The 57671-nt window shown below is 31.0% G+C and carries 44 protein-coding genes and 2 riboswitches (1 of these 46 running past the window's edge); of the genes, 37 read left to right on the forward strand and 7 right to left on the reverse strand.

Going from position 1 to position 57671, the window contains the following annotated elements; translation table 11 throughout:
* Positions 1 to 687: 687 nt before the first annotated feature.
* Together pflA and pflB are read right to left on the reverse strand one after the other, a co-directional pair.
* Complete coding sequence (gene pflA / locus ACREVU_RS18430) at positions 688 to 1437, reverse strand: pyruvate formate-lyase-activating protein (protein WP_431553059.1); 750 nt, start codon at positions 1435 to 1437, stop codon at positions 688 to 690.
* Between the two features lie 208 nt (positions 1438 to 1645).
* Complete coding sequence (gene pflB, locus ACREVU_RS18435; RefSeq protein WP_431553060.1) at positions 1646 to 3874, reverse strand: formate C-acetyltransferase; 2229 nt, start codon at positions 3872 to 3874, stop codon at positions 1646 to 1648.
* A gap of 408 nt (positions 3875 to 4282) precedes the next feature.
* On the opposite strand from pflB, the gene ACREVU_RS18440 reads away from it, so the two are divergent.
* The 11 genes from ACREVU_RS18440 to ACREVU_RS18490 all read left to right on the forward strand — a co-directional run bounded on the left by ACREVU_RS18440 (position 4283) and on the right by ACREVU_RS18490 (position 16761).
* A complete protein-coding gene (locus tag ACREVU_RS18440) occupies positions 4283 to 5107 on the forward strand; it encodes a hypothetical protein (RefSeq protein WP_431553061.1) in 825 nt (274 codons plus the stop codon).
* A 16-nt stretch (positions 5108 to 5123) separates the two neighbouring features.
* Positions 5124 to 5960, forward strand: a complete 837-nt coding sequence (locus ACREVU_RS18445; protein WP_431553062.1) for a sugar phosphate isomerase/epimerase family protein — start codon at positions 5124 to 5126, stop codon at positions 5958 to 5960.
* Between the two features lie 322 nt (positions 5961 to 6282).
* Complete coding sequence (tig, locus tag ACREVU_RS18450) at positions 6283 to 7575, forward strand: trigger factor (protein ID WP_431553063.1); 1293 nt, start codon at positions 6283 to 6285, stop codon at positions 7573 to 7575.
* A gap of 150 nt (positions 7576 to 7725) precedes the next feature.
* Positions 7726 to 8310, forward strand: a complete 585-nt coding sequence (clpP, locus tag ACREVU_RS18455; protein WP_431553064.1) for an ATP-dependent Clp endopeptidase proteolytic subunit ClpP — start codon at positions 7726 to 7728, stop codon at positions 8308 to 8310.
* A 34-nt stretch (positions 8311 to 8344) separates the two neighbouring features.
* Entirely contained in the window at positions 8345 to 9637 is a 1293-nt protein-coding gene (gene clpX, locus ACREVU_RS18460; protein ID WP_431553065.1) for an ATP-dependent Clp protease ATP-binding subunit ClpX, read from the forward strand.
* A gap of 221 nt (positions 9638 to 9858) precedes the next feature.
* The gene (gene lonB / locus ACREVU_RS18465) at positions 9859 to 11541 is read left to right on the forward strand and encodes an ATP-dependent protease LonB (protein ID WP_431553066.1); all 1683 of its coding nucleotides are present in this window, start codon (positions 9859 to 9861) and stop codon (positions 11539 to 11541) included.
* A 292-nt stretch (positions 11542 to 11833) separates the two neighbouring features.
* On the forward strand, positions 11834 to 14191 hold the full coding sequence (gene lon / locus ACREVU_RS18470; RefSeq protein ID WP_431553067.1) for an endopeptidase La: 2358 nt from the start codon (positions 11834 to 11836) through the stop codon (positions 14189 to 14191).
* Positions 14172 to 14774: a ribosome biogenesis GTP-binding protein YihA/YsxC gene (gene yihA / locus ACREVU_RS18475; RefSeq protein WP_431553068.1), complete on the forward strand. Its 603-nt coding sequence runs from the start codon at positions 14172 to 14174 to the stop codon at positions 14772 to 14774. Before lon ends, yihA begins: the two co-directional genes overlap by 20 nt.
* Positions 14775 to 15036: 262 nt before the next feature.
* On the forward strand, positions 15037 to 15402 hold the full coding sequence (locus tag ACREVU_RS18480) for a hypothetical protein (protein ID WP_431553069.1): 366 nt from the start codon (positions 15037 to 15039) through the stop codon (positions 15400 to 15402).
* A gap of 111 nt (positions 15403 to 15513) precedes the next feature.
* Entirely contained in the window at positions 15514 to 15750 is a 237-nt protein-coding gene (locus ACREVU_RS18485) for a hypothetical protein (protein ID WP_431553070.1), read from the forward strand.
* A gap of 54 nt (positions 15751 to 15804) precedes the next feature.
* Positions 15805 to 16761: a hypothetical protein gene (locus ACREVU_RS18490; RefSeq protein WP_431553071.1), complete on the forward strand. Its 957-nt coding sequence runs from the start codon at positions 15805 to 15807 to the stop codon at positions 16759 to 16761.
* Between the two features lie 136 nt (positions 16762 to 16897).
* Here ACREVU_RS18490 and ACREVU_RS18495 read toward each other — a convergent pair whose 3' ends face one another.
* Together ACREVU_RS18495 and ACREVU_RS18500 are read right to left on the reverse strand one after the other, a co-directional pair.
* Complete coding sequence (locus tag ACREVU_RS18495) at positions 16898 to 17293, reverse strand: bactofilin family protein (protein WP_431553072.1); 396 nt, start codon at positions 17291 to 17293, stop codon at positions 16898 to 16900.
* A 333-nt stretch (positions 17294 to 17626) separates the two neighbouring features.
* Positions 17627 to 18604: a hypothetical protein gene (locus ACREVU_RS18500; protein ID WP_431553073.1), complete on the reverse strand. Its 978-nt coding sequence runs from the start codon at positions 18602 to 18604 to the stop codon at positions 17627 to 17629.
* Positions 18605 to 18718: 114 nt separating this feature from the next.
* Here ACREVU_RS18500 and ACREVU_RS18505 point away from each other — a divergent pair, with 114 nt between their 5' ends.
* Complete coding sequence (locus ACREVU_RS18505; RefSeq protein ID WP_431553074.1) at positions 18719 to 19963, forward strand: ABC transporter substrate-binding protein; 1245 nt, start codon at positions 18719 to 18721, stop codon at positions 19961 to 19963.
* Positions 19964 to 20049: 86 nt separating this feature from the next.
* Here the strand turns inward: ACREVU_RS18505 and perR are convergent, their stop codons facing one another.
* Positions 20050 to 20460, reverse strand: coding sequence for a transcriptional regulator PerR (gene perR / locus ACREVU_RS18510; RefSeq protein ID WP_431553075.1), 411 nt, complete (start codon positions 20458 to 20460; stop codon positions 20050 to 20052).
* 177 nt (positions 20461 to 20637) lie between these two features.
* Between perR and ACREVU_RS18515 the strand changes: the two genes are divergently transcribed.
* The 15 genes from ACREVU_RS18515 (at position 20638) to ACREVU_RS18585 (ending at position 38779) form a co-directional block, all read left to right on the forward strand.
* Positions 20638 to 22014, forward strand: coding sequence for a PhoH family protein (locus ACREVU_RS18515; protein WP_431553076.1), 1377 nt, complete (start codon positions 20638 to 20640; stop codon positions 22012 to 22014).
* Between the two features lie 173 nt (positions 22015 to 22187).
* Positions 22188 to 23207 carry a phosphodiester glycosidase family protein gene (locus ACREVU_RS18520; protein WP_431553110.1) on the forward strand — a complete coding sequence of 340 codons (1020 nt, stop codon included), beginning with the start codon at positions 22188 to 22190 and terminating at the stop codon, positions 23205 to 23207.
* A gap of 30 nt (positions 23208 to 23237) precedes the next feature.
* On the forward strand, positions 23238 to 24266 hold the full coding sequence (locus tag ACREVU_RS18525; RefSeq protein WP_431553077.1) for a hypothetical protein: 1029 nt from the start codon (positions 23238 to 23240) through the stop codon (positions 24264 to 24266).
* A gap of 394 nt (positions 24267 to 24660) precedes the next feature.
* A complete protein-coding gene (locus ACREVU_RS18530; RefSeq protein ID WP_431553111.1) occupies positions 24661 to 25278 on the forward strand; it encodes a site-2 protease family protein in 618 nt (205 codons plus the stop codon).
* Complete coding sequence (locus ACREVU_RS18535) at positions 25279 to 26409, forward strand: sensor histidine kinase (protein ID WP_431553078.1); 1131 nt, start codon at positions 25279 to 25281, stop codon at positions 26407 to 26409.
* A 156-nt stretch (positions 26410 to 26565) separates the two neighbouring features.
* Positions 26566 to 27198: a response regulator gene (locus ACREVU_RS18540; protein ID WP_431553079.1), complete on the forward strand. Its 633-nt coding sequence runs from the start codon at positions 26566 to 26568 to the stop codon at positions 27196 to 27198.
* A gap of 168 nt (positions 27199 to 27366) precedes the next feature.
* On the forward strand, positions 27367 to 28302 hold the full coding sequence (locus tag ACREVU_RS18545; RefSeq protein WP_431553080.1) for an ABC transporter ATP-binding protein: 936 nt from the start codon (positions 27367 to 27369) through the stop codon (positions 28300 to 28302).
* A 77-nt stretch (positions 28303 to 28379) separates the two neighbouring features.
* A complete protein-coding gene (gene sagH, locus ACREVU_RS18550; protein WP_431553081.1) occupies positions 28380 to 29507 on the forward strand; it encodes a SagH family ABC transporter permease subunit in 1128 nt (375 codons plus the stop codon).
* 1 nt (position 29508) lies between these two features.
* On the forward strand, positions 29509 to 30666 hold the full coding sequence (locus ACREVU_RS18555) for an ABC transporter permease (protein WP_431553082.1): 1158 nt from the start codon (positions 29509 to 29511) through the stop codon (positions 30664 to 30666).
* 290 nt (positions 30667 to 30956) lie between these two features.
* Positions 30957 to 31622 (forward strand): tRNA (guanosine(46)-N7)-methyltransferase TrmB, encoded by a 666-nt coding sequence (trmB, locus tag ACREVU_RS18560; RefSeq protein ID WP_431553083.1) that lies wholly within the window; start codon positions 30957 to 30959, stop codon positions 31620 to 31622.
* Positions 31623 to 31882: 260 nt separating this feature from the next.
* Positions 31883 to 33058, forward strand: a complete 1176-nt coding sequence (locus tag ACREVU_RS18565) for a permease (protein ID WP_431553084.1) — start codon at positions 31883 to 31885, stop codon at positions 33056 to 33058.
* A 153-nt stretch (positions 33059 to 33211) separates the two neighbouring features.
* Positions 33212 to 34093, forward strand: a complete 882-nt coding sequence (locus ACREVU_RS18570; RefSeq protein WP_431553085.1) for a TIGR03943 family putative permease subunit — start codon at positions 33212 to 33214, stop codon at positions 34091 to 34093.
* Positions 34094 to 34330: 237 nt separating this feature from the next.
* Positions 34331 to 34533: riboswitch (cobalamin riboswitch) on the forward strand.
* 134 nt (positions 34534 to 34667) lie between these two features.
* On the forward strand, positions 34668 to 36239 hold the full coding sequence (locus ACREVU_RS18575; protein WP_431553086.1) for a cobyric acid synthase: 1572 nt from the start codon (positions 34668 to 34670) through the stop codon (positions 36237 to 36239).
* Positions 36240 to 36528: 289 nt separating this feature from the next.
* Positions 36529 to 37497: an adenosylcobinamide-phosphate synthase CbiB gene (gene cbiB / locus ACREVU_RS18580; RefSeq protein ID WP_431553087.1), complete on the forward strand. Its 969-nt coding sequence runs from the start codon at positions 36529 to 36531 to the stop codon at positions 37495 to 37497.
* A gap of 367 nt (positions 37498 to 37864) precedes the next feature.
* Positions 37865 to 38779 (forward strand): transposase, encoded by a 915-nt coding sequence (locus tag ACREVU_RS18585; protein WP_431553088.1) that lies wholly within the window; start codon positions 37865 to 37867, stop codon positions 38777 to 38779.
* A 438-nt stretch (positions 38780 to 39217) separates the two neighbouring features.
* Here ACREVU_RS18585 and asd read toward each other — a convergent pair whose 3' ends face one another.
* Entirely contained in the window at positions 39218 to 40303 is a 1086-nt protein-coding gene (asd, locus tag ACREVU_RS18590) for an aspartate-semialdehyde dehydrogenase (RefSeq protein ID WP_431553089.1), read from the reverse strand.
* Positions 40304 to 40588: 285 nt separating this feature from the next.
* Here asd and speD point away from each other — a divergent pair, with 285 nt between their 5' ends.
* From speD to ACREVU_RS18615, 5 genes are all read left to right on the forward strand, one after another.
* Positions 40589 to 41407, forward strand: a complete 819-nt coding sequence (gene speD / locus ACREVU_RS18595; protein ID WP_431553090.1) for an adenosylmethionine decarboxylase — start codon at positions 40589 to 40591, stop codon at positions 41405 to 41407.
* Between the two features lie 275 nt (positions 41408 to 41682).
* Complete coding sequence (locus ACREVU_RS18600) at positions 41683 to 43164, forward strand: RNA-guided endonuclease InsQ/TnpB family protein (protein ID WP_431553091.1); 1482 nt, start codon at positions 41683 to 41685, stop codon at positions 43162 to 43164.
* Positions 43165 to 43398: 234 nt separating this feature from the next.
* On the forward strand, positions 43399 to 44703 hold the full coding sequence (murA, locus tag ACREVU_RS18605; RefSeq protein WP_431553092.1) for a UDP-N-acetylglucosamine 1-carboxyvinyltransferase: 1305 nt from the start codon (positions 43399 to 43401) through the stop codon (positions 44701 to 44703).
* Between the two features lie 188 nt (positions 44704 to 44891).
* Positions 44892 to 45788 carry a D-alanine--D-alanine ligase gene (locus ACREVU_RS18610; RefSeq protein ID WP_431553093.1) on the forward strand — a complete coding sequence of 299 codons (897 nt, stop codon included), beginning with the start codon at positions 44892 to 44894 and terminating at the stop codon, positions 45786 to 45788.
* 37 nt (positions 45789 to 45825) lie between these two features.
* Positions 45826 to 47295, forward strand: a complete 1470-nt coding sequence (locus ACREVU_RS18615; protein WP_431553094.1) for an aminotransferase-like domain-containing protein — start codon at positions 45826 to 45828, stop codon at positions 47293 to 47295.
* 21 nt (positions 47296 to 47316) lie between these two features.
* On the opposite strand, the gene mprF is transcribed toward ACREVU_RS18615, so the two are convergent.
* Positions 47317 to 49950, reverse strand: coding sequence for a bifunctional lysylphosphatidylglycerol flippase/synthetase MprF (gene mprF / locus ACREVU_RS18620; RefSeq protein WP_431553095.1), 2634 nt, complete (start codon positions 49948 to 49950; stop codon positions 47317 to 47319).
* A gap of 447 nt (positions 49951 to 50397) precedes the next feature.
* On the opposite strand from mprF, the gene ACREVU_RS18625 reads away from it, so the two are divergent.
* From ACREVU_RS18625 to ACREVU_RS18645, 5 genes are all read left to right on the forward strand, one after another.
* Positions 50398 to 51552, forward strand: a complete 1155-nt coding sequence (locus ACREVU_RS18625; protein ID WP_431553096.1) for a glucose-1-phosphate adenylyltransferase — start codon at positions 50398 to 50400, stop codon at positions 51550 to 51552.
* 17 nt (positions 51553 to 51569) lie between these two features.
* Positions 51570 to 52682 (forward strand): glucose-1-phosphate adenylyltransferase subunit GlgD, encoded by a 1113-nt coding sequence (glgD, locus tag ACREVU_RS18630; RefSeq protein WP_431553097.1) that lies wholly within the window; start codon positions 51570 to 51572, stop codon positions 52680 to 52682.
* A 24-nt stretch (positions 52683 to 52706) separates the two neighbouring features.
* Positions 52707 to 54140 (forward strand): glycogen synthase GlgA, encoded by a 1434-nt coding sequence (gene glgA / locus ACREVU_RS18635; protein ID WP_431553098.1) that lies wholly within the window; start codon positions 52707 to 52709, stop codon positions 54138 to 54140.
* A gap of 69 nt (positions 54141 to 54209) precedes the next feature.
* The gene (locus ACREVU_RS18640; RefSeq protein WP_431553099.1) at positions 54210 to 56645 is read left to right on the forward strand and encodes a glycogen/starch/alpha-glucan phosphorylase; all 2436 of its coding nucleotides are present in this window, start codon (positions 54210 to 54212) and stop codon (positions 56643 to 56645) included.
* 170 nt (positions 56646 to 56815) lie between these two features.
* Positions 56816 to 56917, forward strand: a riboswitch (purine riboswitch).
* Positions 56918 to 57169: 252 nt separating this feature from the next.
* Positions 57170 to 57671: the 5' portion of a xanthine phosphoribosyltransferase gene (locus tag ACREVU_RS18645; RefSeq protein ID WP_431553100.1), read on the forward strand. Its footprint extends 74 nt past the window's final position; the window shows 502 of its 576 coding nt (coding positions 1-502); its start codon is at positions 57170 to 57172; its stop codon lies beyond the right edge, outside the window.

Genomic DNA, 57671 nt, shown 5'->3' on the forward strand with positions numbered 1-57671 from the left:
AACTAGCAATGTAATAAAAGATATATTGACTAGAGAGGCTGGAATAGCCTTGATAGCTTGGGTAAACTTGCTACAGTAGTAGTATTGACCAAGAAGCTCCCACCTCTTAGGTGGTGAGTAGTTCACGAACCTCTGTTTTCTTATAGAATGCTAACAAAAGTATATATTGCGTAGAATGCATCTGAACAAGCTTTAGCAATTCTAATTTAGTTTGTTTTCAGTTGCTAAAAAATGCAAATTTGCTTGATCAAATCACAGGACACCGCCTGAAAGAATTATGGTGGTGTGAGTTAAGAAAAAATAGAAAAGCAGAAGATAATATTAAACCTTCTGCTTTTCTGGTTATATAGGAAACAGCTTATGGAAACTAATATGGGTAAGTTTCCTGCTTTATTAGATACATCTTAATGTAATATGACTTTGACTGTAGAAAACTTGCAATAAGAAGAGCAGAAACAATTAAAAATTCATTTAGAAATTCTTTTTTTGCTAATCTGAAATTCTCGTGAGACTGACAGGAAGTCAGGCTAGCGAACCCGAGACAGGAAGTCGAGTGCATAACAATTAGTAATTGTTATGTCCCCCATAGAACTACCCAGAGGAGAGCGCTAGAGAATTTTAGATTTGCAAAATATTAGAATTCCTTAATGAATTTTTATGTTTCAATCTCTTATTGCAAGTTGCTTTTTATGCTGTTTGAGATTCGGATGTTTCATTAGTTTTTAGTAAATCATTTATTAGTAATTGAAGTTCGTTAGTCTTATCTTTATTCATAGGCTCCACACCTTTTAACCTATATGGAATTCCGAGTTCTTCATATTTACTTACTCCTAGAACATGATAGGGAAGAAGTTGAACTTTATCAACTCTTGGAACTTCTTCATTAATGATTTCAGCAATCTTAGTTATATGCTCCACAGAATCTGTAATTCCAGGTACAACAACGTGTCTTACCCAAACCCTGGATTTTGATTTTCTTAGTGCTTCTAAAAATATATTAAGATCTGATGTATTTCTACCTGTCAAATTAACATAGCCCTTACTAGATGTCTGTTTTATATCTAAAAGAACTAAATCTGTATATTCTAATATTTCAGTGTAGTCACCATTTCCAAAGCCAGAGGTGTCGAGAGCTGTATGAATTCCATTTAGTCTACATAATTTTAGACATTCAAGTAGAAATTGTGGTTGCATTAATGGGTCACCACCAGAGAAAGTAACACCACCGCCAGATCTACTAAAGTATGGTTTGAATCTAACAATTTTTTCAATGAGTTCTTCTGGAGTTATTTCTGTACCACCATTTAGCTTCCAAGTATCTGGGTTATGGCAGTAGGCGCATCTTAATTTACAACCTTGAAGAAAAACAACTACTCTTACTCCTGGACCATCAACTAGTCCCATACTCTCTATTGAATGAATTCTACCTTTTACCATATATATTCCTCCTCTGCATTAGTGCAAGTATCTAATTTTAATTTAGTTTTCATTTTATATTAAAACAAAAACCTATTAGTATTTTTGCTTTAATATAAAATGAAATTTATAGTATTTTCTATAATTAGAGTTATAGTTAAGTTTTATATAAGTCGAGAAGTGTTTATATAAATAAGCACCTCTCATACTATATAAAATTATAAGTTAATTAGATTTTTTTGTGGAAAGTTCTACTAATAACTTCAAGCTGCTGTTCTTTTGATAATCTGTTAAAATGAACGGCATATCCTGAAACTCTTATTGTTAATGTTGGATACTTATCTGGATTCTCATAAGCATCAACTAAAATTTCTCTATTTAGTACATTCACGTTTAAATGATGTGCACTTTGTGCAAAATAACCATCTAAAAGAGAAACTAAATTGTTTATTCTTGAAGATTCGTCCATTCCAAGAGCCTCTGGTACTATGGAGAAAGTATTTGAAACTCCATCTTGGCAATAATTTCTATAAGGAATCTTAGCAACTGAATTTAATGATGCTAATGCTCCGTTTTCGTCGTGACATTGTGTTGGGTTAGCTCCTGGAGCAAGTGCGATACCTTGTTTTCTTCCATCAGGAGTTGATCCTGTTTTCTTACCATAAACTACGTTAGAAGTAATAGTAAGTGCTGATAAGGTGTGTTCAGCGTTCTTATATGCTGGGTGCTTTTTAAGTTCATCACTGAATTCTTTAATGAGATTAACAGCTAAATCATCAACTCTGTCATCGTCATTTCCGTATTTAGGGAAATCTCCATCTATTTCAAAATCAACAGTTATTCCATTTTCATTTCTTATTGGCTTAACCTTAGCATATTTTATAGCACTTAAAGAGTCAGCTGCAACTGAAAGTCCTGCAACACCAAATGCCATGAAGTATTTAAGATCAGTGTCATGAAAAGCAAGTTGTCCAGCTTCGTATGCATATTTATCATGCATATAATGTATAGTATTCATTGTATTTACATACATATCAGCAACATATGCGAGTACGTTTGAATACATTGCTCTAACTGATTCGTAATCAAGAATCTCATCAGTATTCTTTGGAATTCCAGGTACTACAAGCTTACCTTTTAATTCGTCAACTCCACCGTTAAGTGATAGTAATAATGATTTAGCTAGGTTTGCGCGAGCTCCAAAGAACTGCATTCTTTTTCCTATTTCCATAGCGGAAACGCAGCAAGCTATGCCATAATCTTCTCCATAAATTGGTCTCATTATATCATCATTCTCATATTGAACTGCATCTGTTTCTATGGACATTTTAGCGCAGTATTTTTTGAAAGTTTCTGGTAATTTTTCTGACCAAAGCACAGTCATATTTGGTTCTGGTGCTGATCCTAAATTTGTTAATGTGTGAAGGAATCTAAATGAATTTTTTGTTACCATAGCTTTACCATTAAGTGCTACACCACCAATTGACTCTGTTACCCAATTTGGATCTCCGCCAAATAATTCATTGTATTCAGGTGTTCTTAGATGCCTTGCCATTCTAAGTTTAATTACGAATTGATCAATAATTTCTTGTGCGCCATCTTCATTTATTGTTCCTGCGGCTAAATCTCTTTCAAAATAAATGTCTAGGAAAGTAGTTGTACGTCCAAGGGACATTGCAGCACCGTTATTTTCTTTTATTCCTGCAAGATAACCAATATAAACTGCTTGTACAGCCTCGCAAGCTGTAGTAGAAGGTTTTGAAATATCAACACCGTATTTTAAGGCCATGCTTTTAACCTCTGCAAGAGCTCTTATTTGCATACTTACTTCTTCTCTATGTCTTATAAGTGAGTCAGTAGCATGTCCTGTTAATTCATTTAAATCTTTTTTCTTCTGATCTACTAAAAAATCTATTCCATAAAGAGCTATCCTTCTATAGTCTCCTATTATTCTTCCTCTACCGTATGCATCTGGAAGTCCAGTTAGGAGTCCTACAGTTCTTGCAACTTTAGTAGCAGGTGTGTAGGCATCAAAAACTCCTTCGTTATGAGTTTTTCTGTACTTCGGAAAGAATTTTTCTATATCACTATTTAATTTATAACCATATTCTTCTAATGATTGCTCTACCATTCTAAAACCACCAAATGGGTTTACTATTCTTTTCAGTGGAGCATCTGTTTGTAATCCAACAATTACTTCATTTTCTTTATCTATATATCCAGGAGCAAAATTATCTATTCCTGAAATCTCATTAGTTTCTACATCTATAATACCTTTTTTTATTTCTTCTATAATAAGAGAGTTGGCTTTGCTCCAAACACTATCAGTCTTAGCTGTTGTCCCTACTAAAAAACTATCGTCACCTTCATATAGTGTATAATTTTTTTGAATAAAATCTTTTACGTCAATTCTGTTTTTCCATTCATCGCCTTTAAAACCATTCCATTGTTTAAACATTTTTTTTCCTCCTTTTGAAACTTAATCTATCAATACACACATTGTAATATTAATATTGAAACAGTTCAAGTACTTATGTAAAAGTTGTAATATTAAAAATATTGCGATAATTAATTAACCATTGAAATACAATGCTTTAACGGTGTTATATGTTTAACAATAAAATAGCAACAGAATGATAATTAAATGAAACAACTGTGATTATACTGCTTTATAATAGAAAAAATGTCATATTGTTTATAACTGAGATGAGTTACGTTGATCTTAATTGTAAATCTATTATCTTAGTGGATAGAAAGAAAAGTTTGTTATAAAGACGTGCCTATGAAATCTCCAAAAAATTAATATTATTTTTATTTGTAATGAGTTATAATAAGTAATAGATTAATTAGGCTGGAGGTAGATTATATGAGTAAACCAAGCATGTTTAGCAAAGATTATAAGCGTGAATTAAAAAAAAGAAGAAGGAAAATATCACTATTGATTATTTTACCTATAATAGGGTTAACTATATTTTTAGTTGCAGATTTTAGTGCGCTATCAAATAAAGGTGCAGGTATAAAAGAAAGTATAAATAGTGTCCTATTAAATAAATCAAAAGACAAAAAAGAAAAGGCAGTAGAAGTTGAAAAAAAACCTGAGGTTGTTAAACCAGTGGCAAATTCTGAAAAGACTAAAGTTCCTCACAAGGAAGTAGATTTAAAAACTGAAATATTTATTGTAAATCTATCTGATGGTCAAAAAATTAGTGTGGAATTTAATGTGGCTTCAGGAAAAAAAATTATAAAGGGAGTATCAGATACCAAAGGTATAACATATGATATAAGTCCAAGCGAAAAATCCATAGTTATACAAAGTAAAAATAATCAACAGTTGATGTATGTTAATGTAGATAAAACAAGTAAAGATATTACAAAAAAAACATATGAGTCAAGCAAGGGTGAGATTTTGACCAAAGATGAAATACTTAAAAATCATGAAACTTACAATTGGTCAGTTATGCCTAAGTTCATTGATGAAGATAATATTGCATACATTAGTGAATTGCCTTGGATAAATGAAAAAGCACAGCAATATATATGGAAGGTAAATTTGAAAAGTAATGTTTATATGCAAGTAAAACCTGCATCAGGTAAAAATATTATATTTAAAAAAATAACTACTAAGGGACTTGAGACGAGTATAGATGGCAATATTGTATATGTAACGTCTACAGGCGCGGCAATAGAGTAGAGAAAAGGGGTTTAGTATGGATATAGGATTATCTTCGGCGTGTTTTTATCCTGATTTGCATACTGAAGACAGTATAGGTAAGATGAAGGAGTTAGGGTTTAATCACGGTGAAATATTTTTAAACACATGGAGTGAGTATCAAGAAGAGTTTGTGAAGGAACTACTCCAAAAAAAAGAAAGCTATGGATTCAATATAAATTCAGTTCATGCTTTCTCCAGTTCTTTTGAACCATATCTTTTTGATAAATATGATAGACGACGTGGAGATATGTTAAAACATTTTAAGAGTGTTTGCAAAGCAGCAAAGACTTTAGGCGCAAGTTGTTATACCTTTCATGGTATGCGCTATACAGATTTTAATGAGCTAGATACTAAATTTGTTATAGATATATATAATGAATTAGCTTATATTGCTTTAGAATCAGGTGTTAAATTGGCACAGGAAAACGTATCTTGGTGCATGTCTGCTGATTTGAAATTTTTAACACTCTTATCGGAAAAATTAGAATACCCAATATATTTTACATTGGATTTAAAGCAAGCTTATAGAACTAAGGTTCCTTTGGATAGGTATATAAACGTTATGGGTAAGAAAATAGTAAATCTTCATATTAATGATAGAGACGAAAATCATTCCTGTCTTTTACCCGGAAATGGAAATTTGGATTATAAAATGATATTAAGTAAACTAAAGAGTGTGGGGTATAGTGGAAAAGGAATTATTGAAGTTTACAGTGAAAATTATTCAAATTATAAGGAAATTACAAAGGCGAAGAATTTTGTTTCTAAGGCATTTAACGACAGTTCAGAAGGAAAGTCTCCCGCTTCTATAAGTGGAATTTACATGCCCTAACAAATAGAAAACTTCAGTGGGAATACAAATCTCCTTCTGAAGTCGTTAATATGCAGCTCCGCAGGAGATGATTTAACGATGCTAGCACCTAAATAGATATATAAAATTAATAATACAACAAAAGTAAGCAATTATCTCACTTTAAATGTTAACAGACTATGACATTAGTAAAATTATCTTGTAAATTGTAAACAACTTGGTTATAATCAGTAATATTAGACTATATAAGCATATATGCTTAATAATATTTGTAAATACATTAAAAGATATGTTATAATGTTAAGGTTAACAAGCATTTCTGGTGATTAGGAGGAGTAATATAATGATAGTTAAAATGGAAAAATTAGAAAAAAATATTATTAAATTAGAAGTAACAGTAGAGGCGAAAAGATTTAGTGAATCTTTAAAAAAATCTGCTGCAAAGAAATCAAAAACTATAAACATTCCTGGATTTAGAAAAGGTAAGGCACCAATGTCTTTAATAAAGAAAATGTATGGTGAAGGTGTTTTCTTTGAAGATGCTATAAATTTCTGTTGTGATGATACATATCCAGAAGCTTTAAAAGAGTATGATATCAATCCATTGGATTATCCTAAAATTGATATTATTGAAATAGGCGAAGGAAAAGATTTTGTATATACTGCGTCAGTTGCAGTAGTTCCAGAAGTGAAACTTGGAGAATACAAAGGACTTGAAGCTAAGAAAACTGAATATAATGTAACGGATGAAGAAATTGAAAACCAATTAAAAGGTATGCAAGAAAAAAATGCTAGAATCGAAGAAAAAATTGATGGCGAAATCACAATGGGAAATATTGCAGTTATAGACTTTAAAGGATTTATTGAAGGCACTGCTTTTGAAGGTGGAGAAGGAAAAGACTTTGAACTTGAAATTGGTTCAGGATCATTTATTGATACCTTTGAGCAGCAGTTAGTTGGGTTAAAAGCTGGAGAAACTAAAGAAGTTAAAGTTAATTTTCCAGAGGCTTATGGAAGAGAAGACTTAAACGGAAAACTTGCAACTTTTAATGTAACTGTTAAAAGCATGAAAGTAAAAGAGTTACCAGCTATTGATGATGAGTTTGCTAAAGATGTATCAGAATTTGATACTTTAGAAGAACTAAGAAATGACATTAAAACAACACTTCTAAAATCAAGTAAAGATAGAGAAGTGAAAGAATTTGAAGAAGCTGTAATTGATGCAGTTTGTTCTAATGTTGCAATGGATATTCCAGAAGTTATGATAAAAAGAGAAACTGATACAATGCTTAAAGATTTAGAAATGAAATTAAAATATCAAGGTTTAGATCTTGAATCATATTATCAGTATACTAACAATACTGAAGAAAAAGTTAGAGAATACATGAAAGAAGCAGCTGAAAAGAGAGTTAAAACTGATTTAATAATAACAGAAATAGCAAAAACAGAAAAAGTTGAAGCTAGTGATGAAGAATTGCTAGAAAAAGCTAAAGAAGTTGCTAAGCAATATGGAGAGAAAGATTTAGAAAAAACAGCAGACTTAATAATGAAAGCACAAAAACAATATCTGAAAATTGATGTTGTAAATCAGAAAGTAATAAAGATGTTAGTAGATAGCGCTAAAGTTATTGCATAATATATACTAAAATTAATTGCCAGATAACTTTCTGGCAATTAATTTTAAATGTAGGTTAAAATTATATGGTTAAAAATCAATTATTTAGGATAGAATTAAATTAGATTAACGTTTCAAGGATTTATATTATAGAGTAGAGGAGTGATTTAGATGAGTTTAGTGCCAATGGTTGTTGAACAAACAAACAGGGGAGAAAGATCCTACGATATTTATTCAAGATTATTAAAAGAAAGAATAATTTTTCTAGGAGAAGAAGTAAATGATACTACTGCTAGTTTAATTGTTGCTCAATTGTTATATTTGGAGTCTGAAGACCCTGATAAAGATATTTATTTATATATAAATAGTCCAGGTGGGTCAATTACAGCAGGTATGGCTATTTATGACACAATGCAGTATATAAAACCACAAGTTTCAACTATTTGTATAGGAATGGCAGCATCAATGGGGTCTTTTTTACTAAATGCTGGAGAAAAAGGAAAAAGATTCGCATTGCCTAATAGTGAAATTTTGATACACCAACCACTAGGAGGATTTCAAGGTCAGGCAACTGATATAGATATCCATGCAAAACGAATTATGAAAACTAAAGACACATTAAATAGAATATACAGTGAAAGAACAGGCCAAACAATAGAAAAAATTCAACATGACGTTGAAAGAGATTATTTCATGAGTGCACAAGAAGCTATGGAGTATGGATTAATAGATGAAGTTATAAGTAAAAAGAAATAATATTAGTAGAAATAAGGTTAATAGAGGTGAAAATATGCCAAAGTATGATGAAAAAAAACAACTAAAATGTTCTTTCTGTGGTAAAACTCAAGATCAAGTCAGAAGATTAATTGCAGGACCGGGAGTATATATCTGTGATGAGTGTATAGAATTATGTTCTGAAATAATCGTAGATGAATTTCAGGGAGATGTTGAACTAGACCTTGGAACATTGCCAAAACCTGCAGAAATAAAAAAATATATAGATGATTATGTTGTAGGTCAAGATACGGCTAAAAAATCCTTGGCTGTAGCAGTATATAATCATTATAAAAGAATTAATTCAAATATTAATGAAGGCGATGTTGAACTGCAAAAGAGTAACATATTACTTCTTGGGCCTACAGGTTGTGGTAAAACATTACTAGCACAAACCTTAGCAAAATATTTAAATGTACCTTTTGCTATTGCGGATGCAACAACACTTACTGAAGCAGGGTATGTAGGAGAAGATGTAGAAAACATCCTACTTAAATTAATACAAAATGCTGACTATGATGTTGAAAAAGCAGAAAAAGGCATTATCTATATAGATGAAATAGATAAGATCGCTAGAAAATCTGAAAATCCTTCTATAACTAGAGATGTATCTGGAGAAGGTGTTCAGCAGGCATTACTTAAAATATTAGAAGGAACTACAGCATCAGTTCCACCACAAGGTGGAAGAAAGCACCCACATCAAGAGTTTATTCAGATAAACACAGCAAATATTCTATTTATTTGTGGTGGAGCATTTGATGGACTTGATAAAATTATAGAAAAAAGAACTAGAACTACGTCAGTTGGTTTTGGAGCTGAAATAAGATCTAAAGAAGAAGCAGATGTAGGGGAGTTACTTAAGGCTATAATGCCAGGAGATCTATTAAAGTTTGGTTTGATTCCAGAGTTTGTAGGAAGACTACCTATAGTAGTTACCCTTGAAGCACTAGATGAAGAGGCCTTAGTTAAAATTCTTAGTGAACCTAAAAATGCGCTGATTAAGCAATATAAGAAATTGTTTGAGATGGATAACGTAGAATTAGAGTTTGAAGAAGCAGCACTGAAAGCTATAGCCAAAGAAGCTATTAAAAGAAAAACTGGAGCTAGAGGACTTAGATCTATTATAGAAGATACAATGAAGGAAATCATGTTTGATATTCCATCTAATGAACAAGTATCTAAAGTAATAGTTAATGGGGATACTATTTTAACTCGAAATCCGCAATTGGTTTTAGCTGAAAGTGGTAAAAGAGAGAAAATAAAAATAACAAAAAAAGTTAAAGCCAAAAAAGGTATAGAAACAGCTTAGTAAACTTAATTTAAAATATATTAAAAAGACGGATTATTTATCTGTCTTTTTTTAATTGGAAAAACTATCAAATATAAAATATTAGAAAAAGAATATATTAATGATAACTTGAGCATAATATCAAATGGTAATATAAAATGGCAGATCATTTAGTAAAACATGACAAATTATATACGAAAGGAGGATTTGTTTAATATAGTTTATATTAAACTTTTGATAATATGAATATTCAATTTCTTATGTTAATGCAACTTTTTTTTACAGTGTTATTTGGAATATATGTTTTTAATGCGCTAAAAAGTCACCAAAGTGGCAAGGCAGCGGTTAGTAAGGATAACAAAAAGGAAATGGAAAAATTGCGACAAATGAAAAGCATAAGCCTTACGGAGCCACTTACAGAGAAAAGTAGACCAATAAAATTTGAAGATGTTATAGGACAGGAAAAAGGAATTAAGGCATTGCAAGCAGCAATATGTGGACCGAATCCTCAGCATGTCATAATTTATGGACCACCGGGAATAGGAAAAACGGCTGCGGCTAGATTAGTCCTAGAAGATGCTAAAAAAAGACAGAGGTCTCCTTTTAATGAGTGCTCTAAGTTTATAGAAATAGATGCAACTACCGTTAGATTTGATGAAAGAGGTATAGCGGATCCGCTTATAGGATCTGTTCACGATCCTATATACCAAGGAGCTGGACCTTTAGGAGCAGTAGGAGTACCTCAACCTAAACCGGGAGCAGTTACAAAGGCACATGGTGGAATTCTATTTATTGATGAAATTGGCGAACTTCATCCTATAGAAATGAATAAACTCCTTAAAGTCTTAGAGGATAGAAAAGTATTTTTAGATAGTGCTTATTATAATGGTGAAGATCCTAATACACCACTTTATATAAAAGAGGTGTTTGACGAAGGTCTTCCTGCTGATTTTAGGCTTATAGGGGCAACTACTCGTAATCCGGATGAAATAATACCTGCAATAAGGTCAAGGTGTGTAGAAATCTTTTTCAGGCAATTGCTTCCAGAAGAATTGGAGATAATCGCTGCCAACGCAATAGAGAAAATGGGACTTAAAATTGGTGATAAGGCAATAAAATTAGTTGGTAAATACTCTAGTAATGGAAGGGATACTGTTAACTTAATTCAGTTAGCTTGTGGTATCGCTATTAATGATGAGAGAGATGAAGTGAGTATTGAAGATATTGAATGGGTTATAGAAAATGGTCAGTACTATCCAAGGTCAGAAACCAGGATATCTGATAAACCGCAAATTGGTTATGTAAATGGGCTAGCCGTTTACGGAGCTAATATGGGAGCGGTAATGGAAATTGAAGCTTCTGCAAAAAGGGTAAAAATAAGAAAAGGTGTACTTAAAATCACAGGAATTATTGAGGAAGAGGAAATAAGTAGTACAAATAAAAAGTTCAAAAGAAAAAGTACTGCAAGATCTTCTGTTGAAAATGTGGTTACAGTCCTTGAAAAGTATTTCAATATAGATTGTGATGATTACGATATTCATGTGAACTTTCCAGGAGGATCACCAGTGGATGGACCATCTGCAGGTATAAGCATAACAACTGCAATGTATAGTGCAATAAAAGGCATACCAGTTGATAATATGGTTGCTATGACTGGAGAGATATCAATTCATGGTAATGTAAAGGCCATAGGAGGAGTAAATGCTAAGATTGCTGCTGCTAAAAAAGCAGGAGCCACAAGGGTTATTATTCCGAGAGATAATTGGCAGGATAGCTTTAAAAATATTGAAAACATTGTGATCATACCAGTGAGTAATATTACTGAGGTAATAAGCGAAGCCTTACTTGCGGAGAGTCCTAAAAATATTTCAATCACATTTGAAAAAGACGTGGATGTTATAGCAGCAGAAGCATTGAAACTTTAACGACAGTCTAAAGCTACTTCTCAGCTTTTTAATTGCAGTTACCCAGGAGAAGATATAATCACAGTTCAGAAGTCGCTAATTTATATTGGCTATCTTCTTTTAAATAAATAACAAGTCAATATGTTAATATATTTGACTTGTTATCTGTTTTTTTGTACTTTATAATCGTATTTTAAATTTTGTAGTATTGAAAAATAATCATATTATAGGTATACTATAGTAGTCAAGCTATGAAATGTACTTGCTATGAAATATAAAAGATTATTAATTTAATCTAGAAAAGAGGGAGAAAATGGATAAAAATACAAAACTTCTTCCGCTAATTCCGCTAAGAGGTATGAATATATTTCCATATATGGTGTTGCATTTTGATGTTGGTAGAGAAAAATCTATACTGGCACTGGAAGATGCTATGCTAAATAATCAAGAAATTTTTCTGGTTTCACAAAAACAATCAAAAATAGAACAACCAGAAGATAAGGATATATATAGTATTGGTACTGTTTGTAATATAAAACAAATATTAAAGTTACCAGGAGATACAATTAGGGTACTAGTTGAAGGACTAAAAAGAGGAAAGATATCGGAGTACAAAGATAGAGAACCGTTTGTACGAGCAGAAATAGAAATTATTGAGGACGATGAATGCGTAGACGATAAGAAATGTAAGGCTTTAGTTAGAATTATAGATAAGGCTTTTGAAGAGTACATAAATCTTTCAGTTAACAATTTTCCAGATGCACTCTTCAGTTTAGAAGAAACAAAAGAGCCAGGAAGATATTGTGATATTGTAAGTTCATATTTAATTTTAAAGCCAGAAACAAAGCAAGAATTGCTTGAAGCATTGGAAGTTAACAAAAGATTAGAAAAATTATTATTTATATTAAAAAATGAAGTTGAAGTGCTAAAAATAGAAAAGAAAATTGGAGTTAAGGTTAAAGGTAGAATTGATAAGATCCAAAAGGATTATTATCTAAGAGAACAGATAAAAGCTATTCAAGAAGAATTGGGCGAAGATGACGAGAATAAGAGAGAAATAGATGAATATGAAAGTAAAATAAACAAGGCTAAGCTTCCTAAAGCAGCAAAAGAAAAGGCGACTTATGAACTAAACAGATTGAAAAGTTCAGGGAATTTTTCTGCTGAAAGTGGTGTAATAAAAGGATACCTAGATTGGGTTTTAGCATTGCCTTGGAATAAAACAACTAAAGACAACATTGATATTAAGAAGGCTAGAGAAGTATTTGACGCAGAGCATTATGGGCTAGAGGATGTTAAGGAAAGAATAATAGAATACTTAGCAGTTAAGAAAATCAGTAAAACTCTTAAAGGACCTATACTTTGTTTGGTAGGGCCACCGGGAGTTGGAAAAACATCTATAGCAAAGTCTGTTGCTAATGCATTAAATAGAAATTTTGTTAGAATGTCACTGGGCGGAGTGAAAGATGAAGCTGAAATTAGAGGACATAGAAAAACATACGTGGGTGCAATTCCAGGTAGAATTATATATGCCATGAAACAAGCCGGATCTAAAAATCCACTATTTTTGTTAGATGAAATTGATAAAATGAGTGGCGATTTTAAGGGAGACCCTGCAGATGCATTACTGGAAGTTTTAGATAGTGAACAAAATGCAACTTTTAGAGACCATTACCTAGAACTTGACTTTGACTTATCAAAGGTTTTATTTATAACTACGGCAAACAAGTTAGATACTATTCCAAGACCATTATTAGATAGAATGGAAATTATTGAAGTATCAGGGTATACTTCAGAAGAAAAATTCCATATTGCTAAAAATCATCTTATTTTAAAGATGTTAAAGGAACATAATATGGAAGGCGATAAAATAATTTTTTCAGACCCTGCAATAAATTGTATTATTGAAAATTACACTAGGGAATCAGGTGTCAGAAATCTTGAAAGACAAATCGCATCAGTTATTAGAAAAGCAATAACAGAAATGGTAGAAAAAGATAAAGAAAATGTTAATGTTACTGTAGCACATGTTAAGCGTTATTTAGGACCTGTTATATATACTTATGATAAAGCTGAAGAGGAAGACAGAGTAGGTGTTGTAACCGGGCTAGCATGGACAGAAGTTGGTGGTGTTACATTGCCAGTAGAGGTAAGTGCTATGGAGGGAACTGGTAAACTTGAACTTACAGGGCAACTAGGAGATGTTATGAAAGAATCTGCTAAAGCCGGATATAGTTATGTTAGGGCTAATGCGCTAAAATATAATATTGATAAAGATTTTTATAAAAATAAAGATATTCATATTCATGTACCAGAAGGAGCAGTGCCTAAAGATGGTCCATCTGCGGGGGTAACTATGATAACTGCAATGGTGTCTGCCTTAACTAACCAAAAAGTGAAACATAATGTAGCTATGACAGGGGAGATTACACTTACAGGAAGAGTATTACCTATAGGGGGGCTTAAGGAAAAATCACTAGCTGCCTATAGAGCAGGAATTGATACAATTATAATTCCTAGTGAGAATGAAAAAGATATACAAAAGATACCAAAGAGTATTAAAAATAAACTAAAATTTATAATTGCAAGTAAAGTAGAAGACGTACTTGCAAATGCATTACTAGAAAATAAATTAGATGGAGAGATAAATAATGGAGATAAAACAATCTGAGTTCATAATTTCAGCAGTAAAACCTACACAGTATCCCACAGATAATAGAGTAGAGTATGCTTTTGTTGGAAGGTCCAATGTAGGCAAATCCTCTTTAATAAATACTTTAACAAACAGACGTAAATTAGTTAAAGTAAGTGGAACCCCAGGTAAAACAAGACTTATAAACTTTTTTTTAATAAACGATAGCTTTTATTTCGTAGATTTACCTGGTTATGGATATGCCAAAGTGTCAAAAACTGAGCAAGCTAAATGGGGAAAAATGATGGAGGACTATTTAATCCGCAGACCTCAGCTTCAAAAAGTAGCATTACTCGTGGATTGTAGACGTAAACCCACCAAAGATGATCTCTTAATGTACGGATGGATTAAACACTTTGGTTATGAAGTTGTAATAGTTGCAACAAAAAAGGATAAGTTAAATAGAGCAGAATTAACAAAAAATAATAAGTTAATAAGAGAAACACTCAATTTAGAGGAGGGTGAAGAAATTATTAATATTTCATCACTGAAAAAAACAGGAGTAAAAGAATTGTTAGGGAATATGTTTAGAGACTCTGAAATTGAAGAAGAAAAATTGTAAAACAAAAAATTACAAAGTAAGAAATACTATAAGACAATAAAATAGACTTACATTACCTTGTGTAAAAGAGTACTTAGTGCACAAAGTAGTAGGGTCTATTTTTTTTTGATTTTTTGTTTGAAATTTTGTGTCAAATTATTTCTATGAGAATAGTATATATTAGAATACAAAAGAAAAAGAATTTTTAATTAATGGTCAAACAGAGTTTGATAATAATTAATAATTATTGTTTAACTAAAATAAATAGGAGGAGGGAAGCAAAGTGGATATGAATGGATTACTAAATGGATTATCTAATTCTCAAGGTAATGAATGTGATCATGATCATAACAAAAAATGTTGTAACAACAACAATAACAACAATGGCATCTTCGGTGGAAACGGAATAATCTTGATCATAATTCTTTTATTCTTATGTGGAGGATTAGGTCAAGGACAACAAAATTGTGGCACTGTATGCGGTTGCGAGAAAAAACACTGTAAAGAACTATGTGCTTGTGGGAGCAACAACAGCGGATGCGGAGGACTCGGTGGATTAGGTTCAGGTTATGGCAGCTGGTGGATAATAATACTATTACTTTTATGTTTCTGTGGTGGCAATCAAAACAAAAAATGCGATTGTGACTAATAGTACCTTAGACAGCAGATTATAAATAAACACTCAGATAAATTTAAATATCAAAAAGCATCCGTTAAAAGTTATATCACATTGAAACATGCCCAGAAAGGGGGGTTTTATATGTCAAAAAAAAGAGATTGTGGAAATTCATGCTGTGGTGTTCAACCCACAAATGCATGTGGAGTTCAAAATCTATGTAGCAATCCAATTTGTGCGTTAATAATCCTAATTATACTTCAAAAAACATGTTTACTTGAAAACAATAACTCATTTTTATTAATACTCTTATACTTGGGTTTTTGCTTCTGTAAAGCTGGAAATGTAGCAAATACTTGTCAGAAATCTTGTGGTTGCTAATACTAAAAATCAGGGAGAGCTCAGGCTCTCCCATTTATAAATGAGGTGATAAATGTGTCAAAACATCATAAACACCATGGAAATAATATGGATAATGGAAATAATATGAACAATGGAAACAACAATAACAATAACAGTAACAGCAACGGTAATAATAACAGTAATGGTAACGGCAATAATAACAACAGCAATAATAGTAATGGCAATAGTAATAATAACGTTAATAATAATCCATTAGCATCTTTGCTAGGTGGAAATTCTGACAATCCAATGATGGCATTATTATCTGGATTGCTTTCTGGAAATAATGGCGGGGGCAACAATATGCTTGGGGGCTTACTCTCTGGACTCGGTGGTCAAGACAATAATATGTTATCAAATTTGCTTGGTAATTTAGGTGGGCAAGACAATAACATGCTATCAAATTTGCTTGGTAATTTAGGCGGTCAAGATAATAATATGTTATCAAATTTGTTAGGAAATTTAAATGGTCAAGGTGATAATATGCTTGGAAATTTAGTCAATGGCTTAAATTCAAGTAATACAAATTCAACATCAAATTCTAATGCTAATTCCATGGTTGCAAAAACTAATAAAAATAATTCCAATGAAAATAATGATTCATCAAACTCTAATTCATCAAATTTAAATGAAAATGAACCATTAGCAAATATATTTTCAGGTATGGGCGGCATAGATTTAAGCCAGATTTCAAATATGTTAGCTGGAATTGATTTGAATAATTTGGATTTAAGTAGTTTAGATTTAGATAATTCAGGTTTTAGTAATATGATAAATTCTCTATCCAATAATAATTCACTGGAAAATAATGATTCCATTGAGAGTAATGATGTTGAATTTAAACATACTGATCCTAAAGAAAGAACACATAGTATTATAAAAAACTTGGAGGATGAGGATGTTGGGCAACTAATATATATATTAGCTCGATTGGTAGATGGTAGAAAACTTGAAATGCTCAATAAAATTGTAGACGAAAATTCTAATTAATATATTAAAATTTTTATTTAGAGGTATTGCTATTTAGAGGTATAGCTATTTAGAGGTATTGAAATGATGCTATTCTTTATGTTAATCATCTCAAAAAAATAACTAGCTCACTAGCTAGTTATTTTTTGAGGGTGACTTATAAATTCTTACTGTCGCTATCAGTGATATTAATGCTATCAGTATTTTCATAGTCTAGCATAGTACATTTGCCATCAAGAATTCCGCCTTCGGAAATCATTAATTTTTTAGCTGAAATGTCTCCCTTGATCTTGCCACAAGGTTCTATGGTTAAAGTGCTTTTACAAGATATATTTCCATGAAGTATTCCATTTATATATGCATTGTTACATATCATATTGCCTTTTATGTGACCAGATTCTCCTAGTATTATATCCTCTTCACAAAAGAGGTCACCATCAATAGAACCATCTATTTTTAACAATCCATTTATATTTATAGAGCCAGTAACACAACATTGTTCACCAATTAAAGTTTCAATTCTATTTAATTCTTTTTCTTTATTATTAAACATATAAAATCTCCTCCAATGTTAAATTATTTTATAATTACAAGTGATATTGTTTTATAAAAACATTTCATAAAAAATAAAATAAAATATGTTTTATAATGCATAAAATTATGGGAAAAGGTTAATATTATAAAGGTAATCGGAGTTAAAATCTCCATTAGCATAAAAATAATTACTAAATTATTATTAATTATTTTATGTGAACCCCCCATCCCCCTTGGGACCGATAATACGGTCCCTTTTGTATTTTATTAAATACATTAATAGTGATTATAAAATAAATATATGATTAATACCTATATTCTATTACAATTTCATTTGGAAAGCCTGGGAGTTTTACTTGATGCTAATAGAGCTAATCTTAAAGATGGAAGTATTATCACCATTAGGTAAAAGCTTAAGAATTAATTCTATGGTACAGTTTTTGGTGTCTTTTGGAGAGTTAACATTAGTTCCTTTAAAATTTAAAGTCCATAGAATATCACTTGCATTACCATTTTTGTCCCAAGCATAATCTTTAAAAACCGCATCTTGAAAGTTGAAATACAATTTTTTATTTGATAAATCGCTTAATAGTGAAATATCATTACCATTTAATTTATCGGTGAAAAGTTTTTTTGAGATGTTTAGTTCTGCTAATGGAAAACTTGTCATGAGATTTATGAAACCTGCTATGGTGTTTTTACCCATATAATTATCTGTATAGGTATAATCAAAGGATTTTAAGCTATCTTTAATTAAAATATAACTTACAAAATTTATTTTGCCATCATTAATATTTCCAGATAAAAATTTAGGAGTTTTATTATTTTTACTGTCTATAAAACCCAAAATATTGTTTGTGCTGCAAAATATATCATCAAATTTTTCATGGTTCCAAAGAAATACATGTTGAACGGAACGATTCACTGTAGAGGATGTAGCTCCTACTGATGTTGTATCCTCAACAGAAGCTTGAGTAAATATTTCAGGTACATTGTTTCTAGATATATCCATTAGGGTTAGTCTCATTGGCCATTGCACATAATAATTTCCCACAGTGTTGATTTTTTTAGAAGGCTCTAAATAATAGCTTTTATCTTTTGAATTTATCTGAATATAATATTTATCACTATTTGTTTTTATGTAGAGAATATCTTTAGTTCCATCTCCTGTTAGATCAGCCTGCATTATTTTGTTTTCATTAACAATATTAAATGTACTTATAGAATCTTTTCTTGGAAATAATAAGGAAGAAAGCAGTATTGTTATTGCAATAATTACTAAAGTATAATAAATATTTTTCTTTTTCAAAAATAACACCTGTAATTTCATATATTCCACCCCCTTTAAATTATATGTAGAAGATGTAACAATTATATATTTAATTAATTTATATAAAATAAATTTTAAAAAAATTCATATTTATTAAGATGACGAGGTGATTTTATGAAAAAATCTTATAAATACATTAAAAATTTATGCGCGGTTATTATTATAATAAGTATTGTAGGTAACCTTTCGGCTTGTAATTCTGAAAAAAATGCTAAAGTAAAAAATCTAAATATTTTCTTGGATATAAGTGATGAGTATTCTTCTAATGTAATTAAGTTTTTAATTCAAGATTTTAAAAAAAACAATCCAGATGTTGAAATAAAGCTAAATGATACATTAGGTAATAAAAGTGATATTATGGAAACAATTAATCTAGGCACAGAAATTGATGCGATTTTTACTAACAGGAATACCTTAATAGAGCTTACTAAAAAAGGAGTTTTAAGTGATTTAGGAAGCACTTATGAAAAAAATTTTATTAGTGATAGATATTTTGATATTATGGGATCTTATGGTAGGATAGGAGATAAATTCTATGGTCTAGGAGTTGTGCCCTATTCTATTGAACTACTATATAATAAAGATTATTTAGAAAAATTAAAAATATCTTATCCTAATAATTTAGAAGGATGGTTAAAGGTTTTGAAACAAGTAAGTGCTAAGGGAATTAAGACACCTGTAACACTAACAGAAGATGTGAATGCAGATGGATTTCTATATTCATTAACAGCTAATAAGGTTATAAATATTCATGACCTTGAACAGTACTATGATAGTGGTGAAGAGGGTTATAAGAAGATTAAAGGTATGCAAAAAACATTTGACTCATTTAACACTTTAATAAAAAACAGTGGAATTACTGGGGATTCTTTTGAGGTAGGAAATGAGCAAAGTATCAGCAACTTTAATAATGGGGAAATCCCACTGATGGCATGTATTTCTTATTATAATTCTAAACTTAATGGATCCAATATGGGCATAATTGAAGATTATGATAACAATTCGAATTATGGTTCTAATGTGCCTATTATAATTAATTCTCTATTGTGTATTCCTATAAATGCAAAAAATGGAGATATTGCTAATGCTTTTATTAAATACATATACAGTGATGAGGTTCAAGCGAGAATTGTTCAAAAAGGAATTATAAGCGGAAATAAAATTGCAAATAATAGTGTAACTGGTATTGGGAAAATAATGGTTCAACATATGAATAAAGCTAATGATAATAGTATTCTTGTTTTGTATAACTTACCTGAAAAGATAAAAAACGGAGTGTTATTAGCTATAAGAAAAATTTTAGATGGTGGATATAACTCTAAAGAATGGGATGAATTATTAAAAAAGGCTTACAAGTAAAAAAACTTAAAAGTAAAAAAACTTAAAAGTAATTTGCAATAAAAAAGAAGTATAAAATTAATTTTATACTTCTTTTTTATTGCAAATTACTTTTGGCAATCTTTGCATAAACCATAAAAATATATTTTGCTTTCTAGAACCTCATAGTTAGTATATTGCTTTACGTCTTCATTTACATTTGAAAAAGATATGCCTTCTACGTCATCAACTCTACCGCAACTCATGCACTGTATGTGAGGATGTGAACTCATATTGCCATCATATCTAAAGTTACCTTCACCTACATTAAGTTCTATTATTAATTCAACTTGTACAAGGGTTTTTAATGCCTTATATATTGTAGCCAAACTCATAGTGGGGTAAGTTGGTTGAAGCGCTTTGTAAATCACTTCTGCAGAAGGGTGTTCTTTCGTGGATTTCAAGTATTTATAAACTGCAATACGTTGAGGTGTGAGCTTTAATTTTTTTTCTCTAAAAATTGTAGTAATGTTCTCCATATACACCATCCTATAATGTAATTTAATGTTATAAGGCTTATTATATAATAAAAACTATTACTTGTCAAAACATATAATGGAAGTTGTATAAATGAAAAATAAAAATTTTATTGCATTTTTAATTCATTTATAGAATAAGTAACATATATTAGTAATATAGAGAGGAGGGCTGATATTTTGAAAAATACCTACGTATTAGATACCAATGTTATTTTATATTCACCCAGCGCTATATTATCTTTTGGAGATAACGATGTAATAATACCCGAAGTTGTATTAGAAGAATTAGATAGTTTTAAAAAAGATAAAAGTGATTTAGGAGCTAATGCCAGATATGCTGCTAGACTTATTGATAAACTTAGACTTGAGGGAAAACTGAATGAGGGTGTAGAGCTGAAAAATGGTGGAAGACTTAGAGTAGAAATGAATCATTACGATACCAAAATTCCTCTTTCTTGGAGTAAAGAAAAGGCAGACAATAGAATACTACAAGTATGCAAGGGGCTTAAAGAACAAGGGGAAGATGTATGGTTGATAACCAAAGATATATTTCTACGAATTAAAGCAGATGCTGTAGATATTAAAGTAGATGATTATTATGAAAAATTTGTGCCTGAATATGATGATCAGTATACAGGGAGGAGTGAAGTATTTGTAACTTCTGAAAAGCTTCAGGAGTTTTTTAGTAAAAAAGTTTTAAAGGCCAGTACATTACTTAATTATGATGAGAATTCAGAAGAATATACCATACCAATTTTATACACAAACCAATTTTTAATAATTCATTCAATGGAAAACCCAAAACAAACTGCACTAGGTAGATATGATGGTAAAAATGTAGTACCGCTTTACAGTAAGGAAAGTAAGCCACTTGGAGTAGTCCCAAGAAATGTGGGACAGAGATTTATGCTAGAAGCATTAAGTATGGATGCAATAAAAGCCCCCTTAGTAATTGTTAAGGGGCCTGCAGGAACTGCTAAAACATTATTTTCATTAGCAGTGGGGCTTCAAAAGATACTTCAAGATAATAGTGAACACTACAGAAGAATTTTAGTTTGTAGGCCTAACGTTACCATGGATGAGGATATAGGCTTTTTGCCTGGTACAGAGCAAGAAAAAATATCGCCTTTTATGAGGCCAATATTTGATAATTTAGAAATACTTGTGGATTCTGATGAAAAAGAACGTTATAAAAATGAGAAAGAATTAACAGATAAGATAAAAGATTTATTTGATAGGAGAATTATAACCACCGAAGCGGTTGCTTACCTTAGAGGAAGGTCCATAGTTAAAAATTGGGTCATTATAGATGAGGCACAAAATTTGTCACCCAAACAGGTTAAGACAATAATAACTAGAGTTGGTGAGGGAACTAAGTTAATTCTTATTGGAGACCCAGAACAAATAGATCATCCTTTTCTTGATTCTAGATCAAATGGTTTGTGTTATGCATCTGAAAAAATGAAGGGTAGTGATTTGTGTTATCAGGTGACTTTAAAATATGATGAATGTGAGAGGTCGCCTCTAGCATATGAAGGTTCGAAAAAATTATAAATATATTGATTTTGTCGGAGAGAGTATAAGAAATTATGCTCTCTTTTGTATTAAATTATCGTATTAGTAATTATATTCACAAAAATTACATTAATATTTTGTTTTAATATGTATAGTTTTAATGTACAATAGGATAGAACCTAATAAGAAGAAGGATGGGAAGTATGAGGAAACTGAAAAAAAACAGAAAAACTAAGAAAACAAAAAAACGTACAAGCACTCTTGTTATATTATTTATTGTATTTGAACTTGTTTTCACAGCAGTTACAGGCCCATATATGCTTTATTATGGTCCATTTAAAAATGCAAAGACTACAGTAGTAGGTGCAGCTATGACTACTCTTACATTACAATGGCTAGCGAAAGCTTTTTTATCCGATGCGAAAATAAAAGAAATCATGAAGGAACAATCGGTGGAAACTGTAGCTCAAGCTAATCTAGATGATAAAACATCAGGGGTAAAGGTAGAAAATAAAGATGATGATAGCATTGAAAGATATGACATAACAGGTAAAAAGTACAAAGGCTACGTATTAATAATTAGTGATCCAACTAGGATAAAAGTTGGGTATAGTAGCAAACTTGGAGTGGAAGGTGAGCTAACTAGTGAAATTGCAAAAGCAAATAATGCAGTTGCGGCCATTAATGGTGGTGCGTTTACAGATAAAGCTGTTGACGTGGAATGGGCAGGAACGGGAGCAAATCCAACAGGAATAATAATGACTAATGGGAAAACAGAGTTTAGTGACATAAAAAATGAAAACAAAAGAACAGAGGTTGTTGCATTAACTAAAGAAGGAAAGTTATTAGTTGGTCTCCACAGCATTACAGAAATGGAAAAAGTTGGAGTAACTGAAGCGTTATCATTTGGTCCAGCTATGATAGTTAATGGAAAGAAAATGATAAATTCAGGTGAGGGGGGTATGGGTATAGCGCCTAGGACAGCTATTGCACAAAGGCAAGATGGGGCAATAATATTATTAGTTATTGATGGAAGACAAGTAAATAGTATAGGGGCTACTTTGAGAGAAGTGCAAGACATATTGTATGATGAATATGGTGCTGTTAATGCTACTAACTTAGATGGAGGCTCTTCGGCCACTATGTTTTACAATGATGAAGTTATAAACAATCCTAGTGACAGTCTGGGAGAGAGAGCAATACCTTCAATTATGTATGTGGAGAGTAGATAATTAATATTTTAAATTAAAGGAGAAAGCATTATGAAATGGAAGAAAAGAATATTTATATGGATAGTAGTGTCTTTATCTTTACAATGTTTAGTTCTCTTTTATGTGGATCATTATTTTTTAGCTCCTGATTCAAAGGTAGCATCGAAAAAAGTTGAGCCAGAAGAAACCGAAAAAATAAAAAACATTGATATTACTGTTCCAGCGAATGCAGAAAATATATTAGTGTCCTACGATGCTAAATATTTATCTTATTATGAAGAGGGAAAATTAAAAGTTGTTAACTGTAAAGATGGAACAATAAAGGATATATCTGTAGATGAAGGTTGTGCAATTTCTTTTTCCAAATGGCTTCCAGATAGAAATAGAATGCTTTTGGTAGAGAAAAACAGCTATGATGACTCTAGTAATTTAGTGTTATATCATTATGATATGTCAAAGGATGAAAAAGTAAAGATAAAAGATTTAGCTTGGGCTAACACAAATTCTGAGGTAAAAGATATTCAATCAGCAACTTTAACAGGAGTTAATTACGTAAAAGTTTCAAGTGAAGGTGAACGAAGTAGCATATACAGAATTGATAGGATGGGAACCATGACAAAAACTGATACAATTCCTAGTTTTATAAATAGAATATCGGTGTTACGTCATGAAGATAAATTAATATACGAGGGGTCAGTTTATAATAAAATATATGCTACCAATAGAGAAAATTCTATAACTGTAGAAGGTGTGGACAAGCTAACATTAATTGGTGATGATGATGATGACAATGTGTATCTGGGAGAATTAAAAGACAAATTAATAAGCAAAATTTATTATGGCAAAATATCAGATGACACTGCGGACTGGAAAGTCATTGAATTAAAAGACCCTACTGAATCAAAAGATTTATATGTTACGTCAGAAGGTAAGGTATATCAAAATGACTCACTTAAGGGCATAGTAAAAGAAATTAGTTCTGGAGCGGAAACTAGCTATGAAGGAAAATTAGTGCAGTTATATGCTAAAGGAGTAGTATCTTTAGTAAATAATAAAATATATTTTCTTCCTTTTAAGTAAGTAGGTACATAAATAAGTTGTTGTGATTTTAAACTATGCCTTAGGCATGGTTTTTTATTATATAGTAAACAGCTTCTGCAAATGATTGCAGAAAACATTTATACTCGACTGTAGCGATATTATGCTCTTATAATAACTTATCTAATAGTTTAATTTAATGAGAGTATAATGTTATTCTTAGAGAATACATTTATAGAAGTGGATAAGTTGAAATATATTTATATGTTTTGAAAATATTGGATTAAAAATAAAAAAACTTTGCTATAATAGATAGATTGAACATCTAAAAAATAACAAGTTAAAGATGCCCTAACAAGATAAATAATAATTAGCAACTGCTATTTATCTTGTAGGAATAGAATTGGGTACAGTAGATATAGTAGATAAGCTTTTGATGATACCAGCAATTTTAATAGCATTTACTTTTCATGAGTATGCACATGCTATCACAGCAGATAGGTTAGGAGACAAAACACCTAGATTTCAAGGAAGACTTACACTAAATCCCATTGCGCATATAGATCCAATGGGATTTATTATGATTTTAATATTTAACTTTGGATGGGCAAAACCTGTTCAGACAAATCCTAGTGCCTATAAAAATTATTATAAGGATGATTTGAAGGTTTCATTAGCAGGTCCTGTTGCTAATATTATCATAGGATTTGTTTTTGCACTTTTGTCTGTATTGTTTTCAAAGTTTTCGCCAGTTCAAGGTGAATTATATACCATTATCCTACAAATGCTGATGATTACAGGGGTCTTAAATTGTATATTATTTTTTCTTAATTTAGTGCCAATACCAGGCTTTGATGGATTCCATATAGTTAGGGATTTATTTCCAAAGGCTTTTTATGATTTATCAGATACATTAACTAGGTATCAATTCTTAATATTTATGGTATTAGTACTTCCTATATTACCTAATAACCAATCAGTTTTCACTTATCTTGTGCAAGTACCAGGACTGTGGTTATATTCTCTTTTCACCAATATTGTAGGAATGATCTAAATGGATAGATGGATTATTATTTATGAGTTTTCTATTTTAATTTATTGCATAAGTAATTATCTACAAAGTGGAATTGAAAATTCCACTTTTGCCATATCTACTATTTTATCTTATATATGTCTTAAAACCTGTTATTACATATTTAGTAAATTTAAATATGTGGATATTATATTGATTTTGACTCTAGTATTAGTAGTGGTTGAATATTTTTATGTTTATGATTTAATAATACTAGTCTTACCTATTAACATTTATATGTTATTAGGAAAGAAAGACCAGCATAAGTGGATAAGTATAATAGCTATTATCATTAGTGTATATTTTATAAAACATGATATTTTAAAAGAATATATATTAATAGCGGCATTGGGTTATTTAGTATATATATTAGTTAATATTAGCTTTAGTGGAATGCAAAAACTTACAGAAGAAAATGAAAGATTAGCGAAGAGAAATGCTACACTTTTAAGTAAACTAAATAAAGATGCCGAATTTTATAAACAATCTAAATACATGTCGCAGCTTCAAGAAAGAAATAAGATAGCCCAGGAAATACATGATAATATTGGACATGTATTGTCTGGAGGCATTATGCAGCTAGAGGCGGCTAAGCTTTTACTAGACGTTGATATACCTAAATCAAAATCAATGGTTCAGGGCACTATTAACGTACTACGTGAAGGAATGGATAATATAAGAATCACTTTGAAAAATATTAAACCACCTGCAGAACAATTAGGCATAACTAAGATTAAAGTGTTAATTGAAGAATTTAGTTCTAACAGTGGGATAAAGTCTAATTTTCTTTATAATTCAAATATAGATAAAATAACCACAGTGCAGTGGAAGCTTATTTATGACAACGTTAATGAAGGGTTAACGAATACAATGAAATATTCTAAAGCATCTAAAGTTATTGTTGGTATTGAAATTCACAATAAAATTATAAAATTAGAAGTTAAGGACGATGGTATAGGCTGCATTACTGTTATCAAAGGTCTAGGTATTGCTGGCATGGAAGAAAGAATAGTGGATGCAGGTGGACAGGTTATTATAGATGGAACACAAGGCTTCTCCATTATCTCACTTATTCCATTAGACCAAGAAAAGTGGGGGACGGTTAACAACTAATTGATGTTTAGAGCTAGATTTTATGTGTATGTGTAGGTGTAGGTGTAGGTGTAGGTGAGGGACAGTTAGCAACCAATTGATGTTTAGAGTTTGATTTTAGGTGGATTAAAGGTGGGGGACAGTTAGCAACTAAATAACAAATAAGGGGCTAGGAGTATGGCAATTAAAGTTTTGATAGCTGATGATGATATACTAATAAGAGAAGGTTTGAAAATTATACTTGAATTGGACGAAGAATTTGAAGTGGTGGGGTGCGTCCAAAATGGATTGGAAGCCTTAGAAAAGTGTAAAGTGGAAATTGTAGATGTAGCATTATTGGATGTAAGAATGCCAGTGATGAATGGAGTACAAGCAGTTAGTGAAATAACTATGAAAACAACAACTAAAACCTTGATTTTAACTACATTTGACGAGGATGAATATATACATGAGGCTTTAAAAAATGGGGCAAGAGGTTATCTTTTAAAAAATAATTCACCAGAGAAAATAAAAGATGCTATTAAAACAGTTTTTGGTGGGAATATTGTTATGCAAGATGTAATATTAGATAAGGTTACAAGAGGTTTTAAAGTGATAAGGAAAGAAGAAATTCCAAAAGAATATTTCTTTACAGAAAGAGAAACAGATATAATAAAAGCTATTGCAGAAGGTCTTTCAAATAAAGAAATTTCTAATAAAATATATATATCAGAGGGGACAGTTAAGAACTATATCACTTCTATTCTGGGTAAGACTGGATTAAAACATAGAACTCAAATTGCGATATATTATTTAAAGGGAGAAATATAATATTAGGTATATGAGAATAAATAACAAGTCGGCAGATTAGTATTTATTTTCAAACGTACTTATATGACTTTAGTCATATAGAAAAGGTGACTTTCACTACTTACTAGGAAGTCTCTTTTTTTATACAATAGAATTATAAGAAATAAAAATTATAAAGAGGTGCCATATATGAAGATAGTTAAAATCCAAGGATTAACCAAAAAATTCAAAGATGTAATAGCAGTAGATAATGTGTGCTTAACTATAGAAGAAGGCGAAATTTATGGGTTACTCGGACCTAATGGAGCAGGCAAAAGCACTATTATAAATATATTATGTGGTCTACTGGAAGTGGATAAAGGCAAAATTGAAATTTTAGGGAAAGACATTGAAAAAAGCAGTACTTACACAAAACAAAACATTGGTGTGGTGCCACAAGAGATTGCTATTTATGATGACTTAACAGCTTATGAAAATGTTAAATTTTTTGCTAGTCTTTATGGGCTAAAGGGATCTGAACTTAGTGATAAAGTAGATGAAGCACTAGAGTTTGTTGGGCTTTTAGATAAGAAAAAAGAGTACCCAAAGAGTTTTTCAGGTGGAATGAAAAGGCGATTAAATATTGCATGTTCTATAGCTCATAGGCCTAAGCTAATTATAATGGATGAACCCACGGTAGGCATTGATCCTCAATCAAGAAATCATATATTACAATCTGTAAAGAAATTAAATTCACTAGGATGTACTATAATCTATACTACTCACTATATGGAAGAGGTAGAAGCCATATGCGGTAATATAGCTATAATAGACCACGGTAAGGTAATTGCACAGGGGACTGTGGAGGAATTGAAGTCTATTGTTACAGATGTAAATTATGTTGAGATTACTGTAGAAGATGTAGATGTGGTTAATATAGAGGAACTTAAGGCAATAGCGGGAGTTGTTGAAATAGAAGTTGTAGAAGAAAAAATTAAAATACAAAGTAAAAAGGATATTACTAATTTAGATAAAATAATATTATTTTTCACTTCTAATAATGTTGCTATTAAAAGTATGGAAAGCAAAAATCCCGATTTAGAGTCGGTATTCCTCACACTAACGGGAAGGAAACTCAGGGATTAGAGGCTAACTTTTAATGAGAGTTATATACTTTAATAAGTGCAAGAAGCATAACTATTAATAACAGTTGGGGGAATAAAATGAAGATTTTTATTATAGCATTGAAGGAAATTAAGCAAAATTTAAGAGATAAACAAGGAATGCTTTTAATGATAGCACTTCCTATAGTTCTTATGTTGATTTTAGGGACAGCTCTGTCTGGTGATATGGATGAGAGCTCATATTTGTTTAATAATACAAATATAGCTTATTCTATTGAGGGGAAGGGGCAGAGAGTAGAAGCTTTTGAAAATTTTCTAAATGAAACAAAAAAACTTGGTATAAAACCTATAAGAGTGCAAGATTATGAAAGTGGAATTAATAGTGTTAAGGATACAGTGTATGTCTGCTATATATACTTTAATGAAAGTGAAAATAAAATAAATCTTTATAAAAATGAAAAATATAATTTTGAAGCATCATTTGTAGAAGTAGTTTTTCAAGGGTTTGTACAAAAGTATAATGTTATAGCTGAAATAGCAAAGGTTAAGCCTGAAGCTGTAGAACAAGTTTTAAAAGAAGATTCTAAAAAATACGTAGATGTAAAATCTATTGATAGGAAAAAGCAGCCAAGAGCAATTGACTATTATGGAATAACTATGACAACACTAATTATAATGTATGGTGCGTTATATGGGGCTTTTGCCATTAATGGTGAAAAAACAAGGAAGACAGGAAATAGAATACTAATTTCTCCTATAAAAAAGTATGAATTTTTTATAGGAAAGAATATGGGAACTTTTGTAAGCATAATGTTTCAATTATTAATAGTGATGGTTTTTAGTAGATTTGCTTTGGGGGTAGACTGGGGAGATAGTCCAGGGGTGGTATTACTAATAATGTCATCAGAAGTATTTATGGCGATATCGCTAGGAATAGCAGCTGCTTTTATTTTTAAATCTGAAGGTGTAATTTCTGGAGTATTAAATGCTATGATACCACTAATGATTTTTCTCGGTGGAGGATATGTATCATTAGAACAGTTTGATAGTCAGATTCTATTGAATATAGCTAAAGTTTCGCCAGTAAGATGGGCAAATGATACTATATTCAAGATAATATACAGTGGTGATTTTAGTGGCGTATTTACTACCATTTCTATTAATTTAATCGCAGCCACAGTGTTTTTAGCTATATCTATGTTGATGTTTAGAAAGGAGGGAGCATAAAATGAGGAGTGTTTTTTTAATAGCTAAAAATACTTTTAAGCTTATTTTTAAGAAAAAATCTAATGTAATAGTATATATAGTATTACCTATAATACTTGTTGTGGTGTTTATGGGTATGCAAGGGGGTTCTTCCAGCTCTAAAGTATCTATGGGAATTGTTAATAAAGACAACACAGAAATATCTGTGGATATGCTTAAATATTTAGAGTCTACTGAGAAATTTAAAATTGTACAATTAGATGAAGATGATTTAGCAAAAAAAGTAGCTAGTGGAGATGTGCAATTTGCAGTAATAATTCCTGAAAATATGAAAAGCAAAGTACTAAACAAGGATATAGATAAAATTGAAGTAATATCTATAAAAGGTCAGGAGACTACTGTATGGATAGAAAATTATATAAATATGTATATGAAAAATATAATGGATATATCAAAAGCCGCAAATGGGCAAGAAGAAATCTTTGATAAAATATATGAGGGCTATTCAAAACAAGAATTAGTGATTCAAAGTGAATTTGTAACGGATAATACAAAGGAACATTCAAAAGGACAAGGCACAACTGAAAGTACAATGGGACTATTTATTTTGGTAATGTTAATAGGGGCAAATACAACCTCAATACTGATTCTAAAAGAAAAAAGAGAAAGGACTTATCAAAGAATATGTACTTCACCTGTAAGCTCAAAACAGTATATGATGGGGAATGTAATAGTGAATTTATTTATTGTATTTATCCAGATAACTATAGTTCTGTTTTTAGCTACAGTGATTCTGAAATTTAATACCCATATACCGGCTATGCAATTACTAATTGTATTAATGAGTTTTGGTGCGGTGGCTGTATCAATAGGGCTTCTAATAGTGGCATTTTCTAAATCCACTTCATCCGCTGGTACTCTCTCCACTTTAATTATCACTCCATCTTGTATGCTAGGAGGTTGTTTTTGGCCAGTTTTCATTATGCCACCATTACTTCAGAGGTTATCAGATTTTATTCCGCAAAGTTGGGCATTAGGCGCTATAAGAAAGCTTCAAACAGGAGCACAGTTTAAAGAGGTGCTGGGTAATATACTAATACTATTAGGTTTTGCAATTACATTTTTCCTTATCTCAGTTTATAAAATGAAAAAGGATAGAAGTGTGGAAAGATTCATTTAAAGCGGGTAAGGGTGGGGACGGTTATAGAGAGCTGGAGTGCTGGGGACGGTTAACAACTAATTTGCTTTTAAATTATTTAAATTAAGTGGATAACGTGGATAACGTGGATAACGTGGGGACAGTTAACAACTTATGGGGATTTATATCAAATGGACAATCTTTTATAAGTAGGAACTTACAACTAAAACTATAAAGTTTGTTTAGATGAAATCTGTGATATAATAATGAAGTGAATTTAAGAAAAAATTATGTAGTAATTTTTTAATATATGAATAAAAGGAGAAAAATATATGCGCCTAAGAAAAAAATATTGGGCTAGGCCAGAACTAGAGGCTAGCCATATTGTAGTAACAGATCATTATGCTCATAAAGGAAAATGGAATGTGGAATTTAAGAATGACAATGAAATACATCTAGAACTAGGCTGTGGTAAAGGTGGTTTTATATCAGAAAAATCTAAGCAAAATCAAGATATCAACTTTGTAGGTATAGATTTAAAAGATGAAGTCTTAGTATTTGCGCTTAGAAAAGTTTTAGAAGTAAGGAAAGTTAAAGAGGCAGAAACTTTAAATGTAAGGCTTATGCCGCTAAATATTATGCTTATTGATGATGTTTTTGCAGAGAATGAGATAAGTAGAATTTATATAAATTTCTGCAATCCTTGGCCAAAGGAAAGGCATAACAAAAGAAGGTTAACTCACACTAGATGCTTAACTAATTATAAGAAATTTTTAAAGCCTGGCTCTGAAGTTTGGTTTAAAACAGATGATACAGAGTTATTTGAAGACTCAATTGAGTATTTCAAAGAATGTGGTTTTGAAATATTATTTTTAACCTATGATTTGCACAATAGTGATTTTAAAGAGAATGTAGTTACAGAATATGAAGCCAAGTTTGCTGGACTCGGCATGAAGGCTATGTTTTTAAGGGCTAAACTAATTGTAGAGAATAAATAAGCATTTGAAAATATAAATATTATTATAGTTATAAACAGAATTGTCCACACTAGACCCATAAAAATTGGGATTGGTGTGGACAATTTTTTTATTGTATTATTCGTGATATTAAAGAAAGTTATTCAGTGCCTAAGAACCCCATGCCTTTAGGAGTGGGAGTTTTAGTTTGTAGTTAATGCTCACATAGCTGGAATAGTAACCAGTTTAAGCTAATATAATAGTTTAGAATATGTAAATATTAATAGCAAGGAGTTGAGCATTTGAATCAAGGAAATAAAAGGGTTTACAATAGTGAAGTTAGCATAATAAAAATTTTGATTATCATCATAGTTTTACTATTGGGTATAGATATTGTAAAGAGCAACGCCTTTATCAAATTAGATTTAAGGGTTCTTAATGATTTTTCTACAGTTTTTCTTAGTATAATTTTTGAAGGCATACCATTTATATTAATAGGAGCATTAGTTTCTTCAATAATTCAAATATTCGTATCCGAGGAAGCAATTGCAAAAATAATACCTAAAAATAAGTTTGTAGGGGTTTTAATCGCATCTTTAGTTGGACTTGTTTTTCCAGTATGTGAGTGTGCAATTGTTCCAATAACTAGGAGGCTTATTAAGAAGGGCGTTCCATTAAGTATTGCGGTTACATTTATGCTATCAGTACCGATTATGAATCCTGTGGTTTTATTGTCAACGCATTATGCTTTTATGGGAATGTCATACATGGTAATAGCAAGAGCTATGTTTGGTATGATTGGCTCTATAACAATAGGCATTCTCATAGGGGTACTGCATAAAGATAGTCCTTTTAAACACCAAGTGGTTAGAAAGGCAAGAAGCACACGAAAAGCAGAAGGTGATTTTAAACATCAGAATGTAGTAAGATCTAAAAGTACTAACCATATAAAACATAATCATATCCATGTAGACAAAAATAATGATAACTGTTCTTGTGGACATACTCATAACCATAGTAAATATGATAATAGGATTTTGAGAAACATAGAGGAAATAATAACTCATACTAGTGCAGAGTTATATGATATAGGTAGATTTTTTATAATGGGAGTATTCCTATCAACGTGTATGCAAATTTTCATACCTAAGGAATTTATTTTATCCATAGGTGGAGGTGTTTTATCTTCAATAATTGTAATGATGATGCTAGCTTTTGTATTATCAGTTTGTTCAGAAACAGATGCATTTATAGCAAGAAGTTTTTTAGGTCAATTTACATCCGGTTCAATTTTAGGATTTTTAATTTTAGGGCCTATGATAGATATAAAAAATACAATTATGCTTTGTGGAAGTTTTAAATTAAGTTTTGTAGCTAAATTGATTTTCCTTATAATTGCTATTTGCTTTATTTTGGCTGTAATAGCAAACATATTTCCGCTTGACAAGCTAACTAATGGGTTTGCTTTAGGGGTTTGAAAAATAAAGGATTGAAATAACAGTCATATTTTATGCCACTAAGAAAATTAATAGCTAATAATTATCATCTGCTTACAGATTTTGTGTGGAAAGCCCATTCCTTCAGGTTTGGGTGGGTTGCACTTGCGAGTAATCAACACAAGGAGGATAGGTTTGAAAAAGAAGTTGAATTTTAATGAATTAATATGGTTTCTTATATTGATAGGCTTCACTTGTTATTTTTACATGATTATTAGTACAAATAAATTAACACTATTTGTACATCCCAAAATGGTCAAATACGTAAATTTTGCATTGTATTTTTTTATTGTTTTGGTTATTTTCCAAGGAAAGAATATTTTCACTAATAAGAAAGCTAAAAAATTTAAGTTTGGATATATAATGTTTTTAATTCCACTGTTTTTAGGATTTTTAATAAGGCCTGTGGGTATCAGTGTTTACAGTGCAATAGACAAGGGATTTTCATTAACATCACAATTGAAAATTGATGCATTGAAGCATAAACATACTGTTTTAGAGGATGGAACAGAGGTATGTGAACATAATGATGAAACTACTCATTTGGTTGAGAATACTAATACTTCTGAGAATACTAATACTTCTGAAAATACTAATGTTACATTAGATTTACCTATAGAAAGTACATCAATTATAAATGGTGATACTATAAATGTGACTAATGAAAATTTCGTGAATACTTATGAGGATTTATATGGAAATACTAAGGAGAACATTGGTAGAAATCTATATATGAAAGGTTTTATATATAAACAAAAGGGACTTGATAAAGATGAGTTTATATTAGCTAGAATTCTTGTAAGTTGTTGCGCGGCAGATGCACAGCTGGTGGGCGTTTTATGTGATTTCTCTGAGGTAAAAGAATTCACAGAGGGTACTTGGGTAAATATAGAGGGTATATTAGGACAGCGAGTATATGCAGATCCTAAAAATGGAGAAATTAGTATAATTCCAATAATTAAAGTGAATAAAGTAGAAAAAACATATGAACAAAGCAATGAGTATATATATAATTAAGGAGCTAAGAATTGATAAATAGAGCAAAGGTTTATGAAGGCATGTAAATTCTAAATTATTGACATAATTAATGTAATGCTATAAACTTAATTGTGTTGAAGAACATTAAGTATTAGAACTTTTAGATTTAACTTTATGTAAGTATATTAGCAAAAAAAGTGAATAGATATTTTTAGGTGCCTATTATTAATTAAAATGCTTTAGCGGATAAAGCTACGTTAGAAGATGAAGCTATATTTAGTAGCTAAATTTATAGGTAGTAGTGAAACTACTAGCGTTGACTATTAATAAGGTGAAAAGGGAATGTGGTGTGATTCCACAACAGCCCCCGCTACTGTAATTGAACACAAATTTTTATATCTACCTTTGAAAAAAAGGAAGGGACAAGAGTGAGTGAGTGAGTCAAGAGCCAGGAGACCTGCCTAAATCAGTAATATTAAGCTTTCGGCGGGAAAGAACTTGTAAAGTATAAGTTAGTGCAATAATAAAATTGTACATAACAGCAGGTGTGAAAGCTTGCTGTTTTTTATTTTGTAATAATATAAATATAATAAGCATAATAGGAGGAATAGTAATGGCTAAAATAATGATTCAAGGAACTGCTTCATCTGTAGGTAAAAGTATATTAGTAACAGCACTTTGTAGAATTTTTAAACAAGATGGGTATACTGTATGTCCGTTTAAGTCACAGAACATGTCATTGAATTCTTATATTACATTAGATGGAAAAGAAATGGGACGAGCACAGGTACTTCAAGCCTATGCAGCTGGGCTAGAGCCAGAGGCATTTATGAATCCAATTTTATTAAAACCTTCCTCAGATAAAAAGTGCCAAATAATAGTTAATGGAAAGGTTTTTGGAAATAGTACAGCAATGGATTATCATAATATGAAAATTGAATTTAGAGATATGTTAAAGACCCAATTTGAGGAAATAGAGAAGAAATTTGATATTATAGTAATGGAAGGTGCAGGAAGTCCTGCAGAAATTAATTTAAGAGATAGAGATATCGTAAATATGGGAATGGCAGAGCTTATAGATGCACCGGTAATACTTGCAGGAGATATAGATAAAGGTGGAGTATTTGCATCCTTGGCAGGGACACTACTTTTGCTTAATGAGGAAGAGAAGAAAAGAGTTAAAGCCACTATTATAAATAAATTTAGAGGAGATTTAGAAATTTTAAAGCCTGGACTTACAATGCTAGAGGATATTATACACATTCCTTGCGCCGGAGTAGTTCCACACTTTAGATTAGATCTAGAAGATGAAGACGGAACAGTAGAATTTAACAAAAAAATTACTGCACCTATTGATATTGCAGTAATATGGCTACCACATATTTCTAATTTTACAGATGTAGATGCCTTAAAAGCTGAAGACGATGTATCAGTTAGATTTGTCACAACTAAAGAAGAATTAGGAAATCCAGACTTACTTATAATACCGGGAACTAAAAACACTATTGAGGATTTAATCACCTTAAAAGCTTCAGGCCTAGCAGAAGCTATTATAAAATATAGTAAAGAAGGCAACATATTAGGCATTTGTGGAGGTTACCAAATGCTAGGTAATACTTTAAATGACCCTGAGGGAGTGGAAACAAATTTAGAAAAAATAGATGGTTTGAAGCTTTTAGACATAGACACAGTATTCCAAGATGAAAAAATAACTACAAGGGTAAAGGCTCGTAGCATTAACATGATAGATATTCACTCAGCTCATGAGTCGAATAGTGAAAAAGATAATTTAGAAAATCTTAATAGCAATAATATTGAAGTCTATGGTTATGAAATACATATGGGAATTTGTAAATATGGGCATAATGCAAAACCACTTTTTGAGATATATGATAAGAATATTCAGAATTCGTCAGTGAAAGGTGAAGAACAGAATGGCTTAGATGGTGCAATAAATGAAGCCGGAAATGTTATGGGTACATATATTCATGGAATATTGGATGGAGTACAATTTAGAGAATACATAGTAAATATTCTAAGGATAAAAAAAGATATGGAGCCTAAGAAATCTAAGGTGTATGAAAGTCTAAGAGAAAAAGAAATAGACAAGCTAGCGGATATAGTAAGAGAAAGTGTTGACATAGATTCTATCTATAAAATTATGGGAATTGAGAAGAAAGGTTAGAGAAAATGTTGGGGAAAAGGTTGGGTTGAGATTTGAAATTTGAGATTTGAGATTTGAGGTTGGGGACAGTTAGCAACTAATTAGAGAATATTGAATACTGAATAGGTGAAAGTCGTGGGGGGAAGGCTGGGGACAGTTAGCAATAAAAGTCGGCAACAGAAGTTGGGCAACAAAAGTTGGATAACAGAAGTCGGGGACAGTTAGTAATTAATTGAAGAAAGTTGAGAAGTTTTGGTAACTTGATAACTTCATAAAAAATCAGAAAAGTATAAGATAGTGAGGAATTAATATGAAAATACTATTGGAAATGAACGTAATAGATTTAATATTGGCGGTAATTTTAGATGTATTAATTGGAGACCCATATTGGTTTCCACATCCGGTGATTTATATAGGAAAACTTATTTCTATATTAGATAAGTTAGGCAGAAAGTTTTGTAGAACCAATAAGCAAATCAAGGCCTTTGGAGGGGTCATTGTAGTTATAGTAGCCTTTTTTAGTTTTTTAGTGCCGTTTATAATTTTATGTCTTTCTAAAGAAATTTTTTTGCTATACCATATTTTAAATATAATACTTATTTGGACAACAATAGCTGCTAGATGCCTTCATAAAGAGGGTAAAAAGGTGTATGAATCCTTAGCTAAAAACGATATTGAGGATGCTAGATTAAAATTATCTTATATTGTAGGGAGAGATACAAAAGAACTTAATGAATATGAAATAATAAGAGCTGATGTGGAGACCATTGCGGAAAACACAGCAGATGGTGTTATAGCTCCTATTCTTTATGCAATGATAGGGGGAGCGCCTTTAGCCATGATGTATAAGGGTATAAATACCATGGACTCAATGCTTGGATATATGAATGAAAAATATAAACATATTGGATTCTTTCCAGCAAAAACAGATGATGTATTTAATTTTATCCCTGCAAGAATAACAGGGCTTTTAATTTGTTTAGCAGCTCCACTGGTTGGCGGAAATGTTTTAGAAAGTATAAAAGTAATGATAAGGGATCGGAAAAATCATAAAAGTCCTAATTGTGCTTATCCAGAAGGTGCAGCAGCAGGTGCGATGAAAGTTCAACTAGGGGGCACGAATGTATATTTTGGCGAAGAGATGTATAAACCTAGCATAGGAAATAAAATAAAAGAGCTAGGTAAAGAGCATATAGTAGATACAATAAAACTAATGTATGGTGCAATGGTTTGCCTAGTAATAATCTATTTAATAGGAGCACTTCTTTTGATGGTATAAAATAATTCAACTTGTAGCAATATGCATAAGTGAAATTATAAATTCCATTTACATTAAGAACAATTTGGGGATTATTTAATAATAATTTGTGGATAAAAAGACAATTCATTTAATTAACTGTGGATAACTTTGTTCAATATGAATATTATTATTTCATGAAAAGGTAAGAGCTAAATTTAATTTAATTATGATTGAGACGGGGACTGCTGAGACTTGAGACTGGGTGAGACTGGGGACAGTTAACAATTTTATGAGACTGTGAGACTGGGGACAGTTAACAACTTTAAAAAAATAATCAAAAAATATGAATATCACCTTGATATATAGGCAAGAATTTAGGAAAAGTCTATATGGAGAGGTGATTTTTATGGCAAGAAAGGCAAGACAAAAATCAGAGTATGCTATATTTCATATTATGTGCAAGAGCATTACTGGAATAGATTTATTTGTCGATGAAGACGATAAAAAAGAGTACTTATTACTTGTGAAAAAATATAAGGAGCTTTATAATTTTAAGGTTTATGGGTATTGCATTATGGATAATCATTTACATATGTTAATTGACTCTAATGGTTCAGATATTTCAAATGTAATGCAGGGAATAAATTTTTCTTATGTAATGTATTATAATAAAAAGTATAAAAGAAAGGGGCATCTTTTTAAAGAGAGATTTAAGAGTATTATAGTTAATAATGAAAGATATTTAAGGACCGTATCACTATACATACATAACAATCCTACTGATATTGCGGGCTATAAAACTTGTCCTGAAAAATATGCTTTTTCTAGTCTAGGAACATTTTTAGGGAAAAGACGTGACTCTTTTAAATTAGTAGATTATGTATTTGTTATGAGCCTTTTCGGAGATAACCTTAAAAATGCAAGAAAAAACTATTACAACCTTATTTTTAAACGTAATGAGGAAAAATTAAAAGAAGAAATCGAATTTGAAGATGAAAAAACAGACTTTAGATTTGGAAGAAAAGTACTCATAAGAAGTTTTAAACTAGAAGATATATTAGAGTTTGTAACAACAAGAACGAATATTTCAAAGGCAATGATTAACGTGAAGTATAAGAGAAATCTTGCAGAAACTAAAGCATTAATAATTGTTTTAACGAGAAGTCTTTGTAATTTTAAATCCAGTGATATAAGCAAGATACTTGGAAATATTTCGCATTCAAGGGTATCAAAATTAAGTACTATAGGCATTGAGTTTATTGGAATAAAAGGAAAACATGAAAATATTATTGAGGATTTTATTAAGTATAACCAGTCTTAATATTTGAGAAGTTTAATGATTTTGTGATAGAGCAATAAAAATTTTAGTGAGTAATTTATATTTGTTTTATTTATAATAAAATTGGACAAGCATATAAAATAAAATGCATAGGTTGATAAACACCACTGATAATCCCGTTAAACCCTTTATAAGTTTCTAAGTGTCCCCTTTGGCTAACCCTGCTAACCCTGCTAACCCATTGATTAGTTTCTAAGTGTCCCCTGATAATCCCGTTAAACCCATTGATTAGTTTCTAAGTGTCCCCAACCCCAACTGTCCCCAACCCCAACCCCAACCCCAACCCCAAACCCAACCCCGTCCCCAACCCCAACCTCCAACCCCATCATCTTCCCCTAAATAAAAAAACCTCATCACCTCAAGATAAAAATCATCCCGAAATAACAAGGTCCTAATTTTGCTGCCCAATGCCCAATATTCCTATTTTGAAGTCAAATACCCTTCAGACATTAAAAGCTCGGCAGTAAGTACTGCACCACCGGCTGCTCCACGTAGAGTATTATGAGATAAGCTAACAAATTTATAGTCAAACAGTTTATCCTCGCGTAGTCGTCCTATGGTTACACCCATGCCTTTTTCAATATTTCTATCTAACCTAGTTTGAGGTCTATCATTTTCCTCGAAGTAGGTCAAAAATTGTTCAGGGGCGTTTGGAAGTTTTAATGTTTGAGGCTTTCCTTTGAAATTTGCCCAATGCTCTAATATAGCTTCTTTTGATGGTTTGTTTTCAAAGGAAACAAATACTGCAGCTAAGTGACCGTCTGATACTGGGACACGAATACATTGAGTTGAAATTATAGGCCCATCAGCATTAACTATGGTATCATTTTCTATATGACCCCAAATTTTAAGTGGTTCTTGTTCGCTCTTTTCTTCTTCTCCTCCTATATATGGTATAACATTATCAATGATTTCTGGCCAGTCTGAGAATATTTTTCCAGAGCCGGATATAGCTTGATAGGTGCAAACTAATATTTTTGTAGGTTTATATTCCATAAGTGCACTTATAGCAGGAACATAACTTTGAATGGAACAATTTGGTTTAGCAACAATAAAGCCTTTTTTAGTGCCTAAACGCTTACGTTGCACTGGAATTAAGTCAAAATGGTCAGCATTTATTTCTGGAATAACCATTGGCACATCACCTGTATGTCGATGTGCAGAATTGTTTGAAATTACAGGAGTTTCAGCTTTTGCATATTTTTCTTCGATTTCTCTAATTTCATTTGCAGGCATATTAACCGCACAGAATACAAAATCTACTTCACTGCTTATTAAATCTACTTCATCTATATTTTTGATTACAATGTTTTTAACACACTCTGGCATTGGTACGTCTAATTTCCATCTATTATTTACTGCTTCTAAATAAGTTTTACCCACTGAGTTCGCACTAGCAGCAATAACAGCTATTTCGAAATAAGGGTGATTTGCCAGTAGTGTAACAAGACGTTGACCAACAAATCCAGTTCCACCTAATAATCCAACTTTTAATTTTTTATCCATTGTATTGATACCTCCAATTTTAATGATATATACTTGTGGCAAAATGTAAATGCTTTATTTATATATATTCACATCAAAGTTATAAAGTTAATAGTACTAATAATAAATATAAAATTATATGTATATGTATGTAGTTTACTATTATTAATGATTATAATGTTAAAAGGTATATACTTCAAGTAAATAATTATATACAATGGTTATGCATAGTAAATTAGGTCTTGACAATAAAGTTGTAAGTTATATAATTTTTCTAGAAGAGTCTAAGAGAAATGGGGAATAAAATTGCCTAAAAATGATAAAAATAAAATCAAACTATATGGATTTAACAACTTAACAAAATCATTAAGTTTTAATATTTATGATATTTGTTATACAAAAACGGAAGAAGATCGCAAGAAATATATAGAATATATTGATGAGCAATATAATGCTGAGAGGTTAACAAAAATTCTAACCGATGTTACTGAAATAATAGGGGCTAGTGTGTTAAATATTGCGAAACAGGATTATGATCCTCAAGGAGCAAGTGTAACTTTACTTATTTCAGAAGAAGAAATACCAATATATTTGGTTGATCCTTCTTGTAATAGAGGGATTCTTACCCCCCTACGCGCAAATATTGTGGGACATTTAGATAAAAGTCATGTAACAGTCCACACTTATCCGGAAAGCCATCCTCAAAATGATATAAGCACTTTTAGAGTAGATATAGATGTAGCCACATGTGGTACAATCTCTCCATTAAAAGCTTTAAATCACTTAATAAGCAGTTTTGATTCGGATATTATTACTATTGATTATAGGGTTAGAGGTTTTACTAGAGATATGGATGGTAAAAAACATTTTATAGATCATGAAATTAATTCTATACAAAATTATATTACAACAGAAACTAAAGATAGATATAATTTAATTGATATGAATATATATCAATCTAATATATTTCACACGAAAATGATATTAAACGATTTTGAACTAGATGATTATTTATTTGAGATCAAACAAGAAGACTTAAATGAAGATGAAAAAAATGATATTGTTCAAAAATTGAAAAAAGAAATGACGGAAATATTTTATGGTATGGATATTTCTAATGGTTGATTTCTTTGTAATCTAATAAAGGCTTAATTCTAATAAAGGTTTAATTCTAATTGAAGACTTCAGTGGGAGATTAGTACTCCAACTGAAGCCTTCGTTATGTTGTGGTTGAAACAATATTTCTATCATATTTACAGCAAGAGTACGCCCACTTCAACGCAGTAAGTGGGTGGTGAATTGCCCAAAATAAACAAAAAGATAAATATAAAAGTATTTTATATTTACAATGTTTTTAAATAACTTTTCGTTATAATAACTATGTAGAGGAGGTGAACCGAATGGGGCAAAATAATGTTGATAAAAATTATGAATACAGAACTTATCAATTTAGGATTAAGAAAAGTAATTCATTATTTAAATACTGTGATGAAATGTGTTTTAATTCAAAAAATCTTTATAATATGGCAAATTTTTATATACGCCAGGCTTTTAGTGGTATTAAAAAAGAACCTTTAGCAAGGCATGAGAATGAAGCTACTGTTATAACTGCTATAAATTCAAATATTGATAAATTAAATGAGATTAAAATCGTAACTTTTGATAAAAGAAAAAATTATAAGTTAAAGTCTAACGCTCCTAAAAGCGAACCCAAAACTGAACCTAAGTTATTTAAATCATTAGATCAAGAGAATTACTTTATAGGTTGGTGCCTTTTAGATGGTGTTTTTAAACTTACGAAACAAGTAGATTATACAAGTTTACCAGCACAAACTAATCAAGCAGTTTTAAAGTTAGTTAATCAAGATTGGAAAAGCTTCTTTAATGCTGCAAAAGAATATAAAATTAACCCAAATAAATTTAGTGGCAAACCCCAAATACCTCATTATGCTAAAAAAGATGGTAGAAAGGTAGCTACATTTACCAATCAATCTTGCCTGCTCAGGACTAAAGATGATAAAAATTATTTGACATTTCCAAAGACTAAATTAAAGCTAGAAATAGGTGCAATTGGGTTAAGAAACAACAATTTAAAGGAAGTTAGGATAATACCAAACTCTAATTTTTATACAGTAGAGATGATTGTAGCAATATCAAAATCAGTAATCAATGAAGCTAGTGATAGAATTATCGCTATTGATTTAGGCGTTAATAATTTTGCAACTATATCAAATAATGTTGGATTAACTCCAATTATTATTAAGGGTGGAATATTAAAAGCTGAAAATCAATTTTACAATAAACTAAGAGCTCAATATTTTAGTGTTTTAAGAATGGGTAAAGGTCCAAAGGAAGGACAGTTTACTTCAGCTAGACTAAACAAACTTGATACTGATAGATACTCATTTATAAAGGACTACTTCCATAAATCAAGCAGAATAATTGTTAACTACTGCATGGTTAATAATATAGATACTATAGTTATTGGCAAAAACAAGCATTGGAAAGATAACATTACTATGAGGCAAGCTAGTAAACAAAGTTTCGCTAATATACCATATAATCCTTTTATAAATATGATAGCTTATAAGGCTAATGAGATGGGTATTAAGGTTATTGAAACTGAAGAATCATATACTAGTAAAGCAAGTTTTTTAGATAATGATTATATACCAACTTATGGTATAGATGATGCTAATGCAATATTTAGTGGTAGAAGAATAAGCCGTGGTAGATATAAGAGTAAAGATGGCTCAATCATTAACGCTGATGTAAATGGCGCTTGTAATATATTAAGAAAAGTATTTCCAATGGTTTTTAGAAATATTAGCTTGAGGAATAGAGGGGTTGTGACCATCCCATTGTCGTTAATCGTTGCTTAGAATATTGGAAACTACCAATAATTTTAAGTGGAAACTCAAATTCGATACGCATAAAGAAGCCCCCACTTTAAGATTTCTAAGTGGGGGAAAAGTTCACGATAATTGTGTCAATAAAATTTTCTTGACTTCATTAGATGTAGTAGTCCTTAAAAACATCAACAATATAGTAGCAACCATGATATAATGTAAGGAAAAACAGAATGTAAATAGAAACATAAAATATAGGGGGTATACATGCGTTGGTTAGAAATTAATAGAAGTAATTCGTTAACAGGTAGCATTACCATACCAGGATCAAAAAACAGTTCACTTCCACTATTAGCTGCCTGCTGCTTATGTGATGAAGTGGTTATATTAAAAAATATACCTAATATTTCTGATGTTAGTTTAGTTTGCGATATTGCTGAGGATATTGGGATGAAGATAGTAATTAAAAAGGACAAGTTAATACTAGATCCATCTAATATTCATAGTTCACTTATAGATCATAATAAATCTGCTCACTTTAGAGCATCTTATTATTTTGGGGGAGCCTTGCTTGCAAAATTTAAAAGGGTTTCTATAGGATATCCAGGTGGGGATGACTTTGGGTCAAGACCTATTGATCAACATATTAAAGGGCTAGAAGCATTAGGAGCGAAGTTTAATTTTTATACTGATTATTATGTAGTTGAAGCAGAGAAACTTATTGGAGCGGACATATATTTAGATGTAATTTCAAGTGGTGCTACCATGAATATAATGCTTGCAGCTGTACTTGCCCAGGGTAAAACAATATTGAGAAATGTAGCTAAGGACCCAGAAGTTGTTGATTTAGCTATATTTTTGAATGAAATGGGCGCCTGCGTTAAAGGTGCAGGAACAGACATAATTATTATTGAAGGTGTAAAAGCACTAGGCGGAGGAGTTCACTGCGCTATTCCAGATAGATTAATTGCAGGATCTTATCTAATGGCAGCGGCTATTACAGGAGGCAATATTAAAGTTTGCGGTATTATACCAGAGCATTTAATATCTTGCACAGCAAAACTTGAAGAAGCAGGGGTATGCATAGAAGAGGGAAATGATTTTATAAGAGCATATACCCAGGAAAATATTCAGGGTGTAAATGTTAAGGCTACTATGTATCCAGGGTTTGCAACGGATTTGCAACAACCACTAACTTCCATGCTTCTAGTTGCAAGCAGTCACAGTGTTATTGTTGATATGGTTTACCCAGGAAGATTTAATCATTGTCAGGAGCTGAACCTCATGGGAGCAGATATTATTATTAAAGAAGGAAGTGCAATAATTCCTGGTAACCGCAGCTTAAAAGGAGCATGGGTCAATGCTTCAGATGTAAGGGCTGGAATATCTCTGATTTTAGCTGGACTAATTGCGGAGGGGACAACCTATATCACTGGGGTTGAACATATTGAACGTGGATATGTGGATATTGTTAAAGATTTAGTATCATTGGGTGCTAATATAAAATTAGTTGAAAGAGTCGAAGAAGAAGAAGAAGAAGAAGAACAAGATTCTGATTCTAATTTTGGTTAAGGTTAAGGACTGCGTCAGAAAAATTTAATAAAGTTACATAATTAAGAACTTCAGAAGGGAAATTAAAACTCCAACTGAAGTTTTTTTGGTATACCACTACATGAAGAAACTCGCAAGGCAGTGGTTCTTACGTTAATAGCATACATCCCATACAATAATATTAAGAAAATAAATTTAGGGGTGATTGTATGCAAATCGGAGTTATAATGGGTGGAATATCTGCGGAGAAGGAAGTATCACTACTTACAGGAAATCAAATTATTAAAAATTTAGATAGGGATAAATATGAGGTTATACCTATACCAATAAATAGCCAATATGAACTTATAGATAGTGTAAAATGTTTACAGTTTGCATTTATTGCACTTCATGGAAAATTTGGCGAAGATGGAAGAATTCAAGGCATTCTAGAGAGTGTAGGTGTACCTTTTTCAGGGTGTGGGGTTTTAGCAAGTGCATTATGTATGGATAAAAATATAAGTAAAAAATTGTTTGTATCAGAAGGAATAAAAACACCAAAGTGGATATTAGTAAAAGATGAAAATAAAATAGATTATAGTATAATAGAAAATATAGGATACCCACTAATTGTAAAACCTAATAGTGGAGGCTCAAGTATCGGTACTATTTTGGCGCACTCAAAAGAGGAACTTAAAGAAGGGGTTTGTGCGGCTTTAAAATATGACCATGAAATTATAATTGAAGAATATATAAAAGGTGAGGAAATAACCTGCTGTATATTAAATGGGGAACTACTTCCCGTGATATCTATACATCCTAAATCAGGATTTTTTAATTATAGCTCAAAATATGAAAATGATGGTGCGCAGGAAAAAATCATAGAACTTTCTCAGCTTTTAAGAGAAAAAGTTGAGAAAATTTCTTCGAAATGTTGGGATACTTTTAAACTAAAGGTGTATGCTAGAATTGATATGATAATAAAAAACGAAGAAATATATGTGCTAGAGATAAATACTCTACCAGGTATGACGGAAACTAGCCTTTTTCCTAAAAGTGCTAAGGCTTGTGGACTAAATTTCAGTCAGCTTCTAGATAAAATAATCCAGTATTCTTTGATTGAATAATAATAAATTTATATTTTTATAGATGGAAGGTGCACAAATGTTTTTTGATATTAAGCTAAATAAACATGAAACTATTTATATTCAGGTTTACAAGTATATGAAGGAGATGATTCAAGATGGTATGCTTCCCTTTGGAAGTAAGTTACCGTCAACTAGAGAAATGGCCTCTATGATGAATCTTAGTAGGACAACTATCATGAGAGCCTATGAACTTCTTTGCGATAATAATTTGGCTTATACTGTAGATGGCAAGGGCACCTTCGTCTCTGTGATAGATGTAAGTAAGGAAAATGAGTGGAAGATGAATTGGGCTAATAATATTAGTGGCTATGCTAGGTGTGCTGAAAAGTTAGATGTTATGGTACATGAAAAATTATATAAAAAAGGTATGATTTCTTTTAAAACCATAGCTCCGGATGATAGCTTATTTGATATGGAAGAATTTAAAAGAGCTTTTCTAAACACAATTTCAAAGGAAGGTGAAAAAATTCTTAATTATGGTTATGCAAAGGGATATAAACCGCTAATTAATTTTCTTATGGAGTACATGAGGCAAAAGGGAGTTAACACAAAAAATAAAAGCATATTGATAACTAATGGATTTACAGAAGGCTTTGATATAGTTTTATCTTCAATTACTGAAAGTGGAGACAAAATCATATGTGAGAACCCTACGCACAATACGGCCATAAAGCTAATGAAGCTTCATGAGTTAGATATAATAGGCATTGAGACTTATGAAGATGGCATAAATATTAGTAAATTAAAACAAGCAATTATGGTTAAGGATATAAAAGCTGCTTATCTTGTGCCGTCTTATCATAATCCTACTGGAATGGTGATGCCATATAAGAAAAGGGAAGAAATTTATAAATTACTAAAGAAGCAAGGCATTCCAATAATTGAAGATGGATTTAATGAGGAGCTTCAGCATCTGGGTACACATATTGCCCCTATTGTATCAATTAGTGGAGAGGAAAATTCAGTGGTTTATATAGGTAGCTTATCAAAAATACTCTTTCCAGGAATAAGGATAGGGTGGATTTTGGGTGATGAAAAACTAATAGATGCATTAGAATGTGTTAAGAGAAGCAGGAACATTCACACCTCATCATTAGATCAAGCAATTTTATATGAATATATGAAAAGTGGAAGTTTTGAAAGATACGTAAAAAAAGCAAGAAATATATATAAAGAAAAATGTGAGTTAATTACAAGATTAGCCAAACAGCACATACCACATAAATATATATTAGGTGATGGAGGGCTTTATATATTTATAAAATTAGATGGAATTAATGCAAGAGAATTACTAGAAAAATGTTACTTGCGAGATGTTATATTTACCCCCGGGGATATCTTTTACACTGACGGTGGCGGAGAAGACAGTATAAGATTAGGTTTTTCTAGAGTTTCTATGGAAGATATAGAAAAAGGAATATTGATAATTGGAGAAGAAGCGGATAAACTGACCCAAGTTCAGATTGACCACCGGGGGTCAAACTAACCCCTGGGGATCAATCGGGTTTCATTTAGCATCTTTTGAAATAAGGATAGCTAGTTCTATAAGTAATGTTGGCAGTGAAATAAATTTTGGATAAGCCAGATATCTAGGTTCCCAATCAGGATGAAATTTTTCTTTATAATTGCGGAGTCCTGAGAATTTATACCAATAGTTTCCAAATTTATATACGAACTTTGCTAATTTCTCTTGTTCGTGGGCAAAAGGTGACAATCCCACATTAGAAAGAGGCGCCATGCCAATATTAAAATATTTATAATTTTGCTCTTTTGACCAATTAATTAGATTTACGAATAGAGCTTCCATAGTTCCATTAGGGCAAGCACTATGATCAAATCTCATTAAATCAATGGACAGAGAGGCATCGTCATAAGCGGGCATAATAGTGGCAAAGGCTACAATTTTATTAAGATTATTTTTGAAAACTGCTACAGGTGAAGATTGTATATAATCCTCATTAAAAAAGCCTAATGAAAATCCCTTTTCTTTTCTTTTTCCTAGCCAAATTTCAGATATGTTCCTAATTTCAGAAATCATACCACTAGAAAAAGGTGGATTTAATATTTCAAACTTGAAATTTTCTTTTTCCATACGATTTTTTGCAGAACGTAAGGATTGATTGCGACCACCGCCTGCAATACTAAAGGTATCTAGGTTTATAATAGCTTCTTCTCCTAGCTTGAAGAAATAATATCCATTTTCATGATAGTGGGGTAAATACTTTTCACTAACCTGATAAAAAACAGGAGTATGTCCGAATTTATCTGCAAAGATTTGAAAATCCTCGATAGCCTTTTTAAATAGTGAGGGATCACCTATTGGATCTCCAAGGACAACTAGTTTGTTACCAATATCCCCATAGGCAAGAAGTACCCTATCATTTTGAGCCCAGTATAGGTTTTTATCTTTTAAAAATATGAGATGGGTAAGATAATTGCCTTTATATTTTTTGAGAAATAATTTTAATTTTTCAATGTCAGCTTCTTGAGGTTTATTATTAAACTTAGTGTTAGAACTTGTACTTAGTAGAAAAAATACAAAAATCCAACATACGATAAAGGCAAAGATTGCATTTCCCCAAAAGGCACGTGGACGGACAGTTAGTACATAAAAAGAATTACCTGATTTAAGGAAATTAGCATGAATACTGTTGCCTAGTAGGGCATAGATAAAAATACTAACTGCGGTTATGCCCAAATATAGTAATACAGTAAATTTCTTAATTGGTGCACTTTCTCTATAATAGCGTGATTTAGATAACCATAATAATAGGGCGATAATTAATAGAAATATTGCTTCCTCAAAGTCTAAACCTTTCATAAAGGTGGTAAGTGCACCTAAGATCAATAAAACTAAGGTCCAATTAAAAGCTCTTTTTAATCTTTCTTTTATTTTCCAGGAAAGTACTAAAAGCATTAAACCTATAGCAATTGAGGCTCTGTTAGAAATATGCATCACCGACAGGAAAGAAATGTCCGTAAGTATTTCTATTCTTCCAGCAATGCTTGGTGTGGCTGCTGAAAACAATAAGACAATTCCACTTAGAAAAACCATTAAGGACAGCGCCCAGATACCTAAATCACTTAAAAATATATTCTTTTTTGGAAGGTCAAGGAATTTATTCCATAATGAAGGTTCTGTAGCCTTATCTTCTCCAGTTTTAGTAATCATACCAATGATAGCCATAATAGCTCCGAGTATCCAAGGTATAACATAATAGAAGGCTCTATATAAAAACAATATTGCAAGAGCCTTACTTGAAGAAGCTCCAACTAGCTTTAGACCAAGTATACATACTAAGTCAAAAGAACCAAGGCCTCCAGGTACCATACTAAATATTCCCACAGAAGCTGCTACTGTAAGTATAGGTAATATTTGAAGAAGGGTAATATTACTAATAAAGTTTGAACTAATATACCAAAGAAATATTCCAGCGCCGGTCCACTCAAAAATTGATGCGAAAATTAATTCTATTCTTAAAGGGGTGGAACTAGCAACAGAAATTCCTTCAGGCAAGACTTTGTTTCTTATCCATTTAATTTTAAATAATAATAAGTATACGAATAAGTATATAGCAAAGAAAATTACAGCAATAGAAAACCATTTATGATCTGCAAGAATTGGTTTCATAGGCAATATGTTAAATATGCCAAGTAAGGCCAGTATTGATAGACCGGTTGTGGTTGCAGGGACAAGCAATGCATTTATAAATAGACATTCTTTGTGTGATACTTTTTCTTCGCTATAAAGTAGGGTACGGATGCCGGCACCAGTTAATCCACCAAAGCCTAGAAAATTGTTAAAGGTATTGGAAATCCATGAAATCCTTATAGTTTTTAGAAGTGATATTTTATATTTTAAATTTCTAATTATAAAGTAATCATAAAAGGTCATACAACTTACTGCTACTGAGCCTGCAATAAAAAACGACAAAAGCTTTATAGGCTCAAAACTTCTTAATAGTGAAAGTGATGTTGTTAAATTAAGGCTTGATAATTCACTTTTGCCTTCAAAATAAATTAAGAGGACTATAAGCAATGAAAAAGTTACTTTTAGTATCCTCACACCTTTTGATATAAAAAACTCACGAATATATATAAGTATGAATTTTAATTTGGACGATATGTTTAGGCTTTCCATAGTTATTCTCCTTGCATCGTTAAAATTATATTAATAAAATATTAGGTCGTTGTGTATTCTTATTTTAATTATAACTTATTGTGGTGCGCTAAGATAGCAATCAAATAAGTTTATTTTCTTATAAAATATGCGACTAAATTAGGATTTTTATACAAAAACTGCAATTGAATTTTGGAATATTAGTCACAAAATTAGGTTTAATTTAAAAGAATACAAAAACAAGAGAAGTTTTACTTTTACTATGTATTTTCTACATTTATATGGTATAATTTGAACAAAATTATTAAAAATATTCTAATAAATGATATTGTGAAAAATTTGTTTCTCATTTTTTCAAATCTTCAATATATAATACAATTATAGTTAGTTACTTTAATTATTTATATTCAAATTAATCTTTTTTACAACGTACTGCATTAGTGTAGATTTAGAGAGGAGGAAACTAGCATGATTAAAAAAGAAATGATAGCTATGATATTAGCAGGGGGTCAAGGTTCAAGGCTGAAACAGTTAACAAAGATGATAGCCAAGCCAGCAGTTCCCTTTGGAGGAAAGTATAGGATTATAGATTTTTCACTAAGCAATTGTTCGAATTCTAATATAGATACAGTAGGGGTTCTTACTCAATATCAACCTTTAGCTTTAAATTCTCATATTGGGATAGGCGCACCATGGGATTTAGACAGAAGAAATGGCGGGGTAACCATGCTTGCACCTTATCAAAGTGAAGATGGGGGAAATTGGTACAACGGTACTGCGGATGCTATATTTCAAAATACAAACTACATTGATAGCTATGATCCAGAATATGTGCTTATTTTATCAGGAGACCATATTTATAAAATGGACTATTCTAAAATGCTAGATTATCACAAAGAAAAAGGTGCAGATGTTACTATTGCAGTACTCGAAGTAACTCTTGAGGAAGCTAGTAGATTTGGAATGATGAACACTAGGAAAGATAATACTATCTATGAATTTGATGAAAAACCAGTAAAACCAAAAAGTAATTTAGCATCTATGGGAGTTTATATTTTTAATTGGGCAGTTCTTAAGCAACTTTTAAAAGAGGACAACCTTGATAAAAATTCTGATAACGATTTCGGAAAAAATATAATACCAAAAATGATTAAAAAAGAGCAGAAACTTTATGCTTATCCCTTCAAAGGATATTGGAGAGATGTTGGTACTATTGAAAGTTTTTGGGAAGCTAATATGGATTTACTGTCTGTTGATAATGATTTGAATATACATGACAATGAATGGAGAATATATACAGTAAATGCTATGTTACCACCACAATATATAGGGTCTGAGGCTAGCATTAACAATGCCATGTTAAATGAAGGTTGTACTGTTTTTGGAGAAGTAAACAATTGTGTACTATTCCAAGGAGTACATGTAGGGAAAAATTCAAAAATAACCAATTCTGTTATTCTACCTAATACTAAAATAGGAAATAATGTTGTGATAGATAAAGCAATTATAGGTAGCAATGTTACCATAAGACGTAATTCACACATAGGCAATGGAGACGATATCATTGTTATAGAGGGCGGAAAAGACATTAAGGTAGATTCGAAAATAATAGCTAACTCATAAAATTAGGGGGTGATAGTATGCTTAAAAATTATATTGGAGTATTAATGTTAAATGAGAATGAAGATAATATTAAAAGTCTTACAAAAGCAAGGCCTATAGCATCTATACCTATAGGTGGAAGATATAGAATTATAGATTTTGTGCTATCAAATATGGTCAATTCGGGAATTCACAATGTAGGAATATTCGCTAATACTAAAACTAGGTCTCTTGTGGATCATTTAGGTTCAGGAAAGTCTTGGGATTTGGACAGAAAGTTAAACGGTTTATTTTTGTTCAATTTTAGTTTAGATAGATCACAATTAGGAGACATAGATGCATTAAGAGATAATATTGAATATATTTATAGGACTAAGCAAGAATATGTAATAATATCTTCTTCATATATGATATGTAACATGGATTACAATGAAGCTGCTAAATATCACGAAGAATCGGGTAGTGACATAACCCTATTATATAAGAAAACAAATAATGGTAAAAAGAATTTTGTAAATTGTAATACCTTATATATAAATGAAGAAAATAAAGTTCTGAGCATAGGAAAAAACATAGGAACAGAGGAAAAGCTAAATATATGCATGGAAATGTTTATAATGAAAAAAAGCACTCTTATAACACTTATAAACGAGAGTGTTCAGACTGGATATCATAATTCAATAAAATCTGCTATTTATAATCGTGTTTCGGAGCTTAATGTAAATGCATATGAATTTAAAGGATACCTTCAATGTGTAAATTCTATAAAAAATTATTATAAAGCTAGTATGGATATGCTAAACGGAAAAGTAACCAAAGAATTATTTTTTAACAATGGGTTAATATATACAAAGGGTAAGGATGGAGCACCAACTAAATACTTTGATGGATCAAAAGTTAATAATGCACTAATATCCAATGGATGTATTTTAAAAGGTAGTATTGAGAATAGTATAATTTCAAGAAGGGTTACGGTACATGAAGGTGCAGAAGTTAAAAACTGCATAATATTCGAAAATTGTGAGATTAAAGAGGGATGTAAACTAACCAATGTTATAATTGATAAAAATACTGTTATACATGAAAATACAGTATTAAAAGGGGATGAAGAGTTCCCAGTTGTTATAGAAAAAAAATCTCGACTAGAATAATTTGAAAATCAGAGGAGGTTTAGTATGAAAGTATTATTTGTGGCTTCTGAAGCATATCCTTTTATAAAAACTGGAGGACTTGGGGACGTAGCATATGCTCTACCTAAGGCATTAAGGAAGATGGGCATTGATGCAAGAGTAATTATACCTAAATACAGTGCAATTCCATTATCTTTTAGAAATTGTATGGAAACTGTAGCTAATTTCACTGTGCCAGTTGGTTGGAGAAATCAATATTGTGGACTACAACATTTAACTTATGATGAGATACCTTATTATTTTATAGATAATAAATATTATTTTGAAAGACCTGAAATATACGGATGCTATGATGATGGAGAAAGATATTCTTATTTTTCAAAAGCAATATTAGAATCTATAAAATATATGGGAGATTTTGTGCCAGATATAATTCATTGCAATGACTGGCATTGTGGAATTGTGCCAGCGCTACTTAAAGATAAATATAGTGATGACGAATTGTACAGTAAAATAAAGAGCATATTTACTATTCATAATTTGAAATATCAAGGAGTATTCCCAAAAGAAATACTTGCAGAGTTATTAAATTTAAACGATGGGTATGATAGTGATGATGCATTGAAATTTTATGATGCTATATCATTTATGAAAGGTGGAATTGTATTTGCAGATGCAGTAACTACTGTAAGTGAAACATATGCAAAAGAAATACAGACTCCATTTTATGGGGAAGGTCTAGATGGCTTATTACGTTCACAATCTAATAAACTATATGGCATAGTAAATGGTATAGATTATGACCTCTACGACCCGAAAGTGGACAAAAAAATATTTTATAATTATGATTATGAAACTAGAAAACAAAAGACGAAAAATAAATTAAAGCTTCAATATGAACTATGTTTTTCTGTAAATGAAGATATACCAATGATAGGTATTGTAACCAGACTAGTAAAACAAAAGGGCTTAGATATAATAGTTGAAAAACTTCAAGAATTACTTAGTCTTCCTGTTCAAATAGTGTTGCTAGGTAATGGTGATGAATATTATGAAGATATATTCCAATATTATGCATCTATTTACCCAAGTAGGATATCTACAAACATCATTTTTGATGAGGTTCTAGCTCAGAAAATATATGCTGCATCAGATATATTTTTGATGCCGTCCTTATTTGAACCTTGTGGTATTGGTCAACTTATAGCTTTAAAGTATGGAAGTGTTCCAATTGTTCGTGAAACTGGCGGATTAAAAGATACTATTATCCCATATAATAAATATACAGGTACTGGAAATGGTTTTTCATTTAAAAATTATAATAGTGATGAACTATTAGAGACCATAGTTGCAGCTTTAGATTTATACAAAGACAGTGATTCTTGGGATAAATTAGTTAAAAATGCTATGAATTCAAATAATAGTTGGGAAAATTCTGCTGAAAACTATATTGATTTGTATAGTAATTTGATAGATTAAGTTTTATTTATAGTAATATACTAAGTTTTTATTCGTAGTAAATTTTAAAACTTCTAGGTGGTGAGTATTGTGGTAATAGATAAAGAAAACTTTAAGAGCGATTATATAGAGAAATTACAAAATATGTTTGCAGAAGATGCAGTAGACGCATCTAGGCTGCATCAATATTTTGCTTTAGGAGCATTGATAAAAGATTATTGCTCTAAAGCCTGGATAAAAACTAATAAAGAGTATGGAGAAAATAAAAGAAAACAAGTATATTATTTTTCTATGGAGTTCTTAGTTGGTAGGTTATTAAATAGTAATTTAGTTAATTTAGGTATAAAAGATATTTGTGTGGAAGCATTTGAAGATTTAGGAATTAATTGGATTGATATAGAGGATATAGAAGTAGATGCTGGCCTTGGTAATGGTGGGCTTGGAAGACTTGCAGCTTGTTTTTTAGACTCTATGGCATCCACAGAAATTCCTGGGCATGGATGCGGTATTAGGTATAAATATGGTTTATTTAAACAGAAAATAGAAAACGGATATCAAGTAGAAGTTCCTGACAATTGGTTAAAATATGGAAATGTTTGGGAGATTAGAAAAGAAAATAAGGCTGTAGAAGTAAGATTTTCTGGTAACGTTTATTTAAAGGAAGATAATGGTAAAACAAGTGTTGTTCATGAAAATTATCAATCTGTAAGAGCAGTTCCTTATGATACTCCAATAAAAGGCTATAAAAATAATACCGTAAATACATTAAGGCTTTGGAGTGCAGAAACTATGGAAGAGGATTTTGATTTTTCTTCTTTTAGTCAAGGTAATTATGCAAAAGCAGGAGAGGATAAATACTCAGTAGAGGCTATTTCTCAAATATTATATCCAGACGATAGCTATGAAAAAGGAAGACTTCTAAGGCTTAAGCAAGAGTACTTTTTTGTAAGTGCTGGAATGCAAAGTATTTTGAAAAGTTACAAAAAAATGGACCTTTCAATTAAAGATTTTCATAAGCATATAGCAGTACAGATAAATGATACTCACCCTGCAGTAGCTGTGGCAGAACTCATGAGGCTGTTAATGGATGATGAAGGATTAAATTGGGATGATGCATTTACTATTACAACTGGTACGATGGCATACACTAACCATACAATTATGGCAGAAGCTCTAGAAAAATGGCCTGTGGAAATGTTTAAAAAATTACTTCCACGTATTTATATGATTATAGAAGAAATAAACAGGCGTTTTTGTAATGAAATTTATCATAAGTACAATGGGGATTGGAATAAAGTCAATAAAATGTCCATTATTCAAGATGGGTATATAAGGATGGCTTATTTGGCAATTGTAGGAAGTCATTCTGTTAATGGAGTAGCAAAATTGCATACAGAATTATTAAAGAATCAGGAACTTTCGGATTTCTATGAATTCTATCCAGAAAAATTTAATAATAAAACTAATGGTATAACTCATAGAAGGTGGCTCTTAAATTCTAATCCAGAGCTTGCTAGTCTTATAACAGAAACTATAGGAGACAGCTGGATAAAGTCTCCAAATGAGCTCCATAACTTAATGGATTTTGCAGGAGATAAGAATTTTCAAGAGAAAACTCAATCTATAAAAACAAATCACAAGATAGAATTTTCGAATTATATAATGTCAAACTATGGGACTGCAATTGATCCAAATTCTATATTTGATGTTCATGTAAAGAGAATGCATGCTTATAAAAGACAAGTTTTAAATATATTTAATATAATGAATTTATATAATCAACTTAGGGAAAATCCTAATCTAGACATAGTGCCAAGAACTTTTATATTTGGTGCTAAGGCTTCCCCAAGTTATTATTTGGCAAAACAAACTATTAAACTTATAAATACTTTAGCAGACAAGATAAATAATGACCCTATAGCTCGGGGCAAAATAAAAATAGTATTCCTTGAAAACTATGGAGTATCAATAGCTGAGAAAATAATTCCCTGTGCTGATGTTAGTGAGCAAATATCCACAGCGTCTAAAGAAGCATCTGGTACTGGTAATATGAAATTAATGATGAATGGTGCTATAACAATAGCCACTTTAGATGGTGCAAATGTAGAAATATTTGATGCAGTGGGAAAAGAAAATATCATATTATTTGGATTAACAGCTCAGCAGGTAATAGAATATTATAAGAACAAAAGTTATAGAGCATCTGATTTATATAATAGCGATGCCAGATTAAATACTATTGTAAATCAATTGATAAATGGATTTTTAGATTCTAATAAAATGGAATTTATGACTATTTATGATAGCCTTATTCCACACAATGATGAGTTTTTTGTACTTAAAGATTTTGATTCCTATGTAAGGGCTCAAAGTGAAATTGATAGGTTGTTTAGGCAAAAATCTACTTGGCAACAGATGGCCATTGTGAATATTGCTAAATCAGGGATATTCTCCAGTGATAACACCATAAAGCAATATGCTAAGGAAATTTGGAAAGCGCCAGCAGTTAAAATTATAATGAAATAATATAAGTAAGTAGCAAGACAGTATGTTAGCCTTACAATAGGCAGTAACATACTGTCTTATTATTTATATTTTCAAGAAACATAGATCAAAACAATAAAAAAATGTTGAATTAATAAAAAGAATGTTATAATATTATTATAGATAAAATAAAAAAACGATTTTAAAAAAATAAAACTTAATATTTATAAACTCATATATGCTTAGAAATATGGACTAAGCGTTTCTACAAGGTAACCGTAAAATACTTGACTATGGGTGTTTGAATAAAAATAGCAGGATAATTCTAAAAATGATTATTATTGTTCTTGCCTATATTTCAAGGTTTAAAGAGCTTTTCTTTAAGATTAAAAAGTATTTCTTTAAGATTAGAAAACTTTTCTTTAAGAATAAAGAATTTACTTTTTATACTTGTGTATTTGGGTTTGATATTTTTATTATGAACTCCCTAGTTAACTATAACTGGGGAGTTTTTTTGAATATTATTCTATGTTATATTTAAAATTTAATTAGCAAAGGAGAAAATTATGGAAACATTAAAGAGTAAAATATTAGCTGAGGGAACAGTAATAGGTAGTGAAATTTTAAAGGTTGATAGCTTTTTGAATCATCAAATTGATATAAATCTCTTCAATGAAATAGGACAAGAGTTTAAAAAAAGATTTGAAAACAATGAGATTACAAAGATACTAACAGTTGAAGCATCTGGAATAGGAATAGCATGCATTGTAGCACAATACTTTGGAAACATTCCTGTGGTTTTTGCAAAAAAACATGAAGCCACCAATTTGGATAGTGATACATATGAAGCTGATGTATTCTCTTTTACAAAAAATAAAACATATAAAATAAGAACTAGTAAAAAATACATAAATCCAGAAGATAAAATTCTAATAATTGATGACTTTTTAGCCAATGGAAATGCAGTACTTGGACTTGTGGAAATTGCAGGCCAAGCTAGAGCATCATTGGTTGGAGTGGGAATTGTAATTGAAAAAGCATTTCAAAATGGTAGAAGTCGTATAGAAG

Source organism: Clostridium sp. (assembly GCF_050717535.1).
Lineage (GTDB): Bacteria > Bacillota > Clostridia > Clostridiales > Clostridiaceae > Clostridium_AD.

Coding starts and splice junctions, on each gene's coding strand:
- pflA (WP_431553059.1), bottom strand. CDS start 1,437: ATGGTAAAAGGTAGAATTCATTCAATAGAGAGTATGGGACTAGTTGAT.
- pflB (WP_431553060.1), bottom strand. CDS start 3,874: ATGTTTAAACAATGGAATGGTTTTAAAGGCGATGAATGGAAAAACAGA.
- ACREVU_RS18440 (WP_431553061.1), top strand. CDS start 4,283: ATGAGTAAACCAAGCATGTTTAGCAAAGATTATAAGCGTGAATTAAAA.
- ACREVU_RS18445 (WP_431553062.1), top strand. CDS start 5,124: ATGGATATAGGATTATCTTCGGCGTGTTTTTATCCTGATTTGCATACT.
- tig (WP_431553063.1), top strand. CDS start 6,283: ATGATAGTTAAAATGGAAAAATTAGAAAAAAATATTATTAAATTAGAA.
- clpP (WP_431553064.1), top strand. CDS start 7,726: ATGAGTTTAGTGCCAATGGTTGTTGAACAAACAAACAGGGGAGAAAGA.
- clpX (WP_431553065.1), top strand. CDS start 8,345: ATGCCAAAGTATGATGAAAAAAAACAACTAAAATGTTCTTTCTGTGGT.
- lonB (WP_431553066.1), top strand. CDS start 9,859: ATGAATATTCAATTTCTTATGTTAATGCAACTTTTTTTTACAGTGTTA.
- lon (WP_431553067.1), top strand. CDS start 11,834: ATGGATAAAAATACAAAACTTCTTCCGCTAATTCCGCTAAGAGGTATG.
- yihA (WP_431553068.1), top strand. CDS start 14,172: ATGGAGATAAAACAATCTGAGTTCATAATTTCAGCAGTAAAACCTACA.
- ACREVU_RS18485 (WP_431553070.1), top strand. CDS start 15,514: ATGTCAAAAAAAAGAGATTGTGGAAATTCATGCTGTGGTGTTCAACCC.
- ACREVU_RS18495 (WP_431553072.1), bottom strand. CDS start 17,293: ATGTTTAATAATAAAGAAAAAGAATTAAATAGAATTGAAACTTTAATT.
- ACREVU_RS18500 (WP_431553073.1), bottom strand. CDS start 18,604: ATGAAATTACAGGTGTTATTTTTGAAAAAGAAAAATATTTATTATACT.
- ACREVU_RS18505 (WP_431553074.1), top strand. CDS start 18,719: ATGAAAAAATCTTATAAATACATTAAAAATTTATGCGCGGTTATTATT.
- perR (WP_431553075.1), bottom strand. CDS start 20,460: ATGGAGAACATTACTACAATTTTTAGAGAAAAAAAATTAAAGCTCACA.
- ACREVU_RS18525 (WP_431553077.1), top strand. CDS start 23,238: ATGAAATGGAAGAAAAGAATATTTATATGGATAGTAGTGTCTTTATCT.
- ACREVU_RS18530 (WP_431553111.1), top strand. CDS start 24,661: ATGATACCAGCAATTTTAATAGCATTTACTTTTCATGAGTATGCACAT.
- ACREVU_RS18535 (WP_431553078.1), top strand. CDS start 25,279: ATGGATAGATGGATTATTATTTATGAGTTTTCTATTTTAATTTATTGC.
- ACREVU_RS18540 (WP_431553079.1), top strand. CDS start 26,566: ATGGCAATTAAAGTTTTGATAGCTGATGATGATATACTAATAAGAGAA.
- ACREVU_RS18545 (WP_431553080.1), top strand. CDS start 27,367: ATGAAGATAGTTAAAATCCAAGGATTAACCAAAAAATTCAAAGATGTA.
- sagH (WP_431553081.1), top strand. CDS start 28,380: ATGAAGATTTTTATTATAGCATTGAAGGAAATTAAGCAAAATTTAAGA.
- ACREVU_RS18555 (WP_431553082.1), top strand. CDS start 29,509: ATGAGGAGTGTTTTTTTAATAGCTAAAAATACTTTTAAGCTTATTTTT.
- trmB (WP_431553083.1), top strand. CDS start 30,957: ATGCGCCTAAGAAAAAAATATTGGGCTAGGCCAGAACTAGAGGCTAGC.
- ACREVU_RS18575 (WP_431553086.1), top strand. CDS start 34,668: ATGGCTAAAATAATGATTCAAGGAACTGCTTCATCTGTAGGTAAAAGT.
- cbiB (WP_431553087.1), top strand. CDS start 36,529: ATGAAAATACTATTGGAAATGAACGTAATAGATTTAATATTGGCGGTA.
- ACREVU_RS18585 (WP_431553088.1), top strand. CDS start 37,865: ATGGCAAGAAAGGCAAGACAAAAATCAGAGTATGCTATATTTCATATT.
- asd (WP_431553089.1), bottom strand. CDS start 40,303: ATGGATAAAAAATTAAAAGTTGGATTATTAGGTGGAACTGGATTTGTT.
- ACREVU_RS18600 (WP_431553091.1), top strand. CDS start 41,683: ATGGGGCAAAATAATGTTGATAAAAATTATGAATACAGAACTTATCAA.
- murA (WP_431553092.1), top strand. CDS start 43,399: ATGCGTTGGTTAGAAATTAATAGAAGTAATTCGTTAACAGGTAGCATT.
- ACREVU_RS18610 (WP_431553093.1), top strand. CDS start 44,892: ATGCAAATCGGAGTTATAATGGGTGGAATATCTGCGGAGAAGGAAGTA.
- ACREVU_RS18615 (WP_431553094.1), top strand. CDS start 45,826: ATGTTTTTTGATATTAAGCTAAATAAACATGAAACTATTTATATTCAG.
- mprF (WP_431553095.1), bottom strand. CDS start 49,950: ATGGAAAGCCTAAACATATCGTCCAAATTAAAATTCATACTTATATAT.
- ACREVU_RS18625 (WP_431553096.1), top strand. CDS start 50,398: ATGATTAAAAAAGAAATGATAGCTATGATATTAGCAGGGGGTCAAGGT.
- glgD (WP_431553097.1), top strand. CDS start 51,570: ATGCTTAAAAATTATATTGGAGTATTAATGTTAAATGAGAATGAAGAT.
- glgA (WP_431553098.1), top strand. CDS start 52,707: ATGAAAGTATTATTTGTGGCTTCTGAAGCATATCCTTTTATAAAAACT.